Raw genomic sequence first — 57,671 nt, forward strand, 5'->3', positions numbered from 1 at the left:
CTCGATGAATGCATCAGTATGCTTGCCCACACAGGCAGCAAGAATCAAGCCACTGGAGGAGGCAAGACTGGTAGTGCTTCAATCTGATGTGGGATTAATAGAGTAGAGGTGATCAGTAACTGGAGGAATACCCTCTGTGTGGTCATGTTAAAGCCCATAAACATGGCACGATGCCCAATGGTCATCAACGTTATCGCTGTCCTGCTTGCCATCAAACCTTTTGTGAATCGTTTGATAGTCTCGTTGTGTATCAAGCCGTGCATCAGTATGGTGGCGTAGCATTGGGTGAACATCTGGGGCAGACGTTGCTTGCCTGTTGAACGGTGGGCATTGGATTAGCCATGCGTCCCTCACGACTGTTTCCTGGGTGGCTGATCGGGTTTGGCTTGATGACGGTACCGCTTTTGCTAGTGGGTCAAAGTGAACTGCTGGCAACCGTCATGGCTGGCATCCCTGTACTGAAAACCACCGCGATCGGGTTTGTGTTGTGGGAAGTCTGGCTACTTATGGTAGGTATATCACTCCTGCAAGTGCCCCAACAAAGGCTTGCCCCCAAAGTTTAACGGATGCAACTTGTCAGGACGTGACATGCAACGTCCTGACAAGCAGATGATGAGATCAAGGCGATCGCACGCTTTTTAACGTTCAAGCCAGGTCTCAGCCTGAGTTCACCGCTTGAAGGGAAGCTTGCAGTTTGAAAGGCTCTCTCAGCAAGCGTTTTAGCGAAAGCTACTCGGCATCGCGGGTCGGCTGAAATGGTTGATCAGTGATAGAATGGAACGGTACAAGTGATCGCATTTTTACGCTGCGATCGTCGAATGTTGGGAAGCGCCAGCCGCTTTTCTGGCAGCGACTACTGGCTTGCATTTTGGAGCTTTTCGCACTATGACCTTTTCCCAGGATACCCCCCAGGATCGGATTGTTCCCACCGATTTACGGAACGAGATGTCTCGATCTTACCTGGAATACGCGATGAGCGTAATTGTGGGGCGAGCGCTTCCCGATGCCAGGGATGGCCTGAAACCCGTGCATCGTCGCATTTTGTATGCCATGCACGAACTGGGCTTATCGCCCGATCGCCCCTTCCGCAAATGCGCGCGTGTCGTGGGGGATGTCATCGGTAAATACCATCCTCACGGCGATACAGCAGTTTACGATGCGTTGGTGCGGATGGCGCAAGATTTTTCCATGCGATCGCCCCTCATCAACGGTCACGGGAACTTCGGCTCGGTAGACAACGATCCACCCGCCGCGATGCGATACACCGAATGTCGCCTCCAGTCGCTCACCACGGATGCGTTACTGCAAGATATTGAGGCGGAAACTGTTGACTTTGGTGCCAACTACGACGGGTCGCAGCAAGAGCCGCTCGTCATGCCTGCCCGCATTCCTCAACTGTTGCTGAATGGGTCGTCGGGTATTGCGGTGGGAATGGCGACGAATATTCCGCCGCACAACCTGGGCGAATTGATTGATGGTTTAACCGCACTCATTCGGAATCCGGCTTTGACAGATCAGGAATTGATGCAGCATGTTCCTGGTCCCGATTTTCCAACGGGTGCTCAAATCCTCGGTAGGACTGGCATTCGAGAGGCGTATACGACGGGGCGTGGTTCCATCATCATGCGAGGCGTGGCGCAAATTGAAACGATCGAGCATCGTGGTCGGCCCGATCGAGAAGCCATCATCATTACCGAACTGCCCTACCAGACCAATAAAGCAGCGCTCATTGAAAAAATCGCCGAAATGGTGAACGAGCAGCGGTTGGAGGGCATTTCGGATATTCGAGACGAGAGCGATCGGGATGGGATGCGCATCGTCATCGAACTCAAGCGCGATGCCTATCCCCGTGTGGTGCTGAACAACCTTTACAAGCAAACGCCGCTCCAGGCAAACTTTGGTGCCAACATGCTGGCGCTGGTCAACCGTGAACCGCAGCTGTTAACGCTGAAGCACTTCCTGGAAGTATTTCTAGATTTCCGCATTGAAGCCATTACGCGTCGCACCCGCTACTACCTGCGCAAAGCCGAAGAGCGCGATCATCTCTTGCAGGGCTTGCTGATTGCGTTGGGCAACCTGGACGCCATTATTAACCTGATTCGTCATGCGGCGGATGCTCCAACAGCGAAGCAAGAACTCATCGACACCTACGGACTATCCGAACAGCAGGCAGACGCGATTCTGCAAATGCAGCTTCGCCGCTTGACGGCTCTAGAAGCTGAAAAGATTCAGCAGGAGCATGAAGACCTGCAGATCCAGATTGCTGATCTGCGCGACATTCTAGAACGGCGTGAACGCATCCTGGAAATTATCGTGACCGAAATCACGGAGATCCGCGCTAAGCACGCTACCCCGCGCCGCACGATCATCGAGCAATCGGAAGACGAACTGGGCGACATCGATCTGATTGCGAACGAGAAAGCCGTTATTCTGTTAACAGAACAGGGCTACTTGAAACGGATGCCCGTGAACACCTTTGAGTCTCAAAGTCGGGCGACGCGGGGCAAAGCGGGTGCTCGAATGAAAGAGGACGATGGGGTTGAGCATTTTCTGACCTGTTGCGATCATGACAGCGTGCTGTTTTTCAGCGATCGCGGCGTGGTTTATGCCCTTAAGGCGTACCAGATTCCGGTGGGTTCGCGCACGTCACGAGGTACGCCGATCGTGCAAATGCTGCCGATTCCCCGTGAGGAGAAAATCACCGCATTCATTCCAGTGACGGAATTCAGCGAGGATGAATACTTGGTGATGCTAACCCGTAATGGCTACATCAAAAAGACAGCGCTGACGGCGTTTAGCAACATTCGCGCTAATGGCTTGATTGCGATTTCCCTGGAAGAGGGGGATGAACTCCGTTGGGTACGCCGTGCACGTGTGGATGACAGCATCATCATTGGTTCCAGCTTGGGACGATCGATTCATTTCCGCGCCAGTCATGAGCAACTTCGTCCTCTGGGTCGCGCAACGCGAGGGGTGCGATCGATGTCTCTCCGCGAGGGCGATCGTCTGATTGGGATGGACATTCTACCGAGTCAAATCGTGGCTGATCTGGCGCAGGTGCTGGAGTCGGAGGTAGAGCCAGAAGCCGAAGAACTCAATGGCGAATTGGCAGACGGGGAAAACGGGGAGAGCGATCAGCCGTCAGCGGTCAGCAGTCAGCTTGGCCCGTGGATTTTGGTCGTGACGATGGGTGGCTATGGCAAGCGGGTGCCAGTTTCTCAGTTCCGCTTACAAAATCGTGCGGGCATGGGGTTGGTTGCCACAAAGTTCCGCAAGAAGGGCGATCGTCTTGCTGCTCTCCACATTGTCAACGAAGGTGCTGAACTGATGATGGTGACAAACCGGGGGATTATTATTCGCCAGTCGGTAGATGCCATTTCGTCTCAATCGCGCTCTGCTACTGGGGTGCGCGTGCAGCGTCTGGATGACGATGACGCGATCGCGGCGGTTGCACTCGTTCCCTCTTCTACGGGTGAAGACGCTGGTGCCAGCGATGAGGTGCCTCTGCTTGATGTGGATGCGATCGCAACCGTTGATCTCATTGAAGACGCTGATGTGATTGAAGAATAACGGGGTTATAAGGGAAAGCATTGGGTTGCTCAAGCCCTGAGCGGCCGTGTGCTTTGCCCCCAAGGAATAAGAATTAAATAAGACCGACTTTTGTAGGATGTGTTAGGCATTAACCGTAACGCATGCTAAGCCTTGAAGCCAATGCGTTACGCTGCGCGCTAACACATCCTACAAAAGCTGAGTGACTAAGCTCCATCAGGAATTGTAATTTCCTGTTTTTCAGTCAATACCATTGCAATCCCTTTTTCGTAATAAGCCGCTTCGTTAATGAAAACAGGAAAAACGGTGGTTTCTCCTGGGTAAGGTAGCGTCTCGCCTGTAAATGTGAGAAACAGTGGTGCCCCAGGAAAGAGCGGTTCATAGTCCCGATGCTGAAGCTGTGGATGGATCATGGCATCCAGTTCACCCGCTGCATTACGAGGATAATCTACAGACGCGATCGCCTGATAGGTCGTCAAAGTGCGGGGCGCAGACGGTGGCTGTCCCTTATTGTTCGCGTCAATATAGTCCAGAATGGCACGAATTAACTGTTCGGTTTGTTGAAAGTAGTGTGCATCCAAAGCTCCCTGCGCGATCGCACCCACTTCAAGCGTGCAACCCAATGGTGTGAGCGATCGCAGCAGAGGCGCATCCTGATCGCACTGCTCTCCACAACACACACGCACTTCAGGATGCAGCCTACTCAAATAGGCAGCTAAGCGCAAATTGAACGGTGCTTTGCTGGACGGTAAAAGCGACAGACCCATATTCGACGTGGTGCTGTGAAGATCAATAATGACATTAACCTTGGGCTGCTCTCTTGGCCCTAACTGTGCTGCAATTTCCTTGGCACGTTTGTCTTCATACGTTGCCAGGGCAGGATTAGACAAATCCTCACGGGCAAAACAACGGTTTAAATCGCGATCGACATAGCGCTGATTCATCGCCACAGCCGCAGGATTGGCTAAGAGGGGTATTGCCTCAAAGCTCGATCGATGCAGAAGAGTTGGAAACTGCTCAAACTTTTTGATAAGGTAAACCCCAGTCAGTTCATTGCCGTGCGTGCCGCCTACAATTGCAACGCGCCGAATCACGGTTGCAGCTGTAGATTTTGTTTCCTCGTTGATAGCTTCCTGGATCATGTTTCCAACTTCTGCAACGTGGCGCTCATACGGATACCGACTTAACCATTCTCGCTCTAGCAAGGATCTCATTATGAGCATTTGAGAACAGAAAATGCTGATGGGCGAGTCTACGATCGTGTTAAGTAGCTCCTTGCTCAGGCTGGTCAATCTGGTTTCAGTAACCAGAAGCCGCTGTAGGTCATGCCAGAGTCGTCGGGTTGTACCAGCAAGAAATGGAGTCCTTGACTAAGTTGTTTGCGTTGTTCAAAGGTTTGCCCAGCCGTTGCCACTTCGGTATCCTCAAAGGTTGTGAGAATCCAGCGATCGACCAAACCCGCTTCTAAAACCAACCCATCGGGTGCGCCGGGAATATAGCTGAGCGAGACGGGATGCGTCTGCTGCAACCAAAGTGCTAGTCGCATGGCTTGTCGCCCACCATCAATCACAACTCCAGGAATGGGAGTCTTAGAGGCTAATCCTAGTTTGAGGGGTAATAATGAATCGGGCATATACAGTATGGGAATCATGCGATCGCGAAACCCATCGATCAAATCGCTGGCGGGTAAGGTCGCAAACCGCCAGCGATCGCCCCATAGTGTGTCTGATAAAGGGACAGGTGGCAGTTTATCTAGCGTGAGTGGCTGATACGGTTGCCCAGTATAGTTCGCCTCTATGGAATATTCGCGCGCTTTTGCTTCTAGCCAGCGTTTGAGGGTTGGTGTGCGTCGAGTGGCTTCGATGGGGATGCCCAATTGCTTGGCAACAGGTTCTAACAAATTGAGGGTTTGCGGTCGAAACACATGGATGCGATCAGGCCGTACCTGGGTTGCCTCCAACAACGGTTGCAACTGGGCAAGCAGCCATACAGCACTCGCTTCGGCTTGCGGACACGTCGCTGCATACCGAAAATCCCCTACAGCATCACAGACCAACAACTCCCAAAGTGGAGTGCCAGCCTCATTCTGTAGGGGACGACGGTAAAAATCAAGTTCCCAAATATGCGTCACAGTTTTTAGTTTTTAGTTGTTGGTTTTTAGAAGACTCTAACAACTTTTCTGGTATGCCCAATGGGCTTTACAACCAACAACCAACAACTTTTAAGAGGGTACGCTTGCCAAACTGCGACCTACTTCGGTCACTGCACCGGGCGCATAGACCTGAGTGACGTAATCGGCAATCATCCGATGGGTGTTGAAGGCAGGAGAGTTAGTTTTGATCGATGCCTTCATCATTTTGACCCAACCGTGCGGTACGCCGTGTTCATCCTGGTCGTAGTAGAGCGGTACGATTTCGTCTTGCAGGAGGGCATAAAGCGCCTGCGAGTCAATTTCGTCCTGAAGCTTCTGGTCGCTGGTGTGGGCATCTTTGCCGATCGCCCAACCATTCAGACCCTTACCATTAGCGTCTGCTTGATAGCCTTCGCACCACCAACCATCCAGGACGCTACAGTTCAGCCCACCGTTAAAGCAGACTTTTTGACCGCTGGTACCAGAGGCCTCTAACGGACGACGAGGATTGTTAAGCCACACATCGACACCCTGCACCAGTTTCCGTGCGGTGTGCATGTCGTAGTCTTCAATGAAGGCGACGCGGTTCCAGATGCCCGGTTGCTTGCACCATTCCATCAAGCGTTGAATGATGCGCTTACCTTCTTCATCGGCTGGGTGTGCTTTGCCAGAGAAAATGATCTGCACGGGACGATCGGTGCTGGAGAAAATTTCCAGCGCGCGATCGGCATCCCGCAGCAAGAGGTCGCCTCGTTTGTAAGGGCTAAAGCGACGGGCAAAGCCGATTGTAAGAATGGTGGGATCAAGCACCCGATCGGCCGCTTGAATCGTATCCCAATGTTCGCCACGACCTTCACGCGCTTTTTTCAGCTTCGAGCGGGTGTGTGCGACCAGTCGTTCTTTAAGCGTTTGGTGGCGCTCCCAGAGTGCCGCATCGGGGATTTGATCAACCTTGGCCCACACGTCGGGATCAACCGCTTTGGTTTCCCAATCTTCACCCAGATACTGGTTGTACAAATCGCCAATGAGCGCCGCTGTCCAGGTCGAGGCATGCACGCCGTTGGTAATGTAGCCGATCGGTACCTTATCTTCCGATCGCTCTGGATACAGCACCATCCACATCTGACGCGAAACATGTCCGTGCAGTTCGCTCACCCCGTTGGCAGCACGGCACAGACGCAATGCCAGCGGGGTCATGCCAAACGGTTCCCAAGGATCGCCCAGACGACGCGCACCCAGGGCCAGAAACTGCTCACGGGATAAACCCAACTGAGGCCAATAGCTGGCAAAGAAGGAATCCATGAGATCGGCTGAGAACACGTCATGTCCGGCAGGCACGGGGGTGTGTGTGGTGAAGACGCAGCGTTTGCGAACGTCTGCCTCAATGTCGTAGAAGGACTTGCTGGTGCGCTGAATCTCCAGCCGTGAGACTTCCAGGAGGCAGAAGGCCGCGTGTCCTTCGTTGAGGTGATACACGCCCGGTTCGATCCCCAATGCCTGGAGTGCCCGTACACCGCCGATCCCCAGGATGACTTCCTGGGCAATCCGAGTTTCCTGGTTGCCGCCGTAGAGGTGCCCGGTGAGCCAGCGATCGATCGAGTCGTTATCGTCCCGGTTTGTATCCAATAGATACAGATCAACCCGTCCCACTCGCACGCGCCAGATTTGCACCTTGACCATGCGGTTACGCACCTGTAGCTCCACGGTAATGGCATCACCATGCTCATTCCGCATGAGTTCCAGCGGCAGACGATCGAACTCGTTGTCGATGTAATAGTCTTCTTGCCAGCTTGCTTGATTCAACCGCTGGTGGAAGTAGCCCTGGCGGTAGAGCAGTCCAATCGCCACCAGCGGCACACCGAGGTCAGAGGCAGACTTGAGGTGATCCCCAGCGAGAATGCCCAAACCGCCAGAATATACCTGAAGTGACTCGTGTAAGCCAAACTCGGCGCAGAAGTAGGCAACGGGGTGCTCTTTGGAAATTTGGGGTGCAACGCGGCTAGCCCAGGTGTTGTTCGCTGCCATATAGCGATCGAACTTCTCGATCACCACGTTTAAGCGTTTGATGTATTGGGGATCAATCGCCAGTTGCGTCAGGCGATCGTAGCTGATGGCTTCCAGCAGGACAACGGGGTTATGCCCGCAGCGCTCCCATTCATCGGGGTTCAGCGTCTCAAACAGCGACACCTGATCAGCCGTCCAACACCACCAATAGTTGTAAGCAAGGTCTGCTAACCGCTTTAATGAGCGCGGCAATTTGGCACTCAAGCGGGTCGCAGGCGTCGTAGCAGTGGAATTTACCATAAATCAATGTCAGTGCTTGAAGTGGGTATGTCTGAAGCGGTTAAGCAGTGGAGATCAAGTGAGCCATTGACTTGAGCTATTGACTAAGGACGGATTTAGCAAGGCTTTCGTGCCCTGATTCATCGGCTCGTAAACACCGTCCCCCTAAGCTGCTTGATCGACCGAAAACCGAGACAGATTGACAGATACTCGATGATTCAACATCTGGTGAAACATTCTCTCTACATAGAGAATGTGAACCCTACGCAGGAGATCAGTTTAGCGTGCGAGGGTAAGCAGTATTGATAGCGTTTTTTCAAGGGAAAGTAGCGTTTTTTCACATTGTTTGAAGTTTTGCGGCGATCGCCCATCCAATTGCTACACCAGACGACCCAGATTGGTATCATCTGTCCCCGATTGCGCCACTATCGTCTCTGCAACCCTTACAGCCATCTCATAGGGAGAGCGATCGAGGATGATTTCTGACATTTTACCTGCAAAATGCTGGCCTGCACGCTAATCTAGGCTATACAAAAAATCGATGTTGACCCAGCCCGATCGCCATGACCAACATCCACAAACCCACTGACAGGCTTGACATTCTCACAGATCAGGTAGGACATCTAACCGAGACGGTCACACATTTCTCTGGAACGGTTGAGCATCTCTCTGGGAAGGCCGATCACTTATCTGGTACGGTCGATAATCTATCTGGTACGGTCGATCGCCTGTCTGGAACGGTTGATTCAGATGTCGAGCAACATCGCCAGCCTGACACATTTAGTCGAGACTGGCTTTACAGACCTGAAGGCGCTGTTAGAAAGGCAATCTGAAACGACAAACAAGCAGACATCGCTAAATCGCTGGCAGATAGCGTTGCAGCGTTGATTGCCCGATCGCCCGCTTAAGCATAGTTGGGCAAACCCGATCGCGCCCTAATTCCCTGCTACCGTTTCAGCCAAGAAATGAGAAGGGCGATCGCTGCCTTCCTGCTAAACCCCAGTTTTTAAAAAGCATCTGTTAACACTCTCCTTCAAGCTGCTTCAAATGGTTGTTTCAGATGAGATGTGGGCTAGTAGACCCGTTGCGTAAACCGCATCAATAAGCTTGGTTAATGAGTAAGTTTACCTAACAAAACTTTACAGATGGCAAGGCTCCATTAAGATAGAGGTGTAGCAAGTTACAGAAACCCAAACGTCATTTGACAGGGAGGCAGGTATGGTAGCACTCACCGAGCGTGTTCAGCGATTGACCCTCGAAACCGTTGCATTGGCACATCCTGAAGGCGCTGGAGAGACGGATACCACTGCCATTCGCTGCCTTGATTGGGATCGGGAGCGGTTTGACATTGAGTTTGCCCTCGACAATGGCACTACTTATAACTCGTTTCTGATTCGCGGTGAAAAGGTTGCTCTGGTGGATACCTCCCACGAAAAATTTCGCAAGCTGTACCTGGATACGCTGAAAGGGCTGATTAATCCCGCTGAGATTGATTATTTGGTGATTAGCCATACCGAACCCGATCACAGCGGTTTAGTGGCAGATATTTTGAAGCTGGCTCCCCACATCACAGTTGTTGGGGCAAAGGTCGCCATCCAGTTCCTTGAAGATCTGGTGCATCAACCGTTTGAGCGGAAGCTGGTGAAGAATGGCGATCGCCTCGATCTGGGCAACGGGCACCTGCTGGAATTTGTGTCGGCACCGAACCTGCACTGGCCTGACACCATCTTTACCTACGACCACAAAACACAGGTGTTGTTTACCTGCGATGCCTTTGGGATGCACTACTGCGATGATTCCACCTTTGATGAAGACCTGGAACTCATTGAGCACGACTTCCGCTACTACTACGACTGCCTGATGGGGCCGAATGCTCGATCGGTGCTCTCTGCCCTCAAGCGCATGGGCGATTTGCCAGGAGTGGTGACAATTGCCACCGGGCACGGCCCTCTGTTGCAGTACAACCTCCAGGAACTGGTTGGGCGCTATCGCACCTGGAGCCAAGAGCAAGCGAAAGCCGTGAAAACGGTTGGCTTATTCTACGTTTCAGAATACGGCGAAGGGGAACGGTTGGCCCACTCGATCGCTCAGGGCATCCTCAAAACGGGCGTTGCGGTTGAGCAGATGGACTTGCGTACCGCAGAACCGCACGAAATTCGAGAGTTGGTCATGATCGCGCTGGGGGTAGTGATTGCCATGCCACCACAGACAGGCGACTTTGCACCCACTGCTAAGGCTTCGTTAGGTACCATTCTGGCGGCGACTCATGCCAAGCAGTCGTTTGGGTTGTTTGAAAGCGGTGGCGGTGACGATGATTCTGTGCACCTGCTGCGAAACAAACTGCAAGATGTGGGCTTAACCGAAGCCTTTCCACCGATTTTGGTGAAGTCAGCGCCAACCGAAGCAACCTACCAGCTTTGTGATGAAGCGGGTACCGACTTGGGACAATGGCTGACGCGCGATCGCACCATCAAACAAATGAAATCCTTGGATGGCGATCTTGACAAAGCGCTGGGACGGCTTAGCGGTGGGCTTTACATCATCACCGCTCAAAAGGGTAATGCGTCCAGTGCCATGTTGGCCTCCTGGGTCGCTCAGGCCAGCATCGAGCCATTGGGAATCACCATTGCGGTTGCCAAAGACCGGGCGATCGAATCCTTCATGCATGTGGGCGATCGCTTTGTCCTCAACATTCTGGAAGAAGGCAACTACCAGCCCTTGATGCGACACTTCTTGAAGCGCTTTGCCCCCGGTGCCGATCGCTTTGTCGGGGTTAAAACCTACCCTGCAACGAACGGCTCACCCATTCTGGCAGAGGCTCTCGCGTATCTGGAATGCCAAGTCACCAGCCGCATGGAGTGCAGCGACCACTGGATCGTCTATAGCACGGTTGATACCGGACGCATTTCTAATCAAGATGGACTGACGGCTGTGCATCATCGGAAAGTGGGAAACCATTACTAGTGGTTGGTTTTTAGTTTTTGGTTGTTAAAAGATTGAAAACGAAAGGCAGAAGATAAAGGCTAGAAGGTGACATTCCGAGAGCCGTCCGACTGCAAAGCCCAACTTTTCGATTTCAAAGCTCGACATTCCGAGTGCAAAGCTCAACTTTTCGACTTCCAGGCTTGGTACTCTGCTTTCAAAGCGTAACCTTTCGACCTTCAGGCTCAATACTCCGAGTCTAAAGCTCAACTTTTCGACTTCCAGGCTTGATACTTCGAGGGCAAAGCTTGGCTGTTCGATCTTAAGCCTCAAGCTTCCGACCTCCAAGCTCGACCTTCCAGGTTCAAACTCAAAACTCAAAACTCCGTGCCTCCTTACCCCCCTCACTTCTACCATGTCTTCGCCTAATCCCTTCTTAAAGGCTCTTTCCAGTTTCTTTAAATTCGCGCCATCCCCTGACGCGTTGCGAGAAACGGATGTACATGACGCGATCGCTGATGCTGACGCGAAGGTAGCGACTGAAGCGGCTGAGGGAGCTGAAAGTGTTTTACCGCCCGTGGCGACAAGACCCCGTGATGTGCAAGTGGCACAGATTGGGGATGGAACAACGGTGCTGCGATCGCGCACCTGGGATCGCCTGAAGTTTGAGGTGGAGTATGGGCGACAAAAGGGCACTACAGCCAATGCATATCTGGTTCAGGCAGACAAGACAGCACTCATTGACCCACCGGGTGAGTCGTTTACAGAGATTTTTCTAACCGAGCTACAACAGCAGACAGATCTGGCAGCGCTGGACTATGTGATTGTGGGGCATGTGAACCCTAATCGCATGACGACACTGAAACGTTTGCTGGCATTGGCACCGAAAGCAACGGTCATTTGCTCAAAGCCAGCAGCGATCGCGCTACGTGCGGTCTTTTCGGAAGCGACTGCCAAGATTAAGTCGATTCGTGGTGATGAAGTGTTGGATTTGGGGCAGGGTCACGAACTCCGGTTTGTGTTTGTGCCCACACCTCGCTGGCCTGATGCCCTTTGCACCTATGATCCCGCTACACGGACTCTGTTTACGGACAAATTCTTCGGTGCCCATGTCTGCGATGAGCCAGTGCTGGACGAAAACTGGAAGCAGTTGGACGAAGACCGACACTACTATTTCGACTGTCTTCATGCGGCTCAAACCCGGCAGGTAGAAGCGGCACTGGATAAGTTTGAGCTGCTTGCCAAACCAAAACTGTATGCACCAGGGCATGGCCCTATTGTGCGCTACAGCCTGAGCCGCCTGACCCACGATTATCGAGAGTGGAGCCAACAGCAGCAGACAAAAGATTTAAAGGTGGCACTGCTCTATACCTCTGCTTACGGCAATACGGCGACGATCGGGCAGGCGATCGCTAAAGGCATTGCCCAGACAGGGGTGAATGTGGAGTGCGTGAACTGCGAATTTGCTGATCCCGCTGAGTTAACCAGTTTGATCGAGCAATGCGATGGCTTTATCATTGGCTCTCCCACGTTGGGTGGGCATGCACCGACACAAATGCAGACCGCTCTGGGAATCATTCTGTCTACGGCCCCTAGAACGCTGTTATCGGGCGTGTTTGGTTCCTACGGTTGGAGTGGCGAAGCGGTGGATCAAATTGAGGAAAAGCTGAAAGACTCTGGCTATCGGTTGGGGTTTGAAACGTTGCGGATTAAGTTCAAACCAACCGAAGAAACCCTACAGCAGTGCGAGGCCGCAGGAACGGAATTTGCCCAAAGTCTCCGCAAACAAAAACGTATTCGTGCGCCATATTCAAATCCGGCTGAGGTGCAGACCGATCGCACCGGGCAAGCGGTTGGACGAGTGACTGGTTCCCTTTGCGTGCTCACGGCTCAGCAGGATGACGCACGCTTTGGTGTTTTAACCTCGTGGGTGTCGCAGGCGAGCTTCAACCCACCCGGCCTTACGATCGCGATCGCCAAAGACCGGACAGGCGAGTTGCTGGCCCATACGGGTGAACCCTTTGTCCTCAACATTCTTAAGCAGGGCAAAAATCTGCGGCGGCACTTTCTCAAGCCACCAAGCCTGGGTGACGATCCGTTCGATACGATCGCCACTGAAACAGCACTGAATGGTAGTCCAATTCTGACGGATGCGCTGGCTTACCTGGAATGCACCATTCAAAATCTGATGGAATGCGGTGACCACTGGCTGATCTACGCAGTTGTCGAGCACGGTAAAGTGCTGGATGCAACAGGCGTGACAGCAGTAAATCACCGTAAGTCAGCCCTCCAGCAGTAAGGCCACTCCAGCCATAAGACCGATTGCTTGGTGTAAGTAGAGGCAAGGCAATGCCCTGCCCCTAACCCAACGCTCATCTGTAGCGATTGCTGTTTAGACTCGGTATAAATTAAGTTGAGCAAAAATCACCCGAATGGTTGACAGTGGTGGGATGTCTACATACATTTTTCAGCCTACTGTATGAGTAGCAGACTTAAAGCGACATGCGATGAAATGGAAAATTGGACAAAAAGTCGTGTGCGATCAGCCGCGACAGAACTTGGCGGATTGCCATGTTCGCGCCATTGACATGCATGAGAGCGTCATCATCTTTTGCCCTGATACAAATACCGTCATTTGCGGACAGCGTCAAAACTTGGAGCGACTGGGTTGGCGACTGCAATCATCGGTTAGTCGGCTCAATTAGACAGCGATCGCTCATTCAACCATATCCTCACATCAGCTCCGCGTTGGTACGCCTTCGCTCCTTCAAGCAGTTAAACGACCACAACAAAAGGTGACTGAACACAAAGATGCCTCAGCCACCTTGAGGTTTGGTTTTATCTGCAAGCAATCATCGGGCTACACAACGGCTAAATCTCTGCCACCGCACGCTCAATTAACCGACGAGCCAAGGTTTGAGTGCCTGTATGGGTGTAGTAGTTGACCGAAATATCGAGAAACGCGCCTACGTAGTCCAACTTGTCCTTCGAGACTTCCACAAACTTCGTCAGATTATCCAGCACATTGTCCTGAGTCAAACCACGTGACGACACAAAGTCACTCATCCAACCTTTCACAGAATCGAAGCTCTGGTTGATGAACCCCAACTTACCAGCAGAGTCACCACCAGGAATGAGATCACTCACGCCTTTGAATGTCTGGTTTTGCTCCAGTTCTTGCGGAGAGGTGCCTTGAATGGTTGACAGGCCTTTCAGGATGAAGTCAGGCCCTAGAGGGATCAGTCCGTCAAAACAGACCAGTGCTGCCATTCGCATGAGCGATTCGCCGCCATAGTCACCCAGTGCAGCCAAGAAGTCGCCAATGCTATCCCCTGGAATGCCGTTAATTTGGCAAAAGGCAACGAGTTCAACCACTAGCTTAACGGTCAGGTCAATGCTTTGAGCTTTCTCTGGCTTGGGGGTAAGGTTTCCTAAGAAGCCCAAAAAGGAAATATCCTGGCCTACCTTATTTGCCATTGCAGCGGCTCCTAACGCACCAGACGCGCTGTCTACGGTTTGGTAGAGCCACAGAGCACGCTGGTAGCCTTGAGATTTATCGTTAAATAAATAGACGGCTCGTTCGCCAATTTGCTGAATCAAGGCTTCATCGGTTTCACCCGTGACTTCCCGAATGGTATTTGTAAAGCCTGTCAGGTTTTGCCATTGACCTGGTACAGCAAAATCGATCGATCGCAGTGCCATGACCGTCACGCCACCAGTAGGTAGCTCATCGACCAACTCAAAAATGGATTTGCTCATAAGTTAAAGGTAGGTTTGCTCAAAAAATAGAGCGGTACTTGGAGTTGATTGCTGGAGTTGAGGTTGGTTATTTCTTTAATTTTGCGAGTCCAGCGAGGTCAAAGCGCTGAATCCATGCCTGTCGATCGGTTTTAGCAAAGGCAGGACTGCGCGACAGCACTTTCACCTGATAGCGATTAGCCACTAAAACGGCTGTCTGTGTTGTACCCACATCTACAGACGGGTAGCCTGCAATCTTGGTCGTGCTCTTGTCAAACTTTTTAGTTGCACTCACGCCAGCCGTCACATCAGCCGTAGCATCTGAAATCGCTAGCATAGCCACATCTTTACCGTCTTTCTTGAGTTTCGCTTCAGCAAAGCCTTTCTTTTCTTGCGTAAACACCCGCTCGTAGCCATTACCAGGCTTAGGGAAAAACTTGTTGAAACTGCTACCTTGCGTTGCATCTTTGGCAACCGCAGGCTGAGCTCCTTTTTTCGTGCTCTCTTGCTGTGCCTGCGCGAATGGTGAAGGTTCTTTCGCGGTACAGCCTGTGACTAAAAGCAAAACAGATAGCACAAGCGGTGCGATCGCTCTACGCCAGTTGAAAACAGTCATGCCACTCTCCTTGGTTGTGCGATGAATGAAGCGGAACGCTATCAAGTTTAAGCCTATAAATCCACTTCAATAGAAGGGCGCTGCCAGTGCCGGGAACAAAGAGACTGGAAGAATGAAACGCACTTCCATTCATCCTGCTTTGTCGCAGCACCCAATGCGAAAGCAGTCAGCGTCTCCTGCTATGCCTCAAGGTTAACCTGTTCTTTTCAGTTGGTCCTCGAAAGCAGTGTTTCTTCAAACTCGTCAAAACTGTTCTTGAAGCAACAGGCGTACAACCCACGATCGCACGTAAACCGTTTCAGCCTCTACTCAAGAATTGCTAGCCATCAACCGACAGACTGCTTTAGTAGTGACTCCTACCCTCTGCCGTACTGCCTTCTAATTGCTAACAGCTACAGCGCCTCATCTCCCCTCATCGCTTGTTAGCTGATCCCCGATAAATACGCTCTGCCTGCTCAGGAGAGAGCCAGAATTCTGCTGCTAATTCCTGCACACCTGGATCTTGCGTTCCATCTACTGGATTGGGCTGATCGACCTGGCCGTTTCCGCTGGCGCGAATGTTAAAATTCATCGCCAGTTCACAGGCGACGGGCGATGGAAAGCGGCCTCCTGCCTGTGCCGTTCCGTCTTGTTCTTCGCTAAAAAATTGAGGGAGAGGCACATAGGTTTGATCAACGGCATCGTAAGCAAAGACCTCGCCCGTTTCAATGTGGTAAACCCAACCGTAGATTTTCAGCCGTCCCTGATACAGCCGGGAATGGACAACGGGGTAGGTTTGAAGATTCTCAATTTGCGTCAGGACGTTCTCTGCGATCGCAATCTCTACCAGTTCTTCGCCTTCATACTCGGTATAGTTTTCTTTCACTAGGCGGCGAGTTGCTTCGGCATGCCGCAACCAGTCGTAAACAAGCGGCATCTCTTCTTCTAGTTTTCCTAATTGCAGCAAACCCTTCATGGCCCCACAGTGAGAATGCCCACAGACGACAATCTGCTCAACGTTGAGGGCATGAATCGCATATTCAACAGCGGCTCCTTCACCACCGTTTGTGGCACCAAAGGGTGGAATGATATTGCCAGCATTGCGAACGACAAACAACTCACCCGGTGCTGCCTGAGTAATTAAGGTGGGATCAATACGAGAGTCTGAACAGGTAATGAACAGCACTCTCGGCTTTTGCTTGTGGGACAACTGCTCAAACAGTTCTCGGTGGGTTGAGAAGTAGGTGTCCCGGAATTCTCGTAACCCTCTGACTAATTTCTTCATTGCATAAAACTCCACACCTTTGGAGCGATGGGCTGTGACTGAGGCTGCACTTGAATGATCTTCGCTTAGATCACGATTTTTTGAGTGAAATGGTATGAAATGTAGCTGCCGTTGCACCAACCCGTTTCTATCAGGCTTAGCGCAAGATCAACAGGTGTGAGTTCAGCCTGACATCGATACGACCACTAGTCGCGTAATGGTACGTAACGTTCTTAAGTCTAGCCTTTGTTACCATCATTGCGGCCTCGATCTTGAAACCCTGATAGTGTGTTAAAAGCATTCACCAGGACTAGAATCGATCGCGCTAAATGAACAACTATGTGGGCATGAAGGAGCATTAGTTGGTGGAATCTCATTCATGGGCTGAACAGACGCTTGCACCTGCCGCCATGAGCGGTCATACTGTCAATCCGTGGGATATCGGAGTTGCTGTTGCAGAGCTACAAGAATTACTCGTTGCTCATGGGTTCTCCCGCCTGAGAATTGATGGCAACTTTGGTCATATTACAGAAGCAGCCGTCAAAGCCTTTCAGCGGCAGCACGGGTTACGAATTGATGGATGCGTTGGGCCTAAAACCTGGGCTGCTCTAAAAGCATCTATTCAACCTGGTACACGGCTGCTCAGGCGGGGGCATACAGGAGCCGATGTGGCCGAGTTGCAGGGCTTGCTGCGCGTTAACGGCTATGCAGTCGATCGCAACGGCGTTTTTTGCCCAACAACGCTTGCGTGCGTGCACGGCTTTCAACAGGAACATAAGCTGAGAAACGATGGCGTGGTGGATGAGGTTACTTGGGCGCTCTTACGTGGTCAGCCCCTGACTAAAAAGCGCGAGCAGCAACGACGCAGACTTTGGGGTCGCAATTGGTGGTAGTTGGAGGTAGTGATGCGGCTGGATGCAGGATGTGAACTGCTGTTTGAAGCGGGTGAGCCGACACCGCTCATTTTAATGCTGCGACCGCGCAGTGGTGCAGGGCAGTGGGTCGTGCGCGAGGAATACATCCTGAAACCCACAACCCCGGTGCTGGAATACACCGATAGCTATGGCAACCTTTGCCAACGGTTAGTCACACCGAAAGGAGCGTTCCGCGTTTGCACGACCGCGTGTGTGGAAACGGCCGACACGATCGACCTGGAACCTGAAGCTCCCTACGTCCCCGTTCAGCACTTACCAGAAAATGTGCTGCAATTTTTGCTGCCCAGTCGCTACTGCGAAGTCGATCGCTTGGGCGACTTAGCGAATGAAATTGTTGGCGACAGCACACCTGGCTACGCGCAAGTAGAGTCTATTCGCCACTGGATTCATACCCATGTGGCATACGAGTACGGCACGAGCGATGCCTCGACGTCAGCCGTAGATACGGCTAAAGCGCGTGTTGGCGTCTGTCGAGACTTTGCACATTTAGGCATCGCTCTGTGCCGCAGCTTTAGCATTCCAGCACGAATGGTCGTGGGCTATTTGTATCAGCTAGACCCAATGGATCTCCATGCCTGGTTTGAAGCTTATCTGGGTAATCCCGATGGCACTGCTGAGGGCCGCTGGTTTACCTTTGACGCTACCCAGCCAGAACCGCGCGGCAATCGCATTGCGATCGCCTATGGGCGAGATGCCACCGATGTCGCGTTGGCAACCCAATATGGCCCGCTCACACTCAACGAAATGCATGTTTGGGTCAACGCTGCTGAATCGTAGGCGATACAGTGCCCTGAATAAGCGGTCAGCCTAGAGTCTTAAGCTGACTGCTGACCGCTGACTGCTAAATTGCTTCTATGCCGTTGCTACTCCGATCGGGCAAGAAACATTTGTCCCACCCAGCCCGCAGTAGCCATTCGGGTTTTTGGCTAGATACTGCTGATGGTACCCTTCCGCATAGTAGAAGGGAGGCGCATCCAGGATTTCGGTGGTGATTTCACCGTAGCCTGAAGTATTTAACGCTTGCTGGTAAGCTGCACGCGATGCTTCTGCCAGTCTGCGCTGCTGGTCAGAGTAAACGTAGATGCCAGACCGGTACTGAGTACCCACATCGTTGCCCTGCCTCATCCCCTGCGTCGGATCGTGGCTTTCCCAAAAGACTTTTAGCAGTGTTTCGTAGCTAATGACTTTCGGGTCAAAGATCACCTGCACCACCTCGTTATGCCCTGTACGACCAGAACAGACTTCCTGATAGGTGGGGTTTGGGGTGCTGCCGCCTGCATAGCCAACAGCCGTTGAGAAAACGCCGTTTTGCTGCCAAAACTTGCGCTCTGCGCCCCAAAAACAGCCTAAGCCAAAGACGGCTACTTCAAGGCCGCTTTGGTAGGGAGGCTGTAGCGGATTGCCGCTCACGAAATGCTTGGCAGGTACTGGCATTGGCTCCGTTCGTCCTGGCAATGCTTCTTCAGGAGTGGGAAGCGACAGTTTTTTACCAAGGCCAAAGATTGCCATGAGATTCAACTCCAATGTGTGTTCAACAGTGCGTGTTCAACCGCTTTACGTTCCTTTATGATAACGAGCAATTATGAGAGCTAGCTAAGAGGCGATCGCGGCGAAGCTGAGATTTCTGCCTCACTGCGATCGTTCTGTTGGTTGATGGAGGCCAGGGATCAGAATAGGCAGGCTTCGTGCGTCAATGACCTTAAAATGTGCCAGCAGTCTCTGTAAATTACCGTTCATAAAATTTCTATCCAGCAGCTTCAAGGTCTGGGCTGATGCCTTAATCCTTGAAGGGAAGTTTGGAAGACGACTTAGAGCAGAAGGTCTTGCAAAGTGCCTGCTTCTGCGGCGTTTTGGTTTCTAAGTCAGCCAGTTTCACTTACATTCACCGCACCGCTCAGCTGAGCGCTCACGTCGTGGCCCTGCCCTCTATACCCGGTACCCGTCTTAACGAAATCTGGCTAGCTGAATTGAAAACTGCTATACAGTCGCGGGAGCTCAAAACGAGCTTGGCTTGGAGGCAGTCAGCGTTTCAGATGAGGATTCAAGTCGTTGTGCTGCATTTGCCCCAAAGGTAACCTCTTCAACGGCACCCGGTTCTCCGAGCCGCTTAGCTGTACCGTTGTTCAGGCTTACCATTACTCCACCCGCATTCCCAGCGCGTAGGATCAACTGCTTGTCAGCTTCCCACTCTCGTTGAGTCCCTTCCGACAAAACACCTTCAAAATCGGTTTTGCCATCGACGACAATGCGAACCCAGGACTGCGAGGTCATCGTGAGACCGACGCGTACTGACTTCTGCGGCATCGGCGAGGTCATGGGGAGAGGGGTTGAGTTACTTCCTGTAGTAGATGAAGAATCAGGCTGCGTGATGTTTGCGGGGCCGTTTGGTGAGGACGTGACAGCAGCCGTATTAATTTGCACAGGCTTTGCCGTTTTATCTAACCCCGCCATCTGTGGAGTGGAAGAACGGTTCAAGAGGAAGGACAACCCGCTGACGGCACCAATCACCAGTGCCATATAGATCAGGTAGAGGTGCAAAGGACGCAGTTGCGCCTGAACGGTCCCTCGCCATGATGATCGGGGCACCTTCAAATCAGTTTGGGCCGGGAACGCACTTGCTAGTTCCATGCCATTCATGCCGATCGCATCGGCATAGCGACGAATAAAGCCCTGAATATATACTGGCTCCGGTAATTGTTCGACGTTGCCAGTTTCGATCGCTGACAACAGTCGGACTGGAATTAGCGTTTTAGACGCGACCGTATCTAACGAAATTCGCTGCTTCTGACGAAACTGTTGCAAGTGGTAGCCCAACTCTTTGAGCCTCTCTGCCTGCTCCAGGCTGATCTGAACCATTTGGTTACTCATCGGCTGTACTCCTCGCGCGTCACAGTCTCCCCTTCTGATGTTAGGTTAAGTTGAGCGTTCAAGAAACGGATCTCTGAATCTTTCAGCGGGCGATGTTGACCACTTGCTAATTGGTTTGTACCCGAAGCGTGCAGTTGAATCGGGCCGATCGCAGTGCGATGCAGTTGTAAGACAGGATAACCCAGCTGCTCTGCCACACGCCGAATTTGACGATTTCTGCCTTCGGTCAAAACGACCTGCAACAGTGTTTTACGATGGGGAGAGTCTTTAAGAACAGTGACTTTAGTGGGTAATGTGCAACGACCAGACAGCACCACCCCTTGTCGCCACTGCTGTAAAACTGACTCTGTGGGGTACCCCTCTACCCAAACTTCATAGGTTTTGGGAATATGGTGCCGAGGATGGGTGAGATAGAACGTCAGCGCTCCATCATTCGTCAATAGCAGTGCTCCAGTAGAATCTGCGTCCAAGCGTCCGACTGGATGAATACCTTGCCCTTCTGACAGGGACGGAGGAAGGAGATCCAAAACGGTGGTACGTCGCCAAGGATCGGTACAGGTAGACAGTACGCCCGCAGGTTTGTGCATGAGAAGGTAAATGGAGGCAGGCCGTTGTGCTGGCCGAATCACAACACCATCCACTGCAACGCGATCGACCACAGGATTCGCTTTCTGCCCCAGTTGGGCGATCGTGCCATTGAGCTGCACGCGCCCGGCCAAAATCATTTGCTCTGCTTGACGGCGCGAGGCAATGCCCCATTGCGACAATAGCTTTTGTACTCGCTCATCCATGAATCAACTTTGACCAACAACCCAGTGCTGGGTGGTGAATGAACTTCAAACAACGCCTAGCTCTAAACAACAATAATAGAAGTGAATGAACGCGCAAACGACTCGAAGCGCAACAAACGTGGCACTAGCTACTACACAGACATGCCAACTCGGCAAACATCTCAATTCAACAGACATCTCAACTCAAAAGCCTCATTCCTATAGTAGAGAATATTAAGAAAATTAAAAAGCCCTTTTAGGACTTACGCAGTCGCCCCCTAAATTTGGGGGCTGAGGGGCTAGTTTTAGAGAATTTGCGTAAGTCCTGCCTTTGTTTAAAGGCGTACACAAGCCAACCATTAGAGCTGGAGGGAAGAGCCGCTCGTTGAACGATCGCATAAAATAGATCCTAATGGAAGCATGGCTCAAATGCTCTATCAGTTGGGTGCGTTGATTTGAAAGTCCCCTATGTAACCCTGCAAGATGGCTAAAAATCTGCCGTTGCCCCAAACGGAACCGCTGACTGTTAAGACGCCTTCTACCACTAAACGCCTCACGAACACACTGAAGTCGCGGCTACATACTCCACAGCCAAGCGGTTTTGGGCATCTCGTTGTGGGAGCAGTGGCGATCGCGGCGGCCTTGCTCACCACCAGCCAATCAAATTTAGCGCAACTGCTCGAACGACAGGTGCAAACCCTGTTCTTTGAATTACGAGGCCCCGTCCCCCCCCCTAAAGATGTCGTCGTTCTGGCGATCGATGAAGATTCGCTTTCGCAAGGCACGAAAGTCTATCCGCTCGATCCCCAAAAATATGCGTTTTTGGAACCGTTGCAAACCTGGCCCTGGAGCCGAGTTGCGTATGCACGTGCAATTGACCGTCTCATGGCAGCGGGCGCTCGCACGGTGGCAGTCGATTTGATTTTTGATTCTCCCAGCAGTTATGACGAGGGCGATCGAGCGTTTCAGCAAGCGCTACAGCGGTATGCTGGACGTGTCACCCTGGCTGCTAAGTATGAAGACACCACGACTCCGCAGGGCATTTTGACCCAGCTTGTAGGGCCAAATGATCTGTTTCAAACCAGGCCGATGTCGGTTGGTTTGATTAACTATCCAGTTGAACCCAACAGTCGCATTCATGCGCTTGGCAGTCGCTTTGCCCGCCAGGTGGAACAAACCAACGCCTCCAAGCCACCCCAAGAGTGGTTGATTGGCTCTCAAACCTTCATGGCATCCTTTGCAGAAGCCACCATGCGAACGTCTCAGCGCATGTATCCTGCGCCGCATGGCGAGAATATGTTTTTCTACGGCCCCGCAGGCACGTTTAAGCAAATTCCATTCTGGCAAGTGCTAGATCCCGACAGTTGGGATCGGTTAGTCAAAAGCGGTGAGTTCAAGGACAAAATTGTGCTGATTGGCCCGACTTTTGGGCTATCGCAAGATTTTCACGCAGCACCGTTTTCAGACAGCTTTCTGTATCGCCACCCCATGTCAGGGGTCGAAATTAACGCCAACGCGATCGCCACTCTGCTAGAGGACAGGTCGATCGCAGACGCCATCTCAAGCGCCCCACTTCAAGGTGTTTTTGTGTTTGTGGTTGTCATGGTGGCCGGTTACCTTCAAAGTAGGGCCAAGCGTTCCTTACGGCGCTTTGCGGCTGCAATGGGTCTCGTACTCGTCTGGGGCAGCATCACCTATTTTGTGTTTACCCAAAAGCGATTGGTTTTACCAGCGGCAGTGCCCATGAGCGCGATCGCGCTTAGCGGTACTGCGTATCTATTCATTGGCATTGCGAGTGAGAAATTCAAGCTTCGTCGCACGATGAAAAGCTATGCTGGCTCTCCCCTGATTCAAGAAATCATTAGCAAGAGCGAACAAGATGATTTGAAGGATCTGCTGCCTGAGTATCGAGAGCAAGAAATGTTTGGCAAAACGCTAGCCGGTCGCTACACCATCAAAAAAGTTCTGGGTTCAGGTGGCTTTGGAGAAACTTACGTAGCTGAAGACACCCAACGACCCGGCAATCCAACGTGCGTCGTGAAACAACTTCGACCTAACAGCAACAATCCCAAGCTTTTTCATCTGGCACAACGGCTCTTTCAGCAGGAAGCAGAAACGCTTGAGAAGTTGGGCAGGCACGACCAAATTCCGCAGTTACTGGCTTACTTTGAGGAAGATCAGGAGTTTTATTTAGCTCAAGAGTTTATTCCAGGGCAACCCTTAAGCAGCGAACTGTCACTTGGCAGGCAAGCGCCGGAGTTTCGAGTGGTAGCAATTCTACAAGAACTGCTGTCCATTTTAGAATTTGTTCATAGTCACAACGTGATTCATCGGGATATCAAGCCAAATAATGTTATCCGACGACGCTCTGATGGCAAGCTCGTTCTTATTGACTTTGGAGCAGTCAAAGAAATTAGCCAAATCACCGAAGACGATCGCCGCACAGGGTTCACGGTTGGCATTGGCACTCAGGGATACATGCCCAACGAGCAGTGTGCTGGCAACCCCCGATTCAACAGTGATGTGTACGCTGTGGGCATGGTTGGCATTCAAGCGCTGACGGGCTTGTCACCGGGTCAGCTCATTCAGGACAAGAATACAGGTGAAATTTCTTGGAAACACCGAGCACAAGTCAGTTATGCTCTTGCAGAAGTGCTCAGCAACATGGTGCGCTACGATTTCAGACACCGCTATCAGTCAGCAACGGAAGCGCTCCAGGCACTTCAGAATCTAGGAAACAGCGTGGTAACACCAACCCTAGAAGATGTCGTCTCTTTCCCACCACAGCTAGATGGTGATGCGACACCACTCCATGCCTCCACGCAGCCGTGGCCTGAAACTTTTGGAGAGGCCAACGCCTACTTACCGTTGACTGAAGCAGCATCTGATCGCGATACCAAGTCTGACCCGTAGACCTGTAACCGCAGGTAGCAGCCCTTAAAGCCGAGTCGGCAACCGCCTGTAGAAGCGTTACAGATAATATCTCTACAAAGAGCAAAGCAAAGAGAGCAGTATGGTTTTCGGATAGAGGCTTAAGAGTCTGCCTCGTCTCCCGATCGCACCTCTGAAGGGATAGGTTCACTGCGTTCTACTTCAGTCGCTACCGCTTCTTGCTGCACAAAGGGCAAAAAGGCACCTTTTAAGCCGCGTTTAATGCGCTCTGGAGTCTCTTCAAACACGACAAAGAGAGGATAGGGATTGTCAGCTCCTTCATTCAAAATATGCTTGTAGCGCAGTGGCAAATCCCATTCATAACCGCGACTTAAAATAACCTGGGTCTGCCGCCAACGACTGAGAAGATCAGAAAAATCTTCCTGCGATCGATGAATAAAGACGAACATCTCCACCCCAGTTTTAATCTTCCACTCTGGGTCACACATCAAAATGGCAAGATCGCACGGTAAGCACGTTGCCTCACTGCTTGGGCCACCTGAACTGCTAGCAGAGCCAACTTGGCGAAACTTGACGATCGGCAACGGCACCGTGATCAGGCTCTCGTCAGGGCGACGCATACTGGGAAGCAATTCCAGGTACGGACGATAGCGTTTGAGGAGCGCGATCGCCCCTACCGCATCACAGCACTCAGCCAGGGCTGCTTCGTAGTGAATTCGATGAGCAGTCATACTCTAAAGGTCGTTTGACAACGGCGATCGGTGCTGGTGCTGATGCTCATCTTTAGTGTGAAGGCTAGCCCAACTTCTCGAACACTTTGAACATGGGTAGATACATCGACAGCAGAATAGAGCCCACCATGCCGCCCAGGAAAAGAATCATAATCGGCTCCATAATGCTGGTCAAAGCCTTCACGGCTTGCTCGACCTCATCCTCATAGAAGTCCGCCACTTTCATCAGCATCTTGTCAATTTCACCCGTTTCTTCACCGATGCTGATCATCTGAATCGCCATTAAAGGAAAGACCTGCTCGCGTTGTAACGCAATGCTGATCATGCCACCTGTTTGAATTTCGCGTCGTGCTTCATCAACCGCGTTGGCAATGATTTGGTTACCTGCGGTATCACGCACAATTTCCAGACAGGTTAGAATGGGCACGCCCGATCGGGTCAGCGCTCCAAACGTGCGACAGAAACGTGCAGTGGCAGTTTTCTGAATCAAATCGCCAAACAACGGCATTTTCAGAGAGAGGCGATCGATGGTTTCGCGTCCTACCCGCGTTTTGTAGTACTGCTTGTAGGAGAAAATGCACACCGGAATCAGAATGATGAGAATCAGCACCCTGGGGCTGCGTAAAAATTCACTGATCGCCATCATTGCCAGCGTAAACCCTGGTAGTTCCACACCGATATCCTTAAAAATGCTGGCAAACACAGGCAGCAGAAAGACAGTCATCGCCACAAAGATGATGGTTGCCAGCACGCCTACGACTACTGGGTAGGAGAGTGCTGCCTTAATTTGGTTTTGGAGACGAGCCACATCTTCCAGCAGTTTTGCCAAACGGTTTAGCACTTCATCCAGCACACCACCCACTTCGCCTGCTTGAATCATGGCAACGTAGAGATTGTCAAAACAGGCGGGATGCTTCCGCATGGCATCTGAAAGGTTCATCCCTTGCTGCACGTCAGAGCTAATTTCGAGCAACGCGGCTTTAAATTTGGGATTCTGGCACTGCTCGGACAACACACCCAAGCCTCTCACCATTGCTACACCTGCGTTCACCAGGGCGGCAAACTGACGTGAAAACACGGCTTTGTCTTTGACGGTAACCTTCGCCATCGACGATTGAAACTTCTTCATGTCGAAGTTCAAAGAAAGCCCATCATCCTGCTTCAGGTCTTGAATAAAGAGACCTTTCTCTCGTAAGGCAGTACGGGCATCGCTGATGGTGTCAGCAACGATTTTTTCTTTCTTGGCGTTCCCTTTAACGTCTTGAACACGAGCAACGAAGGTAGGCATGGTGGATACCAGAATAGAAAGAGGAGTGAACCGAGAAGCCCTACGAGCTTCTTACCCGACTCATAGCAGGTGAGAAGCGGCGCAGAATGAAACTGATGTGAGTGTATGCCTGATCTTGCTTGAGAAGCGAAACACGTTAGTCACAAGTTAGACAACTTCAGGGGAGGCTCCGTTGGAGCAGCGCGATCGCTCACAAGAAGCGATACCCGATTGTACTGCTGCAACGAAGATGTCAACCAACAAAACAGCAGCAAACTTAACTAACGTTTGACCGCTCCCGCAGGCGCTGCCCCTGTAGGCGCTCCGCCAATGAGGCGCTGAATTTCATCTGGACGCGACGTTTTTGACATGGCAGCTTCAAACGAAATCAGGCCAGCTTTGTATTGGTCAGCCAGCACCTTCTCCAGGGTTTGCATTCCCAGCTTCCCACCCGTTTGAATGGCAGAGTAAATTTGAGCCGTTTTGCCTTCTCGAATCAGATTGGAGATAGCAGGGGTAATGATCATGATTTCTTGCGCCATCACCCGACCGTATTCCCCTGGTTTGGGGTTTTTCTTAGGGACGAGCGTTTGGCTAAAGACGGCTACCAGGGAGTTGGAGAGCTGGACACGCACCTGCGTTTGCCGTTCTGAGGGAAATACGTCGATCATCCGGTCAACGGTTTGTGACGCTGAACTGGTGTGCAGGGTGCCGAACACAAGGTGACCTGTTTCAGCCGCCGAGATGGCGAGAGAGATGGTTTCCAGATCTCGCATCTCGCCGACCAGAATGATGTCAGGATCTTCACGCAGTGCTGCTTTCAGGGCATTGGCAAAGCTCTTGGTGTCCTCACCTAACTGGCGCTGGTGTACCAGACTTTTAATCGGTTCGTAGACAAACTCGATCGGGTCTTCGATCGTCAGAATATGCTCAGCGCGGGTGCGGTTGATCAGGTCAATCATGGCCGCCAGGGTGGTCGTCTTCCCCGAACCCGTTGGTCCCGTTACCAGAATCAGCCCTCTGGGCTTTTCGGTCATATCGCGGACGACATCTGGTAGGCCCAGTTTCTCAAAATTAGGGATCTTAGAACTCAGCGCTCTCAAACAGGCGGCATAGGTGCCTCGATCTTTGTAAACGTTGACTCTGAAACGGGCTAACCCTCGTACACCATAGGAACAGTCAAGCTCCCAGTTTTGCTCCAGGTTTTTCCGCTGCGTGTTGTTGAGCATGCTGAAGATGAGCCGCTGGCATTCTTCTGCGGTCAGTGCCTGGTCGCCGATCGGCTGCAAGTGCCCACTGATGCGAAAGTAGGGTGGTAGACCAGCCGTCAGGTGCAGGTCGGAGCCACCCATTTCGATCAACTGCTCCATCAAGTCTTCAATCATCAACTCCATGAGGCTTGCTCCTTTGGGAAATGGTTAGCGATTTGCCAGTGGTTGGGGTTGGCTCAGGTGCGATCGCTCAAGGCGCATCCTGCAAATAACTAGGAGTATAGTCTACCCACCTAGCTTGGCTGAACCCTCATGACACTCGATGGGTTTTCACCTGAGCGTTATCAATCAACTCTGAAGGCCGAAAAGACGCAGGTTTGAAGTTTAATCCTGAAAGCGTGGGGTCATGCAGTAGGGGCAATCAATCCACTCTTGTTTGAGGTCGGCGCTGCAAACACGGCAGCTCAACGATGTTTTGCGTTTTGCTCTCAACTCGGATTCCAAGCCTGTATCGGTAAAGGTTACACGTTCAACTTCCTCAAGGGTTGTTTGACCTGTGCGGACTAAATTGAGGCTATACGCCAGCAGGGTTTGCATGCCCTCTTCAACCGCAACTTCTTTAATGGATTCTGTCGGAGCGCCTTGAGTAATCAGGTTTTGCAACCGCTCGGTGACACGCATCACTTCATACACACCACAGCGTCCTTTATAGCCAGCGCCGCCACACTTAGCACACAGTCGATTCTGCGATCGCGCTTCCTGAATTTCACTTGGTTGTAGCGTGACGGCTTTGTAAAGGGTCAACTCACCCTCGTTAGAGGCCGATAAGCCAAAGCGCGCTAACTCTTCTCTAGTGGGTGTGTATGGCACGCAGCACTCACTGCACACGCGGCGCATCAGTCGTTGAGCCACAACACCCAGCAGCGCACCAGACACCATGAACGGTTCAACGCCCATTTCATCCAGGCGGGCGATCGCCCCAGCCGCATCATTCGTGTGTAGCGTAGTGAGTACCAGGTGTCCTGTGAGAGCCGCTTCGATCGCGGTCTTTGCCGTTTCACGATCGCGGGTTTCACCCACCAGAATCACATCCGGATCTTGACGCAGAAAGGCTCTTAGAATCGCGGCAAAGTCCAGACCCTTCTCTCGAATCACCTGCACCTGGGTTAAACCGGGCAGAGAATATTCGATTGGATCTTCCGCTGTGCTGATGTTGACCCCTGGATCGTTCCGTTCTGCCAGCGCCGAGTAGAGCGTGGTTGTCTTACCAGAACCCGTTGGCCCCGTTACCAGGATTAAGCCAAACGGACGGCGCACCATTTCCTGCACGATTTGCAGTGATTCTGGATCTGTAATCAGCTTATCCAGACCAAGCTGGGTGGCAGAGTTATCTAGAATCCGCAGTACAACCTTCTCACCATAGCGGCTGGGCAGCGTGTTGACCCGGAAATCCACCTTCCGACCATCATAAATACGGCGAATGCGTCCATCTTGAGGCGATCGACGTTCTGCAATATCAAGCTGCGCGATGATTTTGAAGCGAGCGGTCACCGCAGGGATAATTTTCTTAGGGAATGGATCTGCAAAGGGTTCTCGTAATACCCCATCTTTACGGAAGCGCACGCGCAAAAATTCCTCTTGCGGCTCGATGTGAATATCAGAAACCCCGTCTTGCAGCGCTTTGATCATAATTTTGTTGACCAGCGCAATCACCGGAGCGGCTTCGGCATCTGAAACATCCAGATTAGCATCGTCTTCATCGGGCGCATCCTGTAGATCGAGATAGCCTAACCCCTCTAAATCCTTGTTAACGTCAACCTTGGATTGATCTTCAAGCTGTTTCTCTCGCTTCTCTTTTTCATCCAAATATTGGTTGATCAAGCGGCGGTAATCTTCAACCGTGATGACCAATCGTTGAAGAGCCAAGCCTTGAGGACGTAGACGACGGTTGAGATCATCCTGAGCTTGCAGGTTATCTGGATCAACCATCGCCACCAGCACAAACGGTGGCTGACCGTCGCTTTTAGAGAGCGGTACGAGGTTATAGCGACGGCATAGGTCGATCGGGATGAGAGTATCAATCAACTCACTGACTTGCGTACCCGTAATCTGGCTAATTTCGGGGTCAAGCGACTCCACACCATAAAGAATCTTCAACTCAAAAAGCTGTTGCTTCTTGTACTGACGGAGCAAATCAGGCGGCAGTTGATGCCCTGTGATTGACTCCAGCACATCGATCAGCGCTCTGCCAGACTTCCGACTTTCGATGAGAGCCTGCTGCATCTGGGCATTGTCTACATAGCCAGACTGAACAAGCTTGTTGCCAAAGGGCGAAAAGTTATTCTGAACGACAAGCGCACGACGTTGGGAAGAGGAGTTAGTCATAGCTGGTTGAAGAGGGTCTCCTGGTTTACTAGAATATGCCCAATAATCGACAAGAATCGCTAAGAGGATGTCTGTTTCTCACGACGATCGCCACCCCAGTCGAAACCGAGCGCTGCATCCAAAGGAAGCCAGCACAAAAGCTCGATCGGTGGCAAGCTTCAGTCAAGACAGTTAGCATGAGATTAGATGCATGATAAACGTATGCATGACGAACGAGAGAACTGAACAGACGAAAGGATCGAACCATTAACACCGAGTCAAGGAGCGATCGCCTGCTGCTTTCGGTGTTTCCAAGGCGAACTTGATCCATAAGGTTCCTACATGAACCTTGACACTCCAAAAGCATAGCCCTTATGGCTCAGTTCGTTAGGCGTTTGAAATACAGTTCGCTCTGAACGTTTGATGTTCATCTGTTGCTCAGCCGATCGGCTTGAGGCTTGCTAGTCTCCTTACTAAATTTTGTTGCAACGTTTTTGTTACAACGTTGGTGAGCCAAACAGAACGTCAGGGAACAACTACAGAATTGACGAATGAAAATCGATCAACCGCAATGAGATGATTCTTACCGTCGCTAGATTCTTAAAGCGTATAGGATAAATCTGGTAGCTAACAAGCAGTCTTGAGGATTGGGACGAGATAGCAATGATTGACGAAGTAAATCAGTATGAGAATGTACAAGGTTCAGCGTCTGACTCCTCGGAGAGCGCTGTAGGTGCAACCGATGCCACATCATTACAGGATACAGCCACAGGAGACGCGGCGATCGACCCGACGTTAGCCACCACCCCGATTAATGATGACCCATCCACTCCTTCCTTGGAAACAGTTCAGGCAGATGTTGTTGACCAAACCTCAACCTCTGACAGTTCAACCGTGTTGGGCGAGAAGGACAATGAAATTAAATTGCTGAAGTCGCAGCTAGAGGAACGCACCAGTCAATGTGTGCGAATTGCCGCAGACTTTGATAATTACCGTAAACGCACTCAGCGCGAACGTGAAGATTTAGAACTACAGGTGAAATGTTCAACCATTAATGAAATCCTACCTGTAGTCGATAACTTTGAACGGGCACGATCGCAGATCAAACCACAAACCGAGCAAGAAACAACCATTCACAAAAGTTATCAAAGCGTTTACAAGCAACTGGTTGATTGCTTAAAGCGTATTGGGGTTGCACCCATGCGATCGGAGGGCAAAGAGTTTGATCCAAGCCTGCATGAAGCGGTGATGCGACAACCCACCGATGAGCAGCCTGAAGGCACGGTCATGGAAGAGTTGGTGCGGGGCTATATGCTTGGCGAACGTGTGCTACGCCATGCGTTAGTAAAAGTTGCTGCTGCCCCAGAGCCCGTGATAACCTCGGAGGAAACCGATCAGGGCGGTGCAGAAAATTAATTTTGCCAGATACGTTTAATTCCAAATTTAATTTGGGCATGCTTGGAGTCAGAATCAACAACCGATGTAATGGTGGCAACGGTGGCAATGCTTTCTTGCGCCATTGCATGCATCGGCTTCTAAGCATCAAGTTCACATCACGTATTTTTACCGCCACTCGCTATGGGAAAAGTCATTGGTATTGACCTCGGCACGACAAATAGCTGCGTTGCCGTCCTAGAGGGCGGTCAACCGATTGTCATCTCTAATTCAGAGGGCGGACGAACAACGCCAAGCATGGTAGGTTTTGGCAAAGTGGGTGACCGTTTGGTTGGTCAGCTTGCCAAGCGGCAAGCAGTCACCAACGCCGAAAATACAGTCTTTAGCATCAAGCGCTTCATTGGTCGCCGTTGGGAAGATACCGAAATGGAACGATCGCGAGTTCCCTACACCTGTGTCAAGGGTAAGGATGATACCGTCGATGTGCAGATTCGCGGGCGTAACTATACGCCCCAGGAAGTGTCGGCGATGGTGCTGCAAAAGCTCAAGCAAGACGCTGAAAACTATTTAGGCGAACCTGTGCAGCAAGCGGTTATCACCGTACCTGCCTACTTCAGCGATGCTCAGCGTCAGGCAACTAAGGATGCTGGCACGATCGCAGGGCTTGAAGTGCTGCGCATCATTAACGAGCCAACGGCTGCTGCGCTTGCTTACGGCATGGAGAAGCAAGACCAAGATCAATGCATTCTAGTGTTTGACTTGGGCGGTGGTACGTTTGATGTCTCGATCTTGCAGATGGGCGATGGCGTCTTTGAAGTAAAAGCAACGTCTGGCAACAACCATCTGGGTGGCGATGACTTTGATGACTGCATCGTGCGCTGGATGATTACGAGCTTCAAAGATCAGGAAGGGATTGACCTGTCGATCGACAAAATGGCGCTGCAACGCTTGCGTGAGGCGGCTGAAAAGGCAAAGATCGAACTCTCTGGAACATTGACCACCTCGATTAATCTACCGTTTATTACGGCGGATGAAACGGGGCCAAAGCATTTGGAAATGGAGCTGAACCGCTCTACCTTTGAAGAGTTAGTGAGCCATTTGGTTGAAGGTACGATTAAGCCCACTGAGCAAGCGCTGAAGGATGCCGATTTAACGATTAATGATATCGATCGCATTCTATTGGTCGGCGGCTCTACACGCATTCCAGCGGTGCAGGATGCCATTCGTAAATACTTCAACAACAAGGCTCCTGATCGATCCGTGAATCCTGATGAAGCTGTGGCTCTGGGTGCTGCTATTCAGGGTGGTGTACTCGGTGGCGAAGTCAAAGACTTGCTGCTGCTGGACGTGACACCCCTTTCGCTGGGGATCGAAACGTTGGGCGAAGTCTTTACCAAAATCATCGAGCGTAACACCACCATTCCAACCAGCAAGACTCAAGTCTTTTCTACTGCAACAGATGGGCAAACGTCGGTTGAAATTCACGCTCTGCAAGGTGAGCGGGCAATGGCAAAGGACAACAAAAGCCTGGGTAAATTTCAACTCAACGGAATTCCTCCCGCCCCTCGCGGTGTGCCCCAAATCGAAGTGTCATTCGATATCGACGCAAACGGTATTCTTAAAGTCTCTGCGAGGGATAAGGGAACGGGACGTGAGCAAAGTGTTTCTACAACCAACACTGGCGGCTTAAGCACTAGCGAAATTGAGCGGATACGTTTGGATGCCGAGGTCTTTGCAGAAGAGGATGAGCGCCGGAAGAAGCTGGTGGTGCTCAAAAATCAGGCAGATAGCTTGTTCTACAGCTACGAAACTCTGCTGCGCGACAATGGTGACTTCATTCGGGATGATCTCAAAGCGCAGGCATTAGAGAAGGTGACAGAATTGAAAGCGGCGGCGGCCGATCCGACGATCGCGCCCGAAACGTTCAAACAACACCTGGATACACTACAAGAGACCTTGCTAGCGATCGGGGCATCAGTCTATCAGCGCGCCAACGAAGTGCCAGACGACGAAGCAACGACCCAGTTTAGCCCATCGAATGGGTCATTTGATCCCGAAGACTACAGCTTTGAGAACGACGCTACTGTTACAGCCGATTATGAAGCTGTAGATTAGTTAAGGTATAGGAGGAGTGGTCAGTATCGGTGAATGGTAGAGGGTCATTGTCCAAAGCCAATCTTTCAGACCCAGAACTCAAGCCCCCAGCTCTAAAAAACCTTTACCCTCACAGCAGTATTCTATGGCTCGTGACTATTACGAAATTCTCGGCATTTCGCGCGATGCCGACAAGGACGAAATTAAGCAAGCATACCGACGTTTAGCTCGTCGGTATCACCCTGATGTCAACAAAGAAGATGGAGCCGAAGAGCGCTTCAAAGAAATCAATCGTGCTTACGAAGTGCTTTCAGAGCCAGAAACTCGCGCCCGCTACAATCAATTCGGTGAGGCTGGTGTTGGCTCTGCTGCTGGCGGAGGCTTTCAAGACTTTGGCGACATGGGTGGGTTCGCGGATATCTTTGAAAGTTTCTTCAGCGGGTTTTCGGGTGGCGCGCCTGGTCAAGCGGGACGACGGCGTAGTGGGCCAATGCGTGGCGACGATTTGCGGCTTGATCTGAAGCTAGACTTCCGTGAAGCGATTTTTGGTGGTGAGCGTGAAATCCGCATCAATCACCTTGAAACCTGCACAACCTGTAGTGGCTCAGGCGCAAAACCAGGCACCCGTCCACGCACCTGTTCTACCTGTAGTGGGGCAGGCCAAGTACGACGAGCTACCCGGACACCGTTTGGCAGCTTCACGCAAGTTTCTGTTTGCCCTACCTGTGCTGGTACTGGACAGGTCGTTGAGGAGAAGTGCGAAGTCTGCAATGGTAACGGTCAGCGCCAAGAGACGAAAAAGCTCAAGATTAATGTTCCCGCTGGAGTCGATAATGGTACCCGCTTGCGCGTTTCTAATGAAGGTGATGCAGGACAGCGCAGTGGCCCTCCTGGCGATTTGTATGTCTATCTGTTCGTCAATGAAGACCCAGAATTTCAGCGCGAAGGCATTAATATTCTTTCGGAACTCAAAATTAGCTATGTGCAGGCAATTTTAGGTTCTCGCGTTGAAGTCAACACCGTTGATAATGAGCCTCAAGAACTCCTGATTCCACCGGGAACCCAGTCGGGTAAGGTGCTGACGCTGGAAGGAAAGGGCGTGCCGAAACTGGGTAATCCGGTCAGTCGTGGGGATCATCTGATTACGATTTCGATCGACATTCCCACCAAAATCTCCATTGAAGAACGGGAACTGCTGGAGAAACTGGCGAAGTTGCGGGGCGATCGCATTGGTAAAAGTGGCATTGAAGGGTTCTTCGGCAAGGTGTTTGGCACATGAATGCAACCGAACCGTCTTCTCTTGCCCCAGATGCTCAACTGGATTTACGTGGCACTCCCTGCCCGATCAACTTTGTGCGCACGAAGCTAAAGCTTGATCAAATGCCTCCGGGATCGCTTTTGGAAGTGTGGCTTGACCCTGGCGAACCGATCGAACAAGTGCCTGATAGTTTGAGAATGGAAGGCTACGCGATCGAGCATATTGAAGACCGTTCCAGTTATTTTGCGCTTAAAATTCGACGGCCAGCAAACCGTGAAGACGCTTGAGCGCGATCGCATGCAATGGACATCGAGCGGTGAGCGATGACCTATGAATGCTGACTTGAATGCTCCACGAATTCAGAGTGTCGCTCCTGCTGGTCATACAGGGGAAAGCTTGCCCAAGCCGCTGTTGGGAACTGTTTTGGCAGTGCAGGCGAATTATTATCATGTGAAGCTTGAAGGCGTGGGAATCGGGAGTCGAGAGTCGAAAGCTGGGAGAGAGGGGGAAAGGACGCAACCGACCTTGCCGCTGATGTTGCTGTGTACCCGTCGATCGCGTCTGAAAAAAATTGGGCAGCGGGTGATGGTGGGCGATCAGGTAGAAGTTGAAGAGCCAGACTGGGAGGGTGGACGGGGTGCAATTGCGCAGGTGTTACCCAGGCGATCGTCACTCGATCGTCCACCTGTCGCAAACGCAGACCAACTTTTGCTAGTCTTTGCGCTGGTTGACCCCATGCTCGATCCGTATCAACTCAGCCACTTTCTGGTCAAAGCAGAGACCACGCAGCTTAAGGTCTGCCTGTGTTTGAATAAAAGCGACCTTGCGACGACGGATGAGCGCGAGTATTGGTGTGCTCGTTTGCAGCAATGGGGCTATGCGCCCATTTTGATGAGTGTACAGCAGGCGATCGGACTGGCTGCGGTCGAAGCCCAACTGGGCGATCGGGTGACGATCGTGTCTGGGCCATCTGGGGTAGGCAAGTCCAGCTTAATTAATTGGCTGGTACCACACTCTGATTTGCGAGTAGCGGCTGTTTCGGGCAAACTGGGACGCGGACGGCATACGACCCGTCATGTTGAGTTGTTTGAGCTACCCACAGGTGGCTTGCTGGCAGATACACCCGGGTTCAACCAACCAGACTTAGACTGCACTCCTGAAGCACTGGCAACTTATTTCCCTGAAGCACGATCGCGCTTAGCGCTCGCAAACTGTCAGTTCAGCGATTGCCTGCATCGAGATGAACCGAATTGCGTTGTGCGCGGCGATTGGGAACGGTACGAACATTATTTGAGCTTTCTAGACGAAGCGATCGCTCGCCAAGAAGCCCTAAACAAACTCGGTGATAGTGAGGCAACTCTGAAGCGTAAAAGCAATCGGGACGGTCAAGAGCAGTATGAACCGAAGCTAGAAACGAAGAAATATCGCCGTCCATCTCGCCGCGTGCAGCAGCAAACGCTTCAGAATATGCGGTACGACCTGAAGGATGCGTCGCTGGATGGGGACTAAAGAGGGATGAGGGATGGGGGACGAAGGATAAAAGGTAGGAGTTCGGAAAGGTGTGGGTTGGTAGGTGATTCTCATCCTTGTGCTGGACTAAGGCTAGAATCACACTACGTCTGCACAGATTTAAAGGGTTTCAGTTTTTATGAGAAAGCCCCTTGACCGCTTAAAGCTATTGCCGTGGCGATCGCTGTTCCAAGCGGCGTTCTTTGCCGTTCTGTTGCTGATGTTGCCGATCGATGGCTTGCTACAGCTTGCAGTTCGCAATCGTGACCAATCGCCAATTCTGGAGAGCCTGGTGGGACTGCTCTCGTCACCACTGGTATCGCTGGTGCTGAGACTTGGCATTCCGGTGGCGCTAGGAGCCTTTGCTGTTTATGTTTTAGAGCGCGTTGATCGCTTCAGCATCAGCATCGGTAGCTTGTGGGCGCTGGTGTTGTGCGTGGCGCTGGTGCTGGCGCTAGAACAGTGGCTATTATTTGGTGCGCCGGGATTTACCATGACGGAACTGGTGCTCATTTCTGTAGGAGTTTTTTGGAAAGGGCGACCCTACTGGCGATCGTACCGCCGTTGGTAAATTCTATGATGGCGGCGTTTCAGTGGGATCAACTGCTTTGACGAGGTGATCAAGGACATCTGTGAGCCGATCGAGCCGTTTGAGCGACTCATGCTGCGTTTCTGTCAGCGTTTGAATCGCATCACTGAGGGCAAACACCTGGTACCCCTGCTGTTGTACCTGATGGGTTAAGGTGTCCATCCGCTCCGACAGGCGATCGACGGTTGACATGGTTGCAAGAACGGCCTCGCCAATCTGCTGCACAATCAACTCTAAATCCGGGCGTTTTTCAGCATCCACAGTCCGCAAACCTTGAGTCAAAGAACGAGGGGCAAGGAGAAGTAGGACTCATCACCCAAAGCTGATTAAGCTCTGGTGAGATTTTCCTAAGATGAATGGTGCAACCTGTGAAAGCTTCAAACTCGTAGAGTTCTCATGCTAGAGACTACCACTTCAAACCAGCGCTAATCTGCCTACTGCTTCGGTATTTTACTTAGTGTTGTGTTTTGGTAGTAAAGCTGCAAAATTTGCTGATAGTTATTACCACCTAGCGCCAGATTGTAAGCACCCCACTGGCTTAAGCCTAGCCCATGCCCAAACCCACGCCCCATTACCTGAAACATGGCGGGAGAAGCTTGCGCCTTAGCTTTGCTTGCTTCCAAGCCAGTCTGAGGAACGATGTTGAAGAGCGTACTTCTGAGGTTTAGCGCACTTTGAAGGACTTCACCTGTAATGGTTTTTCGACCGCGATCACCAACCACTTGCATTGACTTAATGCGTCCACAGGTCGTAATACTCACAGGCTGAAAAGCAACAATGTTACCCACTCCGGTGATGCGCTTGCTTAACTCGCTACGAGGAATGTCAATTTCCCACTGAGCTACTGGCGAAACTTCGGTAAAGCCTTCACGTACCGATTTTAGGTAAGGGACGGGGTTTAACCAGACATCCTCAGAATTTTCGGTACAACCGCCTGCTGAGGAGTGAAAGACGGCTTCAATCGGACGGTTACCGTAGGCTAATACCTGGTTCGCTGTCGCATTAACCGCTGTTTGGGTACCAACCGACTCATCTTGAATGCCTCTATAGACTTGGGAAGCGGTTGTGTCTACCACGTCATAGATGCTATTCGCTGCTATAGCCTTCTCGCGGTGGTAGAGGGCATAGGAGCGAGCAGCAACGGCCTGTGCTTTGAGTGCTTCCTGGGGCCAGTTGCCATTCATTTCGCCGCCGAGGACGCTGTAAAGATACTGCTCCAGGTCTACGTAATTAATGGCTGTCAATCCGCTTTTGCTGAGTGCAACGAGGGTACGTCCACGATACCAGCGATTGCCAATGTAGACATAGCCGCCGTCTGTTGGCTCTACCCAGAGTTGCCCTGACTGCCAGCGATCGAGGCCGACACTGCCTTGCTTTGGCTGTGCAATAAAGGCATTCATCGGTGCAATTTCACCTAGCGGACGACCGCTGCTGTCACGCACGATCGCTTTGCTAGAGCTGCCGACTGCAACCTGGCTTACGCCTTCTTCGATCGCCACGCGAAGTTCTAACGATTGCGCGGGACGGCTAACAACACTTTCCATCGCTGAAAACAGCGCTATCCAGATTAAAAGCCCGTACCACCCACTACGTCCCGTTAAGTGCGTTAGCGCTCTCAGTTGAGAGGTTAGCAAACGGGGGAAGCGTTCCAACGACATTTCTAGAAGTCTCCTCACAGGTTTAAGCACTTAAAGCAGTCATGTGATTGAGCGATCGCACCATTGCACACAATGATGGAATTAACCGCAACGCGATCATTGATCAACGAGGCTTAATATAAGTCAATTTGCTTTAGATAAAGTCAGGCATCTTGCTGTAAATGTTCCCTATCTACGCCAGATATATTGCGTTAGAAAGATGATGCCCGTTTGAGGCCGTGCATCTTGTGTCTCTGATCGTTTGTAACGATTATTAAATCAGATCCTTGGCGGACTGTCTTGATCAAGCAGGACTTACGCAGTTGCCCGCTAAGTCCTCCAATTCTGGGGGACTTTGAGTGCTTGCTCCCAAAAGTTGGGGGTCGGGGGGCAGTTTTGCGAGGATTTGCGTAAGTCCTGTCAAGTTCTTATCTCCTTCGCCTGTGTCAGTATAGGTTCAGGAAGAAACGTCTACGGATCGCTAGTTTTGCAAATTACATTCCTGGGAACCAGTTCTGGCGTGCCAACGCGATCGCGCAATGTCTCCGGTGTCGCGCTGCGCCTGCCGCAACGGGCTGAATTCTGGCTCTTTGATTGCGGTGAAGGCACGCAGCATCAGCTTTTACGCAGCGAGATCAAAAGCAGTCAGTTGACCCGCATCTTTATCACCCACATGCATGGTGATCACATTTTTGGGTTGATGGGGTTACTAGCAAGCTGTGGGCTGGCAGGCAATGTACAGCGCGTGGATATTTATGGTCCGCCTGATTTGGATGAGTACCTCAAAGCCTGTCGGCGCTACTCGCAAACGCATTTTTCGTACCCCATCAAAGTGCATACGGTACGTCCCGGTGTGATTTATGAAGACAGCGAGTTTACAGTGAGTTGCGGCTTGCTGAAACATCGAGTGCCTGCTTACGGGTATCGCATTGCGGAGCGCGATCGTCCAGGTCATTTTGATGTAAAACGTGCCGCATCGTTAGGTATTCCACCGGGGCCTCTGTATGGCAAGCTCAAGCGTGGTGAGGTCATTACGCTACCTGATGGACGGCGCATTCGTGGGGCAGATCTGTGTGGCCCAACCGAGATTGGACGCAAGCTAGCCTATTGCACCGATACCGTTTACTGCGATACATCAGTTGATTTGGCGCAGGATGCAGATGTGCTGATTCATGAAGCCACGTTTGCTCATCAAGACGCGGAGATGGCCTACCAACGCTTACATTCCACCTCAACGATGGCGGCGCAGGTTGCCCTGGCAGCGCAAGCAAAGCGGCTGATTATGACGCATTTCAGCCCACGGTATGCGCCCGGTAATGAGATTGAGCTAAAAGATTTGTTGACAGAAGCGCGGGCTATTTTCCCTTCAACGGAAATGGCTTCCGACTTCTGGACTTATGAAATTCCCCGCCGACAGTCAGCGGAATTGGCCACTGTTTAAGGCGGATGCATCCACCTTTGTGATTTTGGTGGAACGGTGCAGCATCTGGAAAGCTACATTGGGAGAATAAGAAAGAATGATTTTAAGCAGGCATAATACCAATTTGAATTGAAAATGCGACACATCCTGTAGGGGCAAGGCATTGCCTTGCCCCTACCCACCGATTGATCTATAACCGTCATTCTTTAAATCGGCATAAGCACCTCCAATACATGCTCACAAGTGCGCCCTTAAGCCAATAAACTTTGCACCAAATGTAGTATTTGATGGTATTCACGAGCCAAGCTGTAGGGTTGTAGCCCTGTCACTCACGGCTTCTCCTCTGCCTAAATGAAACCCGTCCTGCTCAAGGGAAAAGAATGATGGCAGAAGGGGGAGCTTTGTCTATCAGAATGCTGATCTTGGCAGCATGTTCTCAGCAATGGGTGTACTGCATCTGAAGCAATGGGTAGACGAGGATTTTAGGACAACGTTTGAAAACTCAAACACGAGATCTAGGAACCTAAACACGAGATCTAGGAACCTAAACACGAGATCTAGGAACTCAAACATCGTATTCAAGAACCTCAATACGATGTTTGGGTACTTGAATACGATGTTTATGTACTTGAACACGAGATCCAGGAACCCAAACGTGATGTCCATGTACTGCAACATGATGTTCGAGTACCTGAACATCATGTTTGGGTGCTACAACACGATATTTGGGTTCTCAACGGCGATCGCGCTGCAACAGCTTTTGAGCTAACTAGATCGTTTTTATACCAATGCTCTTATTTGGTTTGAGTATAAATATGGAAAAGAAGTATACCCAGATGAAAAGTAGCTCAAATTTTTGCTAATTTTTGCTCAGGGAAATTTAGCGAGCGGTTGGCTAGAGTGTGGAGATACATGTCATACCGATCTAAAGAATGACGGTTACAGATCAATCGGTGGGTAGGGGCAAGGCATTGCCTTGCCCCTACAGGATGTGTCGTATTTTCAATTCAAATTGGTATCACTTTACAGGAGGGTCTCTATGGCACGTCTCAAACGCAGTTCTAAGGTGTTGGAAAAGGGCCTACGCCGCATGGCAGGGATGCGATCGATCAACGATCCGCTGGATTTTGCCCCTGGCTTGAGTTTGACTGAATATGATGTCCGCATTCAAGCATTGCAGGGGCAACTCGCTCGTTACAACACGATGCTTTCGACGGTGGATGAAATGGCAGGAGTGGTGAAGCTGATGGAAGAGGAGCTTCGCAGCTATTCGGAAAAGATGCTGATGGGTGTGGTAACGCGGTATGGCAAAGATAGTTTGCAGTATGTGCAGGCCGGTGGAACGCCGCGCAAGCGCACGACCCGTAAAGCTGTGAGCAGTAGCCCAACGACAATGATTATCCCTACCGCAGCACCCAGCTTAGAAACGAATGGGAATGGAGCGAGGGTGACGGCGAGTTAGTTCGGTCAGTGGGGAAGATGCACGATCTTTTTCTCAGACCTCGGAGGTTTTCAAAACCTCCGAGGTCTTGGGTGAGAGAAGTAGCCATACTCATCCGCCGACGGCGACATACTCAACCTCATCTAGAATGTGTGGACCAAGGTAGGAACTGAGTGACGCGATCGTGACGCGATCGACGGTTCTATCAAACAGGTCTTCGAGAAAAAAACGATGGCTGGATAAAGTTATCAAACGTTTTCTGCTCTGGCTCAAACGCAACTAGAATATCGACATCGCTCTGCTCATGGATTGCAGTATCCCGTGCGAAAGAACCAAAGACCCCACATCGCCTCGCACCAAACTGCTGCAATTCTGTTGATGCTGGCGTAGGAGAGAAAACACTTGAGCTTTGGCTTGCACAGCCATGATTCTTTTTAGGCTTAGAGATATCAATATGAAAAGTCAGTTAGACGTATCTAATAGAGGCGATCTTGCCACGGTTTCGGATTGCGTTTACCGTGAAAGCAAGCAATCACAGTAATGATGTTCTGGTCAAATACATAAAGGATTCCGTAGGGAAAACGTCGGACTAATGCTCGTCGCGCCTGTTTATAAATCATTGGATAGGCAAGTGGGTTACGTCCGATGCTAGACAGACAGCTATCAACTGCCCGAACGAACTCAGAGCCTAAGCCTGAAGTTTGTGCTTCGTACCATTCAAAAGCATCTTGAATATCTAATTCTGCTTCCAGGCGAATGATGAGTCTGTAACTCATTAGGAGAAACCTAGCCGCTGTTTAACTTCTTCCCAGGTTGAACCAGAGGTTGGCTCCTGCTGATAGTTTTCTAAGCGACGATCGAGTTCCTGTTTCTGGGCATCAGTTAAAGTAAGTTCGTCTTGCCGCTCCAAGATGCTGTCCCAAAGATCTTCAGCCAGTTGAATGCGCTCGGCAATGCTGAGTTGAGAGATTTCAACTTTGAGGAGAGGGTGATTGCTCATTGCGGTAGTTTAATCTGGTTGATGTTTTATTAAGGATAAAAGAGGAGGAGCGATCAAAACGATGTTGATGTTGTGGGCAGTACCTAACCTACTCGCTGATTTTACAAATATCAACGCGAGCACTCAAATAAGGACCTGTTTTTGCACCAAATACCCAAGTGGCTTGCTTACCCCACCACGGCAGATTGCCACAAGGAGATTCTAAACTAAAAGTAATTTCTTCGTATGACTTCCAACCATCTGGACTATGCCATCCTACAGAATCACCAAAGGAACAGTAGGCGTTATAGTCACTCTGTCCTGTAGCTTCAATATCTTGCCAAATCTGCCTCTGCACACTAAAGCCAAAGTGATTGTTGCTGTACTTTACCCATAACGAATTAATCGTGCGAAGATCGCGGCAGGGAAAGTTTTGAACGTCTTCTTCTCTCAATTTGCCTTCATCCTGCCGACCCATAACTTCGCACATGCGGTCTGCTGTTTCTTGATCTGCCTCCTTCCACTGCCCTGCCTTCAGCAAATCTCGTAGTCGAGTGTAATCTACCCTTCTTTCAGAGGTGAGATCATCTTCATTAGTGACGATCGCCTCAGGTTGAGTTAAACGCTTAAAGATGTGCTTCTGAAACTCCTCTAAACTGCTCCAGGCTTCACGAAACCTGGGAAAATTAGGGCTGTTCAAGGAGTGAGTGTTGCCATCAGCATACCTCGGACTGAATCCTAGAATTTCCTTTTGATGGGGAAGCTGATTCCAATCTTGTTCAGGAAGCCACACAGCCCTTACCCAGCGGAAAGATCCTGTATCTGTTTCACGAACTTGATCATCTAAAAACTCAACAATATGAGTCACTCTTGCCCGCTGATGCAAAATCATTAAGTCTTCTGCTTTCGGTTGACTAACTCCATGACTACTTGCTCGCCACATTAGCTCAAAAGTTCTACTTTCTGTTTGGCGCATGTACTCTAGCGGATAAGCCCATGTGTTCGGCTCTGGATGTTTAACATTTTTGATAAAAAGGATTTTGTTTGGATCGCAGTCATATAAGTTTTTGAGAGGAACTCGTGGTAGGGTTCCGGCGACATCTAAATGGACTGGCGGAGGTTCAGCAGCCGAAGCTCTAGGAGCAACAGAGGTTACATTAGAAAACAATGGATCTGGTATTACAAAAATAGGCTCCTTTCGGAGTCGATAGCAAAGTTCTCTAAAGCTCGTTTCATCCTCAAATTTATATCTATCATGTGTGCCGAAGACATCAGGAATATGGGGCAAATCTTGAGAGGAAAACACAAAAGGAATAAATTTGATATTCCTTAATTGAGCGTTATAAAGATGTTGTCTAATAATGCCGCCTTCCCACGTAACACCTAAACCGCTGCCTAATTCCTCGTCGCCTTCAAATCGACGCTTATACGCTTCAGTGCAAATAATAAGTACAAACTCAGCCCATTGAATTCTTTCATTCATCCAGATATCCCACCCTTTATCTGGAGTGTAGGGAGGTCTAGCTTTGACATATTGATCGATTTCTGTCTCTACTCCCCAAGGATTGCGTAAGGTATTAGCTAACGACAACACTTTGCCCTTGTGTTCTTCCGAGTCCCAGCTATAACTGATAAAGACTTTTGTAGGTGCTTTTGTTCCCTCTGTCACCTGTTTCTCCAAAGATTTGAATGAGCTTGTTGAGTCGATTATAGTCTTCCGCTACAGGTTAACGGAAACGTTCTGAGTAGGCATCACCGAAGAAAGAATGGAACGATCGCCCTGTGTGGCAAGGCAAATTTGTTGGGGCCTCATTCAGTGCTTATAGCAAAGGAACGCGATCGCCCATAAGCCAGAGCCGCCCAATCAAACCTTAAAATAAACGCATAGTGCCAGGAAATTACCATGCAAATTACTCTCGATCTCCCTGACAGCCTTGCTCAGACTCATACCTTTAACCAGAGCGACTGGCTGCGAGAAATAGCGATCGCCCTCTTTCAGCAAGAACGCATCACCCTCAGCCGCGCTAGCAAAATTGCGGGCATGGATTTGATGGCCTTCCAGACGCTCATTGCCGATCGTGGTATCTGCGTTCACTATGACGTGGAAGATTTTGAACAAGACGTGCAGCATCTGCGTGATCGGGGTTAGCTATGATTGTCGTTAGCGACACATCCCCCTCTGCAATTTTGCTCTAATTGATCATCTTTGGTTGCTAGAGGCCATCTACTAAACTGTCATTATTCCAACCCTTGTTGCCGATGAACTTGCGGCCGCCAAAAATCCTGTGATTCCCGCCATTCTCAAGCTTGATTGGATTCAAGCTCGACCACTCACCGATACCTTGATCGCCCAGTAACTTCAGCGCGATCGAGGACTTGATGTCGGAGAAGCCAATGCCATCGCTCTGGCACTTGAACTTCAAGCTGATGACCTCCTCATTGATGAACGTCTATGACGGCGGGAAGCCCTTCAGCTTGGTCTTTCTATCATTGGCATTCTGGGCATTCTAGTTACAGCTAAACAAAGAAACCTCATTTCCCAAGTTCAACCCATCATGGATGCCTTGATCCATCGCGCTAATTTTCGCGTCAGTTCGCAGTTGTATCAACGCGTTTTAGACCTCTCTAACGAACCCTGCAGTGCCCTATAAACAACACCTGTCGTGTTAGCGACTTGAATCCGTCAATGCCATGATCAATTCAAGCAGTACGATCGCAGGCGAAGCAAAGAACCGAATTACAAAGCCTAAGCAACGCAAGCTCGTTCAACCTTACCGAGGCTCCTTGAGATCGCTGCAACAGTGCCGTTAGAGCCAAATTTTCTACACGCCTTGCATCCAGGTGACGCATTGCTGCATTTGGTGTTGCATGGTGAGGCGATCGCTATGAAACCGACGACCATGACCGGGCAGCACCCATTCAAACGGGTAATCTGCTAAGCGCTGCATCGATTTTGTTTGTTCCGTCCAGGAGTACCAGCAAACCGAACGGAAGGCGATGAGCTGTTGGCGATCGTCTGACCAGGCAAGATGGTCGCCCGAAAAGAGAAATGCTTCGTTGTACAGCAGCACCGTATGCCCTTTGGTGTGTCCCGGTACGGGAATGATCAGCAAATCGGAAGCCAGCTCAAATGGCTCAATGCCCGTTAGCTGGATCTCAACATTGCGAGTACCCGCGTTGATTTCGTCTTTGTGCAGAATGCGATCGCACCCAAAATGCTGATGAAACTTTTCGTGATCAGCGACATCATCCCGATGCGTCAAATACAGGTAGCGAATACCGCCCAAATCTTCTAACCGCTTTACCAAGGGTGGCGCGAAGCGAGGCGAATCGACCAACACGTTTCCTTCCGGGCGCTGAATCAAGTAGCTGGCTGCCCCAAAGGAACTTTCGGCATGGTAGCCGCAGTGGAAAACATTTTCAGCGATCGCAATGGGAAAACTTTGCTGTACCGCTTTCACATCCGCAGGTTTCTCGACTGTGCCGATCGAAGCCGTTGGGCAAGCCAGAAGTGCCTGCATCGCCTGCAACCGTTCGATTTCGTTGGTTGGTTGGTGAAACACAGCGGACTGGTCGCCTGCTTCATGAAAAACAGCCGAAGCCATCCAGCGGCACGTATCACAGTCAATGCAGGTGCTATCAACGTAAAAGTCCCCGCTAACGTTTTCGGGGCGACGTTGGGTAAGGTGGGGCATGGGGAGATAAGGAGAGAGTTTTGAGTTTTGAGTTGAAGAACGATCAGCGGTCAGCCGTCAACCGTCTAGCTTTCTTCTAACAACCAACAACCAGCAACTTCTTTAGCCTTCTGCCTCCTGCTCTCCGTCTTCAGTTTTTGATCGATACTATAGATCTGGTAAGCAAACGAGGAAAAGCTGAATGGATTTGCGAACGACGGGTACGCCTCTCTTGAAGTGGTCTGGGGATGGTTTGGCGATCGGTCTGTTTGAAGACGACGTAGAACTAACGGCTGAGTTAGCAGACTTAGACAACAAGCTGTCTGGCACGCTCAAAGAACTGATTGCTGAGGCAGAGTTTAAAGGCAAAGAGGGCAGCAGCGCGGCAACACGGGTTGGTTCGGGCAGCGCAGTCCGTAAGATCATTCTAGTCGGTTTAGGCAAACCTGAGGGCTTGAAGCTAGATACCCTGCGTCGGGCTGCTGCGATTAGTGCTCGTGTAGCGAAGAAAGAAAAGTGCAAATTATTGGGAATCCGTCTGCCGATCTGGAATGATCAGGCGGCATTGACAGCGCAGACGATCGCAGAAGGGGCTGAACTTGCTCTGTATCAAGACACCCGCTTCAAATCTGATACTGAAGACAAGGGCGCATCGGTGGAGCAGATTGAATTGTTGGGGTTAGGCGTACAAGATGAAGCGGTTACACGTGCGCGTCAAATTGCATCTGGGGTGTTTCTCGCACGAGAGCTAGTGGCGGCTCCAGCGAACTACGTTACTCCCATTACGCTGGCAGAAACCGCAGAGGCGATCGCCAGGGAACACGGACTGTCGCTCGAAATTCTGGAACGGGAAGACTGCGAAAAGCTAGGGATGGGAGCCTTTTTGGGCGTGGCTCAAGGGGCTGACCTCCCACCCAAGTTTATTCACCTCACCTATAAGCCGGAAAGCACGCCGCGCCGTAAACTCGCCATTATTGGTAAAGGACTGACCTTCGATTCGGGCGGGCTCAACATTAAAGGTGCAGGCAGCGGCATTGAGATGATGAAAACCGATATGGGTGGTGCAGGCGCAACATTGGGGGCCGCAAAGGCGATCGCCCAAATTAAGCCGGATGTAGAAGTTCACTTTATCTCCGCTGCTACCGAAAATATGATCAGCGGTCACGCCATCCATCCCGGAGACATCCTCACCGCCTCGAATGGCAAGACGATCGAAATTAACAACACCGATGCCGAAGGTCGCCTGACGCTTGCCGATGCGTTGGTTTTTGCAGAGAAGCTGGGCGTGGATGCGATCGTCGATCTAGCAACGCTTACGGGAGCTTGCGTCATTGCGTTGGGGGATGAAATTGCTGGACTGTGGAGTTCTGATCCTGAGATTGCGAACCAGTTGACTCAAGCAGGCGAACTGGCAGGCGAAAAGATCTGGCAGATGCCAATGGAAGAAAAATATTTCGACGGCATGAAGTCACTGATCGCTGATATGAAGAATACTGGCCCACGCCCTGGCGGTTCCATCACTGCTGCGTTATTCCTCAAGCAGTTTGTGAAAGAAACACCCTGGGCGCACCTGGATGTAGCGGGTCCTGTGTGGACGGAAAAAGAAAACGGCTACAACAGCCCCGGCGCTACGGGTTACGGTGTGAGAACGCTTGTCAATTGGGCGATCGGTGGTGCGTAATCTTTGGTAGGGACGTTAGATGTAACATCCCTGCAAACCAGAAACTAGCCTTGCTCTAATGCGCTGAGGTATGCGGCGATCGCCGCATTTGCCAATTGGCTTGCAGGTTGGCCTTCGCGTAACGCCGCTTCCTGTAAGCGCGTGTAAACATCCTCCTGGATTGTGACGCGACGACGAATTTTGCTGGCAGCTTTCAGCGTAGACGTTTGCTCGGTTGTGGCAGGCTCAATCGTGGCAGCAGCCGTTTCAGGCTGATACTGGGCGACATACTCGTGCATGGAGGGTAGGCCGACGCGATCGCAGAAATCTCCAAAGCCCTCTCCGGGCTGACGCGATTGCTTAAAGTACACGAAGATGGGTTCAAAGGCAGTCTCCAACTCGTTGATGTGGAGCTTCTCCAGGTACACTTGCGACAGACGCGTCTGATTAGAAGCCGCACCCAACCAGATCTGGTACGTATCAGGGCCATTGCCAACAAAACCGAGTTCTGCGAGATAGGGACGAGCACACCCATTGGGGCAACCCGTCATACGAGTGATGAAATGCTCTTGTTCCAGCCCAACATTGGTGAGCAACGCGCGAATGCGATCGAGAATGCCAGGAATCGCTCGTTCGGATTCTGCGGTGGCTAAACCACAGGTCGGGAGGGCCGGACACGCCATTGAGTAGCGCACCAGTGGATCAATGTCCTCTACGCCTTTAATGCCGCAACGAGTGAGAATGGCTTGAATTTGGGCTTTTTGGGCAGGCGGAATGTCATAAAGAATCGCATCCTGACTGGGGGTAAGCAGTATGGGCAGGTTAAACGTCTGCACAAGCTCTCGGAGCGCCGTTTTGAGGTGAAGCGACCCCTCATCCTTAACGCGCCCGTTTTGAATCGAAATGCCTAAGAAAAGCTTGCCATCGCCCTGTTCATGCCAACCGAGGAAATCGAGATACTTAAACTCAGGCAGTGGCTTAAAGGGAGCGATCGCTTTACCAAAGTAGCTTTCTACCTTCTCACGAAAGCGATCAACGCCCCAGTCTTCAAGGAGGTATTTCATGCGGGCATGACGACGATCGGTGCGATCGCCATAGTCGCGCTGGGTGGCGACGATCGCCTTCATCAGGTCATAGACATCGGCTTTGTCTACGTAGCCAATTGGGTCAGCCACACGGGGAAAGGTTTCTTCCTTATTGTGCGTGCGCCCCAAACCGCCGCCAGCAAACACATTAAACCCTTCCAGTTCGCCCTGTGAGTTAGTCAGCACTACGAGGCTGACATCCTGCGAATACAGGTCAACTGAATTATCACCCGGCACCGTGACGCTAATTTTGAACTTACGCGGCATGTAGTGCTTGCCGTAGAGCGGTTCTTCGGCATCATGGACGATCGTGCCGTTGCCGTTACGTTGACGAGCCGCGATCACATCTGGGTTCTCTTCGGCAGAAATTGCCTTTTCGCCGTCTAGCCAAATTTCGTAGTAGGCTCCTGTTTGAGGCGTTAACAAGTCAGCAATGTTGTCAGCGTACTCCCGCGCATACTCGTACTCAGGACGGTTTCGGTAGGGTGCAGCAGGAGCCATCACGTTACGGTTCAGGTCGCCACATGCGCCGAGAGTAGATCCCATATTCTGCACGATCGCCGCGATCGTGGCTTTCAAGTTTCGCTTCAGCACGCCATGAAGCTGAAAGCCCTGACGAGTCGTTGCCCGTAGTGTATGGTTGCCGTACTCATCTGACAAGCGATCGAGCGTCAGGTACAACGCTGGCGGAATGTACCCACCAGGGCTACGCGTCCGCAGCATCATCTGGTAGTCCTTTTCCTGCCCTTTCACCCGATTATCGCGGTTATCCTGCTGATAGGAACCGTGAAACTTCAGAATTTGGATGGCGTCTTCGCTGAAATGTGTCGTGTCTAGCAGCAATTCAGACGCAACAGGTTCGCGCAAGAAGTTACTGCGGTCTTTAAGACCTTCGACTTTAGAGGGTTTGCGAACAGCGGCAGGAGTTTGAGTGTTAACCATCAGAAAGGTAGCAAGAAAAGAATCAACAGCAAAATTATCCAACCAGGGAAATGGCCCGATCCCCAAAAAATCGGTCGGAATAACGTAAATATTACCTAGATCCTATCACTGCTTCTTCAGTTCAAGGGTTTCTTAGCCATTTCTCAAACAATGAGGACACAAATGTTTAAAACAGTAGGCAACGCTTAAAACTCAGTGCTCAACGTGCTGTAGCGCCTGAGATATTGTAATACCGATTTAAAGAGAGGACTTACGCAAGTTCTCTAAAACTAGCCCCCAGCCCCCAAATTTGGGGGAGCAAGCACTCAAAGTCCCCCAAATTTGGGGGCTTTAGGGGGCGACTGCGTAAGTCCTAAAAGAATGACGGCTACAGATCAATCGGTGGGTAGGTGCAAGGCATTGCCTTGCACCTAAAGGATGTGTCGCATTTTCAATTCAAATTGGTATAACGTGAATCGCCGAAGCACAGAGAGTAGGACGATCAACGCCCTACAAAGCAACAGTCAGCCATCAGGAAAAAGATGATGGCTGACTGCTGAGCGCTAAACGCTGTCTAAAGAACCCTGCTATCAGTCGGACTAGAGAGAATTAGAAGGATCTTTGGGCACGGGTGGAAGCTGAGGTGTGGGGCGATCGACGACCTCATCCTCTTCTTTCACGGCTTCAGACGCACGACGCAGTAAAGCACTCAGCAGGTTACGGACTTCACGCTCACGACGAGCAAGAGCGCTTCCAGCTTCACCAATCTGCTGTTCAAGCTGAGCAAATTTTTGATCTGCCTGTCCCTTAGCGGCTTCTGCTTTCGGACGCGCTTGACTATACCAGTGCTTCGCATCATCCAAATGGCTCTGTGCCTGGTCGTAGTAAGACTCAGAACGAGCCGCCAACGTAGCGCGTAGCAGAGCTGCCTGCGCTTGCAGCTGGGCGTAGCGCTTCTTCAGTAAAGCAGCCTCTTCGCTGTTTTGGGCCGTGACAATCGCGTCTTCAACCAATTCTCTGATTTTGGCAGGAGCTGTGCTGGCGGCCTCTTGAACACCTTCTAACCCAGTGTTGATTTCCTGCTCTAACTCATCTTGTTGTGTTGAAAGCTGGGTCTGTAACCGTTTGACCTCAGCTTCAGTTTCAGCAATTTTTTGCTGGCGGATACTGCTAATGCCATCCACAATCCCTTCAATGGAGGCTGCAATCTCGTCTTTAGTTTCTTTGCCGCTTTCCTGTAAATCTGCGATCGTTGACGAGAACACATCCTTCACGATCGCACGAAAATCACGAGACCCTTCTTTTACTTCAGTCGTGACTTGAGCGATTGCGGCGCTAACAATGTCGCGGATACGATCGCGACGTAATTTGCCAACGTCTTTCACCTGCTTTAGCTCGGTTGAAAGCTTATCTTTCACGGGAGTAGACATGATTACAAACTCCTATTTAATATACAGTTTTGCCAGCCAGAGCAGCCATCCGTTTTGCTTCAAAAATCTTGCGAATCCTCATCCAAAACCAACGCTTCAATCCATACCTTTGCTCATTGGTTTAGCTGCTTAGCTTGATCATGGCAAAAAGCACTAACATTCGCGTCCCTCCTGCGATAGGAAAACCGTCCTGTTGAACGCCGTAATAACCGAAAGTTCTCATCACATGAGAGCTTAATTACGGTCAGCAGCATAAAATCAGCGGGGGCAGAGAGATTAATCTCTCTGCCCCCGCTGACTCTGTCATTTGGTCAACTGAGGAGGCAACTAGACGGAGTAAGGTCGCAAACAACTCTAGAAGCGGTAGCCCAGACCAGCCTGGAAGCTGACGGCATCAGCAGAACTGTTTTTGTATGCATCAATACCCCATTTGGCATCGCCGTAAACGACCACGTTGCGGCCAATGCCTGCTTCAGCACCAGCGGTTAGAACGGGGGCGTTCTTGTTACCTAATGGTGATGGTTTACCTTCTTTGTCAGCGAAAGAATAGCCAGCACCTGCATAAAGGTTCGCGTTGCTAGAAACTGGAAGATCGTAGGTAACGAGTGGCATAATTGCGGCACTTTCGCCACCAAAGAGAACAGCACCCCTAACAGAAACAGGCGCATTGGGGATAGCGAAACGCCCTTGAACGTTGCCACCAATAGTAGCTGCGTCACCGCTTTGTCCACCGTTAGTTACGCCAGCAGAAACGCCCGCACCAATGTAGCTATCGTTAAAGGTAATGGGTTGTGCAGAAGCCGCACCCGCAGATAAAAAAGTCGGTGCGATCGCCAGTACGGCCCCTGCAACAAGGCTAGCAGGCAGAGCTTTGCGAAGGGCTAGTGAAAGGGTTTGAGAGAATAGCATGGTAGAGTTCCTCACAGGGTTAGGTTGTTTGATCCAGCTGAATTTAAAGTCGTAAATCGTGTTGAATATGTTCCGCAAGTGGCAACCAACTAAACGATTTTTAGAAGAGTAGAACAAAAGATGTGATACGCCGCTCAACCAATTTTATATCAGGTTGAGGAGAGCTGTTTATCCAGGCTCTATTTAAAGCGTAATCTCCACAGAAGGAAAAGCTAAGACTGCGTTACTCTTCTTTCTTTGGTATAACGTTTTGAGTCAATTTATCAAGCTTTAAGATGGCCTCTTAGGCAACTGTCACAAATAGTTTGATTGCAAAAAAGCGATCACTTTCCTAATAGTAATTGAGGTGAAGTAACCATTCATCCACATGATTCATCCAGTTGGGGGTAGCGCACGCTCGTTAAGAGAACACCTTAAAAAGTATGGATCATAGCCAACATCTGTTAGGGCGTAGCATGCGGGCAACGGATAGGGAACGGATGAATCGGATGGTAAATTTTGAGCGAGAGCTGTTATCTGTCCGTTTCATCCGGTATGAATCCGCTGCTAATCATACGCCTCAGACATCCTCCAACCAACGCTAAACTTTTTAGACTGGATGCAACAGCGCCAGGTTCAATAGCACACAAGCTGAGAACGACAAACGCGATCGCCAGCGAGCAAGATAGCGATCGCCCCCACTATGCTCGTAGAGTCTAATCATCTTCTGCCTCTGCGAGCCTTGGCGATCAGCGATCAGCCATCAGTCGTCAGCTTTCTTCTAACAACTAACAACCAACAACTTCTTTTGCCTTCTACCCCAACGAAGCTGTTTGAATCTCAAGGGGCAAAACCACTGTAAACGTAGACCCAACGCCTACTTCTGAGGTGAGGCTGATCTCACCCTGCAAGAGCTTGACGATGCGAGCCACGATCGCCAATCCCAAGCCTGTACTGTTGGGTAATCGCTCAAAGTCTGTGGGCAGCACTTGAAAGAACGGTTCAAAAATGCGAGCCTGATCGGCAGCCGCAATGCCGATGCCTGTATCGCTGACCGCGATCGACCACCAATGATCAGACAGCAGACGGCTTTGAATGGTGATGCTGCCTGTTCTGGTATAGCGCACGGCATTGCTAGCGAGATTCACCAAAATTTGCTGGAGACGGAGCGGATCGGTGATGACTTGATCGGGGGACTGCTGCTCATCCAAAATGACCTGTAGACCATTCGCTGCGGCTAAGGGCTGAATGACCTCAACCACAGTGTGAATGATACTTTGTACGTCGGTCGGCTCTGGTCGCAGCGCCATCTGACCCGCTTCATAGCGCGAAAGCTCTAATGTGTCGTTAATGAGGCGCAACAATTGACGGCTATTCCGCACAACGCGCTCAATGTGTTCCAGGCTATTCAGGTTGTCGCGGACGACGGGTTGACGCTGTTGGCGTAGAAACAGTTCAGAGTACCCAATGATGGAAGTCAATGGGGTTTTAAGCTCATGTGCCAGAACAGACAGATTTTCCTGGTTGGAATGCACCAGCCGATCGAGTTCCTGCTTAGTTAGAATCAGTTGACCGCGTAGCTTATCCAACTCTTGCAGACGTTCGCCCACGTAGCTTTTAAAGCACTGAGCGATCGCGCTATCCACTACGGCATCAATCAGCATGACGGCTCGCAACACCTCTTCTGCCGTGCGCTTGACCAAATCGGCTCGTAGCACTTGAATGATTTTTGTGCGCAGTAGATGATATTCCCGTGCAATCTCTGTAGGGTCAAAGCCCTGGTCTGCACGCAGCGCACCGTGCTCTAAACTCGCTTTGACCACCGTAGTGATATCGTTCGCTTGTGTTTCTGCGAGTACAGTGGCTAAGGCGGCCAGGATATGGGGAATGTGGTCTCGAATCGCCGTTGGTGAAAGCGGATCCGCACTTTTAATCTGTTTATCCTGGAACACCGCTTCTACCCACTGCTCCGTGATGATATGCGATCGCTCGGTGAGCAACTGGCTTAAATCCGGGATGGGGGATAACTGAAAAAGCGTCATACAGGCTCCCACTAAATGCGAGTCTTAATTTCGGGGGTAGCCCCCTTAACGACGAGAGACGTTTGCTCTTCCTTAAGGCAGATATCTATTCTACCGTAGGGCTGATTCATCCGGGTTGTGCGCTGGTCGATCGCGAGTGGCATCACTGTATACGGTCGATCAACGGCGCAAGCGTGGTTATCTCTCAGGATCAGATTGCAGAGCATGAACTTAGAATAAGAATCCAAGGTAAGGCAGAGCGTTAGTCATGCAGCCTGAAGGGTTGCCGCGATCGGCTTGAATTTTTTGAGCAGGTTCTACACCCGCAAGCTTTGGATGTCCATCTAAGTGCATTTCATGCTCACTCTCAACCACGCATATGCTAAATCGTTTGAAGATTGGTACCAAAATTGGAGCTAGCTTTGCACTTGGGTTGCTCTTCTTTGCAGTGCTTTCAGCCGTTGCCTACCGCAGTACTAACCAACTAGTAGAGACCTCTAAGCGTGAAGCACATACCTACGAAGTCATTGGACAAGTAGAAGAACTGCTGTCGCGCTTGAAAGATGCAGAAACAGGGCAGCGCGGTTATCTTCTGACTGGCAACGAAAAATACCTGGAGCCTTACAACTCAGCGCTCAGCGTGCTGGATGGTAGAACCAGAGGACGATTACGCGAGTTGATTAACGATAACCCTGCTCAAATGCGCCGACTCGATCAGGTGGAGCCGTTAGTCACTGGCCAACTCGCTGAGTTGGCCCAAACCGTTGAGCTACGGCGACAACAGGGCTTTGCGGCGGCTCAAAAGGTTGTGCTGACCGATCGCGGCAGTCGATTGATGAACGAAATTCGGCAAATTCTCACAGAGATGAAGACTGAGGAGCTACGGCTGCTTGAACAGCGATCGCAAGCAGCGACTACAGCTGCTAGGCAGACAACGGACAGTATTCTCTACGGCATGCCGCTGTACTCCGTGTTGCTGATTTTGATTGGATTGGCTCTATCGCGCCACATTTCACGGCCGCTGCGGAAAGTCTCAGAAGTGGCCGATCGCATTGGGGAAGGCGATTTAGAGGTCAGTGTGCCAATGAGCGATCGACGGGATGAAATTGGCACATTGACGCGCACCTTTAACCAGATGATTGTCAATCTGCGAGACACCAATCGACGCAACGATGAGCAAACCTGGCTCAAAGCCAACCTGGCAGACATTGGTCGGCTGCTCCAGGGACAGCGCGATCAAGGCACCGTTGCACGTCAGTTGCTCTCTAAACTGGCCCCCCTCGTTGGGGCACAGCAGGGGGTGTTTTACCTTCTTGATGTTGCTGCCAATCCACCCTTGCTCAAACTGTTGGATAGCTATGCCTACCGTGAACGCAAGCATCTTGCCAACCAGTTTCGCCTCGGTGAAGGGCTAGTGGGACAATGTGCCCTCGAAAAACAGCGCATTTTGCTAACGGATGTACCAAGTGACTACAGCCGTATTCGGTCTGGGTTGGGCGAAGCACTGCCGATTAACATCGTCGTTCTGCCCATTCTGTTTGAGCAGCAGGTGACTGCCGTCATGGAACTCGCATCGCTCCAGCGCTTTACCCCCAGCCAACTCACCTTACTTGAAAACGTCAGCGAGGGCATTGGGGTCGTGCTCAACACGATCGCAGCTGACCTTCGCACGAATGAATTGCTGCAAGAATCACAAACTCTGACAGAAGAACTGCAACAGCAGCAAGACGAAATTCAGGAAAGCAATCGCCTACTAGAAGAGCAAACCGAAACGCTGCGGCTGTCAGAAGCGCAACTCAAAGAGCAGCAAGAGGAAATGCAGCAGACCAACGAAGAACTGCAACAACTTAACGAAGAACTGGAAGAAAAAGCCCAACTGTTAGCCGAACAAAAGCAAGAAGGTGAGCGCAAAAATCAGGCGATCGAGCAAGCAAGACAGGCGATCGAAGAAAAAGCGGATCAACTGGCCCAAAGTTCACGCTATAAATCTGAATTTCTGGCAAACATGTCTCACGAGCTACGGACACCACTAAACAGTTTGCTCATTTTGGCGCAGCTACTCACCAAAAACAGCGATGGGAATTTAACCGACAAACAGGTTGAGTACAGCCGCACCATTCACGCCGCAGGTAGCGACCTACTGGAGTTAATCAACGAGATTCTAGACTTAGCCAAGATCGAATCGGGCACCATCAGCTTAGACATTGAAACCTTGCGCTTCCCCGATTTGCGGCAGTTTTTGGAGCGCACCTTTGAGCAAATGGCCCAAAATGCAGGGTTAACCTTTCGCATTGAGCTTGACGAAGCCTTACCACCGTTCATGTTGACAGACCCCAAACGTCTTCAGCAAATTTTGAAAAACCTGTTGGCAAACGCCTTTAAGTTCACTGAGCAGGGTGGTGTGACAGTACACATTGCCTCGATCGCCGACGATCGTCCCCAGACAGCACTCGCTCACTCAGTGCCCAGGATTGCCTTTGCCATCACTGATACAGGCATTGGCATTGCCCCTGAAAAACAGGCTGTCATCTTTGAAGCCTTTAAGCAGGCAGATGGCACCACAAGCCGCAAATACGGCGGTACAGGTCTGGGCTTATCGATCAGCCGCGAACTGGCGCAACTGCTGGGTGGCAGGATCGAACTTCTCAGCGAACCGGGGCGAGGAAGTACCTTTACACTAGTGCTGCCAGTGGAGGTGGGGGGAGAGGAGAAAGGAGAGAGGAGTCAGCGGTCAGCAGTCAGCGGTCAGCAGTCAGCGATAAGACCTATCTCACAACCACCCTCACCCCCTCACCCCTCACCCCCCACCCTACTCCCCTCACTCCTCACTCCTCACTCCTTACCTGTTAACGAAATCGACGACGATCGCACCTTCATTCAGCCCAGCGATCGCGTCTTGCTGATCATTGAAGACGATCAGCACTTTGTCCGTATTTTGATGGAGATGGCACGTCAGCAGGGCTTTAAAGTGCTGGCCTCTTTACGCAGCCAACCTGGATTGCTACTGGCACAGACTTACAAGCCCGATGCCATCATGCTGGATCTGCGGCTACCCGATATGGATGGTTGGGCAGTGCTCGATCGACTCAAGCGCGATCCAGACACGCGACACATTCCGGTACATATTGTCTCAGCAGACGATGAACAGCAGCGCAGTTTGCAGCTCGGGGCGATCGCGTATCTGCAAAAACCCATTTCACCAGAGGCCCTGACACAGGCTCTGGTCGATATCAAAGGCTTTGTCGAGCGCCAGGTAAAAAATCTGCTGGTGGTAGAAGACGATCCAGTGCAGGCTCAAAGCATCCGCGAACTAATTGGGAATGGGGATGTGTTTACCAGCATTGTGGGCACAGGGGCTGAAGCGCTAGCGGCCCTCCAGTCACAGCTTTTTGACTGCGTGGTACTGGATTTAGGCTTACCCGATATGACCGGGTTTGACTTGATTGAGCAAATTAAACAGCAGCCAGCGTTTACTCGTTTGCCCATTATTGTTTACACCGGAAGAGAGCTGACCCCTTCTCAAGAAACGCAACTCCGGCGTTTGGCAGAAACCATTATTGTGAAGGATGTGCGATCGCCCGAACGCCTGCTCGACGAAACCGCACTCTTTTTACACCGCGTGCAGGCAAATCTACCCGAAGGGAAGCGGCAGATGCTAGAGCAACTGCACCAGAGCGATCCAGTATTGGCGCATAAGAAGGTGCTGATTGTCGATGACGACGTTCGTAACATTTTTGCCCTCACCAGCCTGCTGGAGCGCTATCAGATGCAGGTTTCGTATGCGGAGAACGGAGTCGATGGCATTGCGGCTCTCCAAAAGCATCCCGATATCGATCTGGTGTTGATGGATGTGATGATGCCAGAATTGGATGGCTACGAAACCACCCAGGCCATTCGTCAGGTGGAGTCCTTTCGATCGCTGCCCATCATTGCGCTGACAGCCAAAGCTATGCAGGGCGATCGAGAAAAATGCCTGCAAGCAGGAGCCTCCGACTACATCACTAAACCCGTTGATGCCGAACAATTGCTCTCACTCATGCGAGTCTGGCTCTACCGCTAACCCAAACACCCTTTCCCCTAATCAGTACCTAGATCTTTCTACGACTGAATCATTAAGCACTTCTGTCTTTAGGTAGGGCTAAAAAAGGAG

51 protein-coding genes are annotated in these 57,671 nt (G+C 51.0%); 22 read left to right on the top strand and 29 right to left on the bottom strand.

Going from position 1 to position 57,671, the window contains the following annotated elements; all coding sequences use genetic code 11:
* Nucleotides 1–134 precede the first annotated feature (134 nt).
* Complete coding sequence (locus tag AC5JLP_RS00495) at nt 135–320, top strand: IS1/IS1595 family N-terminal zinc-binding domain-containing protein (RefSeq protein WP_496066041.1); 186 nt, start codon at nt 135–137, stop codon at nt 318–320.
* A gap of 3 nt (nt 321–323) precedes the next feature.
* The gene (locus tag AC5JLP_RS00500; RefSeq protein WP_496065927.1) at nt 324–563 is read left to right on the top strand and encodes a hypothetical protein; all 240 of its coding nucleotides are present in this window, start codon (nt 324–326) and stop codon (nt 561–563) included.
* Between the two features lie 166 nt (nt 564–729).
* On the opposite strand, the gene AC5JLP_RS00505 is transcribed toward AC5JLP_RS00500, so the two are convergent.
* The gene (locus AC5JLP_RS00505; protein WP_496065928.1) at nt 730–867 is read right to left on the bottom strand and encodes a hypothetical protein; all 138 of its coding nucleotides are present in this window, start codon (nt 865–867) and stop codon (nt 730–732) included.
* Nucleotides 868–885: 18 nt separating this feature from the next.
* On the opposite strand from AC5JLP_RS00505, the gene gyrA reads away from it, so the two are divergent.
* Nucleotides 886–3,570 carry a DNA gyrase subunit A gene (gyrA, locus tag AC5JLP_RS00510; RefSeq protein ID WP_496065929.1) on the top strand — a complete coding sequence of 895 codons (2,685 nt, stop codon included), beginning with the start codon at nt 886–888 and terminating at the stop codon, nt 3,568–3,570.
* 185 nt (nt 3,571–3,755) lie between these two features.
* Here the strand turns inward: gyrA and AC5JLP_RS00515 are convergent, their stop codons facing one another.
* The 3 genes from AC5JLP_RS00515 to glgP form a co-directional block, all read right to left on the bottom strand.
* Entirely contained in the window at nt 3,756–4,763 is a 1,008-nt protein-coding gene (locus tag AC5JLP_RS00515) for an aspartoacylase (protein ID WP_496065930.1), read from the bottom strand.
* Nucleotides 4,764–4,837: 74 nt separating this feature from the next.
* On the bottom strand, nt 4,838–5,680 hold the full coding sequence (locus AC5JLP_RS00520; RefSeq protein WP_496065931.1) for a Tab2/Atab2 family RNA-binding protein: 843 nt from the start codon (nt 5,678–5,680) through the stop codon (nt 4,838–4,840).
* Between the two features lie 90 nt (nt 5,681–5,770).
* A complete protein-coding gene (gene glgP / locus AC5JLP_RS00525) occupies nt 5,771–7,984 on the bottom strand; it encodes an alpha-glucan family phosphorylase (protein WP_496065932.1) in 2,214 nt (737 codons plus the stop codon).
* A gap of 542 nt (nt 7,985–8,526) precedes the next feature.
* Between glgP and AC5JLP_RS00530 the strand changes: the two genes are divergently transcribed.
* Nucleotides 8,527–8,796, top strand: coding sequence for a hypothetical protein (locus tag AC5JLP_RS00530; protein ID WP_496065933.1), 270 nt, complete (start codon nt 8,527–8,529; stop codon nt 8,794–8,796).
* Nucleotides 8,797–9,181: 385 nt separating this feature from the next.
* Nucleotides 9,182–10,927, top strand: a complete 1,746-nt coding sequence (locus AC5JLP_RS00535; protein WP_496065934.1) for a diflavin flavoprotein — start codon at nt 9,182–9,184, stop codon at nt 10,925–10,927.
* 24 nt (nt 10,928–10,951) lie between these two features.
* On the opposite strand, the gene AC5JLP_RS00540 is transcribed toward AC5JLP_RS00535, so the two are convergent.
* A complete protein-coding gene (locus AC5JLP_RS00540; protein ID WP_496065935.1) occupies nt 10,952–11,302 on the bottom strand; it encodes a hypothetical protein in 351 nt (116 codons plus the stop codon).
* Between AC5JLP_RS00540 and AC5JLP_RS00545 the strand changes: the two genes are divergently transcribed.
* Nucleotides 11,301–13,184 carry a diflavin flavoprotein gene (locus AC5JLP_RS00545; RefSeq protein WP_496065936.1) on the top strand — a complete coding sequence of 628 codons (1,884 nt, stop codon included), beginning with the start codon at nt 11,301–11,303 and terminating at the stop codon, nt 13,182–13,184. The genes AC5JLP_RS00540 and AC5JLP_RS00545 overlap by 2 nt on opposite strands.
* Nucleotides 13,185–13,392: 208 nt before the next feature.
* On the top strand, nt 13,393–13,590 hold the full coding sequence (locus AC5JLP_RS00550; protein WP_496065937.1) for a hypothetical protein: 198 nt from the start codon (nt 13,393–13,395) through the stop codon (nt 13,588–13,590).
* 166 nt (nt 13,591–13,756) lie between these two features.
* Here AC5JLP_RS00550 and AC5JLP_RS00555 read toward each other — a convergent pair whose 3' ends face one another.
* The 3 genes from AC5JLP_RS00555 to AC5JLP_RS00565 form a co-directional block, all read right to left on the bottom strand.
* Nucleotides 13,757–14,644 (bottom strand): hypothetical protein, encoded by an 888-nt coding sequence (locus tag AC5JLP_RS00555; RefSeq protein ID WP_496065938.1) that lies wholly within the window; start codon nt 14,642–14,644, stop codon nt 13,757–13,759.
* 67 nt (nt 14,645–14,711) lie between these two features.
* The gene (locus tag AC5JLP_RS00560) at nt 14,712–15,239 is read right to left on the bottom strand and encodes a hypothetical protein (protein ID WP_496065939.1); all 528 of its coding nucleotides are present in this window, start codon (nt 15,237–15,239) and stop codon (nt 14,712–14,714) included.
* A gap of 412 nt (nt 15,240–15,651) precedes the next feature.
* Nucleotides 15,652–16,503 (bottom strand): carbonic anhydrase, encoded by an 852-nt coding sequence (locus tag AC5JLP_RS00565; protein WP_496065940.1) that lies wholly within the window; start codon nt 16,501–16,503, stop codon nt 15,652–15,654.
* 344 nt (nt 16,504–16,847) lie between these two features.
* On the opposite strand from AC5JLP_RS00565, the gene AC5JLP_RS00570 reads away from it, so the two are divergent.
* Nucleotides 16,848–17,375, top strand: a complete 528-nt coding sequence (locus AC5JLP_RS00570) for a peptidoglycan-binding domain-containing protein (protein ID WP_496065941.1) — start codon at nt 16,848–16,850, stop codon at nt 17,373–17,375.
* Nucleotides 17,376–17,387: 12 nt separating this feature from the next.
* Entirely contained in the window at nt 17,388–18,194 is an 807-nt protein-coding gene (locus tag AC5JLP_RS00575; RefSeq protein ID WP_496065942.1) for a transglutaminase domain-containing protein, read from the top strand.
* Between the two features lie 75 nt (nt 18,195–18,269).
* Here the strand turns inward: AC5JLP_RS00575 and msrA are convergent, their stop codons facing one another.
* From msrA to AC5JLP_RS00590, 3 genes are all read right to left on the bottom strand, one after another.
* On the bottom strand, nt 18,270–18,926 hold the full coding sequence (msrA, locus tag AC5JLP_RS00580) for a peptide-methionine (S)-S-oxide reductase MsrA (RefSeq protein WP_496065943.1): 657 nt from the start codon (nt 18,924–18,926) through the stop codon (nt 18,270–18,272).
* Nucleotides 18,927–19,412: 486 nt separating this feature from the next.
* Complete coding sequence (locus AC5JLP_RS00585) at nt 19,413–20,285, bottom strand: helix-turn-helix domain-containing protein (RefSeq protein WP_496065944.1); 873 nt, start codon at nt 20,283–20,285, stop codon at nt 19,413–19,415.
* Nucleotides 20,282–21,076, bottom strand: a complete 795-nt coding sequence (locus AC5JLP_RS00590) for a pseudouridine synthase (RefSeq protein WP_496065945.1) — start codon at nt 21,074–21,076, stop codon at nt 20,282–20,284. Before AC5JLP_RS00590 ends, AC5JLP_RS00585 begins: the two co-directional genes overlap by 4 nt.
* Nucleotides 21,077–21,538: 462 nt before the next feature.
* On the opposite strand from AC5JLP_RS00590, the gene AC5JLP_RS00595 reads away from it, so the two are divergent.
* Nucleotides 21,539–23,968, top strand: coding sequence for a CHASE2 domain-containing protein (locus AC5JLP_RS00595; RefSeq protein ID WP_496065946.1), 2,430 nt, complete (start codon nt 21,539–21,541; stop codon nt 23,966–23,968).
* A gap of 119 nt (nt 23,969–24,087) precedes the next feature.
* Here the strand turns inward: AC5JLP_RS00595 and AC5JLP_RS00600 are convergent, their stop codons facing one another.
* The 4 genes from AC5JLP_RS00600 to AC5JLP_RS00615 form a co-directional block, all read right to left on the bottom strand.
* Nucleotides 24,088–24,678, bottom strand: a complete 591-nt coding sequence (locus AC5JLP_RS00600) for a hypothetical protein (protein ID WP_496065947.1) — start codon at nt 24,676–24,678, stop codon at nt 24,088–24,090.
* Between the two features lie 64 nt (nt 24,679–24,742).
* Nucleotides 24,743–25,966 carry a type II secretion system F family protein gene (locus AC5JLP_RS00605; protein ID WP_496065948.1) on the bottom strand — a complete coding sequence of 408 codons (1,224 nt, stop codon included), beginning with the start codon at nt 25,964–25,966 and terminating at the stop codon, nt 24,743–24,745.
* 260 nt (nt 25,967–26,226) lie between these two features.
* Nucleotides 26,227–27,339: a type IV pilus twitching motility protein PilT gene (locus AC5JLP_RS00610; RefSeq protein ID WP_496065949.1), complete on the bottom strand. Its 1,113-nt coding sequence runs from the start codon at nt 27,337–27,339 to the stop codon at nt 26,227–26,229.
* A gap of 201 nt (nt 27,340–27,540) precedes the next feature.
* Nucleotides 27,541–29,541 (bottom strand): GspE/PulE family protein, encoded by a 2,001-nt coding sequence (locus AC5JLP_RS00615; RefSeq protein ID WP_496065950.1) that lies wholly within the window; start codon nt 29,539–29,541, stop codon nt 27,541–27,543.
* A 642-nt stretch (nt 29,542–30,183) separates the two neighbouring features.
* On the opposite strand from AC5JLP_RS00615, the gene grpE reads away from it, so the two are divergent.
* The 6 genes from grpE (at nt 30,184) to AC5JLP_RS00645 (ending at nt 36,347) form a co-directional block, all read left to right on the top strand.
* Nucleotides 30,184–30,936 carry a nucleotide exchange factor GrpE gene (gene grpE / locus AC5JLP_RS00620; protein WP_496065951.1) on the top strand — a complete coding sequence of 251 codons (753 nt, stop codon included), beginning with the start codon at nt 30,184–30,186 and terminating at the stop codon, nt 30,934–30,936.
* 162 nt (nt 30,937–31,098) lie between these two features.
* On the top strand, nt 31,099–33,030 hold the full coding sequence (gene dnaK, locus AC5JLP_RS00625; protein ID WP_496065952.1) for a molecular chaperone DnaK: 1,932 nt from the start codon (nt 31,099–31,101) through the stop codon (nt 33,028–33,030).
* Nucleotides 33,031–33,154: 124 nt separating this feature from the next.
* Nucleotides 33,155–34,288, top strand: a complete 1,134-nt coding sequence (gene dnaJ / locus AC5JLP_RS00630; protein ID WP_496065953.1) for a molecular chaperone DnaJ — start codon at nt 33,155–33,157, stop codon at nt 34,286–34,288.
* Nucleotides 34,285–34,554 carry a sulfurtransferase TusA family protein gene (locus AC5JLP_RS00635; RefSeq protein WP_496065954.1) on the top strand — a complete coding sequence of 90 codons (270 nt, stop codon included), beginning with the start codon at nt 34,285–34,287 and terminating at the stop codon, nt 34,552–34,554. The genes dnaJ and AC5JLP_RS00635 overlap by 4 nt, the downstream gene beginning before the upstream one ends.
* 43 nt (nt 34,555–34,597) lie before the next feature.
* Complete coding sequence (gene rsgA, locus AC5JLP_RS00640; RefSeq protein WP_496065955.1) at nt 34,598–35,776, top strand: small ribosomal subunit biogenesis GTPase RsgA; 1,179 nt, start codon at nt 34,598–34,600, stop codon at nt 35,774–35,776.
* A 139-nt stretch (nt 35,777–35,915) separates the two neighbouring features.
* Nucleotides 35,916–36,347 carry a hypothetical protein gene (locus AC5JLP_RS00645; RefSeq protein ID WP_496065956.1) on the top strand — a complete coding sequence of 144 codons (432 nt, stop codon included), beginning with the start codon at nt 35,916–35,918 and terminating at the stop codon, nt 36,345–36,347.
* Between the two features lie 3 nt (nt 36,348–36,350).
* Here the strand turns inward: AC5JLP_RS00645 and AC5JLP_RS00650 are convergent, their stop codons facing one another.
* Nucleotides 36,351–36,647 (bottom strand): hypothetical protein, encoded by a 297-nt coding sequence (locus AC5JLP_RS00650; RefSeq protein ID WP_496065957.1) that lies wholly within the window; start codon nt 36,645–36,647, stop codon nt 36,351–36,353.
* Nucleotides 36,648–36,799: 152 nt separating this feature from the next.
* Nucleotides 36,800–38,023 carry a SpoIID/LytB domain-containing protein gene (locus AC5JLP_RS00655; RefSeq protein WP_496065958.1) on the bottom strand — a complete coding sequence of 408 codons (1,224 nt, stop codon included), beginning with the start codon at nt 38,021–38,023 and terminating at the stop codon, nt 36,800–36,802.
* A 466-nt stretch (nt 38,024–38,489) separates the two neighbouring features.
* Here AC5JLP_RS00655 and AC5JLP_RS00660 point away from each other — a divergent pair, with 466 nt between their 5' ends.
* Nucleotides 38,490–39,443 carry a ribonuclease Z gene (locus tag AC5JLP_RS00660; RefSeq protein ID WP_496065959.1) on the top strand — a complete coding sequence of 318 codons (954 nt, stop codon included), beginning with the start codon at nt 38,490–38,492 and terminating at the stop codon, nt 39,441–39,443.
* A 1,018-nt stretch (nt 39,444–40,461) separates the two neighbouring features.
* Complete coding sequence (locus AC5JLP_RS00665; RefSeq protein ID WP_496065960.1) at nt 40,462–40,884, top strand: hypothetical protein; 423 nt, start codon at nt 40,462–40,464, stop codon at nt 40,882–40,884.
* Between the two features lie 90 nt (nt 40,885–40,974).
* Here the strand turns inward: AC5JLP_RS00665 and AC5JLP_RS00670 are convergent, their stop codons facing one another.
* The 5 genes from AC5JLP_RS00670 to AC5JLP_RS00690 all read right to left on the bottom strand — a co-directional run bounded on the left by AC5JLP_RS00670 (nt 40,975) and on the right by AC5JLP_RS00690 (nt 43,511).
* Nucleotides 40,975–41,115, bottom strand: coding sequence for a hypothetical protein (locus AC5JLP_RS00670; RefSeq protein WP_496066043.1), 141 nt, complete (start codon nt 41,113–41,115; stop codon nt 40,975–40,977).
* A complete protein-coding gene (locus tag AC5JLP_RS00675) occupies nt 41,069–41,233 on the bottom strand; it encodes a nucleotidyltransferase family protein (protein WP_496065961.1) in 165 nt (54 codons plus the stop codon). The genes AC5JLP_RS00670 and AC5JLP_RS00675 overlap by 47 nt, the downstream gene beginning before the upstream one ends.
* A 106-nt stretch (nt 41,234–41,339) precedes the next feature.
* Entirely contained in the window at nt 41,340–41,639 is a 300-nt protein-coding gene (locus AC5JLP_RS00680; protein WP_496065962.1) for a type II toxin-antitoxin system RelE/ParE family toxin, read from the bottom strand.
* Entirely contained in the window at nt 41,639–41,863 is a 225-nt protein-coding gene (locus tag AC5JLP_RS00685) for an addiction module protein (RefSeq protein ID WP_496065963.1), read from the bottom strand. Before AC5JLP_RS00685 ends, AC5JLP_RS00680 begins: the two co-directional genes overlap by 1 nt.
* A gap of 88 nt (nt 41,864–41,951) precedes the next feature.
* Complete coding sequence (locus AC5JLP_RS00690; RefSeq protein WP_496065964.1) at nt 41,952–43,511, bottom strand: GUN4 domain-containing protein; 1,560 nt, start codon at nt 43,509–43,511, stop codon at nt 41,952–41,954.
* 234 nt (nt 43,512–43,745) lie between these two features.
* On the opposite strand from AC5JLP_RS00690, the gene AC5JLP_RS00695 reads away from it, so the two are divergent.
* Entirely contained in the window at nt 43,746–43,991 is a 246-nt protein-coding gene (locus tag AC5JLP_RS00695) for a UPF0175 family protein (RefSeq protein ID WP_496065965.1), read from the top strand.
* A gap of 64 nt (nt 43,992–44,055) precedes the next feature.
* Here the strand turns inward: AC5JLP_RS00695 and AC5JLP_RS00700 are convergent, their stop codons facing one another.
* Nucleotides 44,056–44,265, bottom strand: coding sequence for a hypothetical protein (locus AC5JLP_RS00700; protein WP_496065966.1), 210 nt, complete (start codon nt 44,263–44,265; stop codon nt 44,056–44,058).
* A gap of 81 nt (nt 44,266–44,346) precedes the next feature.
* Here AC5JLP_RS00700 and AC5JLP_RS00705 point away from each other — a divergent pair, with 81 nt between their 5' ends.
* Entirely contained in the window at nt 44,347–44,493 is a 147-nt protein-coding gene (locus AC5JLP_RS00705) for a DUF3368 domain-containing protein (protein ID WP_496066042.1), read from the top strand.
* 171 nt (nt 44,494–44,664) lie between these two features.
* Here AC5JLP_RS00705 and AC5JLP_RS00710 read toward each other — a convergent pair whose 3' ends face one another.
* Nucleotides 44,665–45,537 carry an MBL fold metallo-hydrolase gene (locus AC5JLP_RS00710; protein ID WP_496065967.1) on the bottom strand — a complete coding sequence of 291 codons (873 nt, stop codon included), beginning with the start codon at nt 45,535–45,537 and terminating at the stop codon, nt 44,665–44,667.
* Nucleotides 45,538–45,718: 181 nt separating this feature from the next.
* On the opposite strand from AC5JLP_RS00710, the gene AC5JLP_RS00715 reads away from it, so the two are divergent.
* Nucleotides 45,719–47,197 (top strand): leucyl aminopeptidase, encoded by a 1,479-nt coding sequence (locus tag AC5JLP_RS00715; RefSeq protein WP_496065968.1) that lies wholly within the window; start codon nt 45,719–45,721, stop codon nt 47,195–47,197.
* Nucleotides 47,198–47,241: 44 nt separating this feature from the next.
* Here the strand turns inward: AC5JLP_RS00715 and sir are convergent, their stop codons facing one another.
* The 5 genes from sir to AC5JLP_RS00740 all read right to left on the bottom strand — a co-directional run bounded on the left by sir (nt 47,242) and on the right by AC5JLP_RS00740 (nt 53,748).
* Nucleotides 47,242–49,203 (bottom strand): sulfite reductase, ferredoxin dependent, encoded by a 1,962-nt coding sequence (sir, locus tag AC5JLP_RS00720; protein ID WP_496065969.1) that lies wholly within the window; start codon nt 49,201–49,203, stop codon nt 47,242–47,244.
* Nucleotides 49,204–49,781: 578 nt separating this feature from the next.
* Nucleotides 49,782–50,612, bottom strand: coding sequence for a histidine kinase (locus AC5JLP_RS00725; protein WP_496065970.1), 831 nt, complete (start codon nt 50,610–50,612; stop codon nt 49,782–49,784).
* A 354-nt stretch (nt 50,613–50,966) separates the two neighbouring features.
* Nucleotides 50,967–51,521: an outer membrane beta-barrel protein gene (locus AC5JLP_RS00730; RefSeq protein ID WP_496065971.1), complete on the bottom strand. Its 555-nt coding sequence runs from the start codon at nt 51,519–51,521 to the stop codon at nt 50,967–50,969.
* Between the two features lie 794 nt (nt 51,522–52,315).
* The gene (locus AC5JLP_RS00735) at nt 52,316–53,542 is read right to left on the bottom strand and encodes a sensor histidine kinase (protein ID WP_496065972.1); all 1,227 of its coding nucleotides are present in this window, start codon (nt 53,540–53,542) and stop codon (nt 52,316–52,318) included.
* 11 nt (nt 53,543–53,553) lie between these two features.
* The gene (locus AC5JLP_RS00740) at nt 53,554–53,748 is read right to left on the bottom strand and encodes a hypothetical protein (RefSeq protein WP_496065973.1); all 195 of its coding nucleotides are present in this window, start codon (nt 53,746–53,748) and stop codon (nt 53,554–53,556) included.
* 152 nt (nt 53,749–53,900) lie between these two features.
* Here AC5JLP_RS00740 and AC5JLP_RS00745 point away from each other — a divergent pair, with 152 nt between their 5' ends.
* Nucleotides 53,901–57,581, top strand: coding sequence for a response regulator (locus AC5JLP_RS00745; RefSeq protein ID WP_496065974.1), 3,681 nt, complete (start codon nt 53,901–53,903; stop codon nt 57,579–57,581).
* The last annotated feature ends 90 nt before the right edge of the window (nt 57,582–57,671 follow it).

The organism is Stenomitos rutilans, assembly GCF_059505485.1.

Excerpts from the sequence above, each read along its gene's own strand:
- AC5JLP_RS00505 (WP_496065928.1), bottom strand. The coding sequence starts at position 867 with ATGCAAGCCAGTAGTCGCTGCCAGAAAAGCGGCTGGCGCTTCCCAACA.
- gyrA (WP_496065929.1), top strand. The coding sequence starts at position 886 with ATGACCTTTTCCCAGGATACCCCCCAGGATCGGATTGTTCCCACCGAT.
- AC5JLP_RS00515 (WP_496065930.1), bottom strand. The coding sequence starts at position 4,763 with ATGAGATCCTTGCTAGAGCGAGAATGGTTAAGTCGGTATCCGTATGAG.
- glgP (WP_496065932.1), bottom strand. The coding sequence starts at position 7,984 with ATGGTAAATTCCACTGCTACGACGCCTGCGACCCGCTTGAGTGCCAAA.
- AC5JLP_RS00530 (WP_496065933.1), top strand. The coding sequence starts at position 8,527 with ATGACCAACATCCACAAACCCACTGACAGGCTTGACATTCTCACAGAT.
- AC5JLP_RS00535 (WP_496065934.1), top strand. The coding sequence starts at position 9,182 with ATGGTAGCACTCACCGAGCGTGTTCAGCGATTGACCCTCGAAACCGTT.
- AC5JLP_RS00545 (WP_496065936.1), top strand. The coding sequence starts at position 11,301 with ATGTCTTCGCCTAATCCCTTCTTAAAGGCTCTTTCCAGTTTCTTTAAA.
- AC5JLP_RS00540 (WP_496065935.1), bottom strand. The coding sequence starts at position 11,302 with ATGGTAGAAGTGAGGGGGGTAAGGAGGCACGGAGTTTTGAGTTTTGAG.
- AC5JLP_RS00550 (WP_496065937.1), top strand. The coding sequence starts at position 13,393 with ATGAAATGGAAAATTGGACAAAAAGTCGTGTGCGATCAGCCGCGACAG.
- AC5JLP_RS00555 (WP_496065938.1), bottom strand. The coding sequence starts at position 14,644 with ATGAGCAAATCCATTTTTGAGTTGGTCGATGAGCTACCTACTGGTGGC.
- AC5JLP_RS00560 (WP_496065939.1), bottom strand. The coding sequence starts at position 15,239 with ATGACTGTTTTCAACTGGCGTAGAGCGATCGCACCGCTTGTGCTATCT.
- AC5JLP_RS00565 (WP_496065940.1), bottom strand. The coding sequence starts at position 16,503 with ATGAAGAAATTAGTCAGAGGGTTACGAGAATTCCGGGACACCTACTTC.
- AC5JLP_RS00575 (WP_496065942.1), top strand. The coding sequence starts at position 17,388 with ATGCGGCTGGATGCAGGATGTGAACTGCTGTTTGAAGCGGGTGAGCCG.
- msrA (WP_496065943.1), bottom strand. The coding sequence starts at position 18,926 with ATGGCAATCTTTGGCCTTGGTAAAAAACTGTCGCTTCCCACTCCTGAA.
- AC5JLP_RS00585 (WP_496065944.1), bottom strand. The coding sequence starts at position 20,285 with ATGAGTAACCAAATGGTTCAGATCAGCCTGGAGCAGGCAGAGAGGCTC.
- AC5JLP_RS00590 (WP_496065945.1), bottom strand. The coding sequence starts at position 21,076 with ATGGATGAGCGAGTACAAAAGCTATTGTCGCAATGGGGCATTGCCTCG.
- AC5JLP_RS00595 (WP_496065946.1), top strand. The coding sequence starts at position 21,539 with ATGGCTAAAAATCTGCCGTTGCCCCAAACGGAACCGCTGACTGTTAAG.
- AC5JLP_RS00600 (WP_496065947.1), bottom strand. The coding sequence starts at position 24,678 with ATGACTGCTCATCGAATTCACTACGAAGCAGCCCTGGCTGAGTGCTGT.
- AC5JLP_RS00605 (WP_496065948.1), bottom strand. The coding sequence starts at position 25,966 with ATGCCTACCTTCGTTGCTCGTGTTCAAGACGTTAAAGGGAACGCCAAG.
- AC5JLP_RS00610 (WP_496065949.1), bottom strand. The coding sequence starts at position 27,339 with ATGGAGTTGATGATTGAAGACTTGATGGAGCAGTTGATCGAAATGGGT.
- AC5JLP_RS00615 (WP_496065950.1), bottom strand. The coding sequence starts at position 29,541 with ATGACTAACTCCTCTTCCCAACGTCGTGCGCTTGTCGTTCAGAATAAC.
- grpE (WP_496065951.1), top strand. The coding sequence starts at position 30,184 with ATGATTGACGAAGTAAATCAGTATGAGAATGTACAAGGTTCAGCGTCT.
- dnaK (WP_496065952.1), top strand. The coding sequence starts at position 31,099 with ATGGGAAAAGTCATTGGTATTGACCTCGGCACGACAAATAGCTGCGTT.
- dnaJ (WP_496065953.1), top strand. The coding sequence starts at position 33,155 with ATGGCTCGTGACTATTACGAAATTCTCGGCATTTCGCGCGATGCCGAC.
- AC5JLP_RS00635 (WP_496065954.1), top strand. The coding sequence starts at position 34,285 with ATGAATGCAACCGAACCGTCTTCTCTTGCCCCAGATGCTCAACTGGAT.
- rsgA (WP_496065955.1), top strand. The coding sequence starts at position 34,598 with ATGAATGCTGACTTGAATGCTCCACGAATTCAGAGTGTCGCTCCTGCT.
- AC5JLP_RS00645 (WP_496065956.1), top strand. The coding sequence starts at position 35,916 with ATGAGAAAGCCCCTTGACCGCTTAAAGCTATTGCCGTGGCGATCGCTG.
- AC5JLP_RS00655 (WP_496065958.1), bottom strand. The coding sequence starts at position 38,023 with ATGTCGTTGGAACGCTTCCCCCGTTTGCTAACCTCTCAACTGAGAGCG.
- AC5JLP_RS00665 (WP_496065960.1), top strand. The coding sequence starts at position 40,462 with ATGGCACGTCTCAAACGCAGTTCTAAGGTGTTGGAAAAGGGCCTACGC.
- AC5JLP_RS00680 (WP_496065962.1), bottom strand. The coding sequence starts at position 41,639 with ATGAGTTACAGACTCATCATTCGCCTGGAAGCAGAATTAGATATTCAA.
- AC5JLP_RS00685 (WP_496065963.1), bottom strand. The coding sequence starts at position 41,863 with ATGAGCAATCACCCTCTCCTCAAAGTTGAAATCTCTCAACTCAGCATT.
- AC5JLP_RS00695 (WP_496065965.1), top strand. The coding sequence starts at position 43,746 with ATGCAAATTACTCTCGATCTCCCTGACAGCCTTGCTCAGACTCATACC.
- AC5JLP_RS00710 (WP_496065967.1), bottom strand. The coding sequence starts at position 45,537 with ATGCCCCACCTTACCCAACGTCGCCCCGAAAACGTTAGCGGGGACTTT.
- AC5JLP_RS00715 (WP_496065968.1), top strand. The coding sequence starts at position 45,719 with ATGGATTTGCGAACGACGGGTACGCCTCTCTTGAAGTGGTCTGGGGAT.
- sir (WP_496065969.1), bottom strand. The coding sequence starts at position 49,203 with ATGGTTAACACTCAAACTCCTGCCGCTGTTCGCAAACCCTCTAAAGTC.
- AC5JLP_RS00725 (WP_496065970.1), bottom strand. The coding sequence starts at position 50,612 with ATGTCTACTCCCGTGAAAGATAAGCTTTCAACCGAGCTAAAGCAGGTG.
- AC5JLP_RS00730 (WP_496065971.1), bottom strand. The coding sequence starts at position 51,521 with ATGCTATTCTCTCAAACCCTTTCACTAGCCCTTCGCAAAGCTCTGCCT.
- AC5JLP_RS00735 (WP_496065972.1), bottom strand. The coding sequence starts at position 53,542 with ATGACGCTTTTTCAGTTATCCCCCATCCCGGATTTAAGCCAGTTGCTC.
- AC5JLP_RS00740 (WP_496065973.1), bottom strand. The coding sequence starts at position 53,748 with ATGCTCTGCAATCTGATCCTGAGAGATAACCACGCTTGCGCCGTTGAT.
- AC5JLP_RS00745 (WP_496065974.1), top strand. The coding sequence starts at position 53,901 with ATGCTAAATCGTTTGAAGATTGGTACCAAAATTGGAGCTAGCTTTGCA.